Source organism: Hymenobacter psychrophilus (assembly GCF_900107135.1).
Lineage (GTDB): Bacteria > Bacteroidota > Bacteroidia > Cytophagales > Hymenobacteraceae > Hymenobacter > Hymenobacter psychrophilus.
The window spans coordinates 1-57,671 of sequence record NZ_FNOV01000014.1; the positions used below are offsets into that span (position 1 = coordinate 1).

39 protein-coding genes, 2 pseudogenes and 1 riboswitch (1 of these 42 running past the window's edge) are annotated in these 57,671 nt (G+C 61.2%); of the genes and pseudogenes, 16 read left to right on the plus strand and 25 right to left on the minus strand.

Annotation, left to right across the window (positions count from 1 at the left end; genetic code table 11):
- Positions 1-1,871: carbamoyl phosphate synthase preATP-grasp domain-containing protein (locus BLW21_RS17975; protein ID WP_139255023.1), on the plus strand; the 1,871-nt coding region annotated here is incomplete at its 5' end.
- 164 nt (positions 1,872-2,035) lie between these two features.
- Here BLW21_RS17975 and BLW21_RS17980 read toward each other — a convergent pair.
- Positions 2,036-2,428 carry a recombinase family protein gene (locus BLW21_RS17980; RefSeq protein ID WP_262490454.1) on the minus strand — a complete coding sequence of 131 codons (393 nt, stop codon included), beginning with the start codon at positions 2,426-2,428 and terminating at the stop codon, positions 2,036-2,038.
- Positions 2,425-2,622, minus strand: a complete 198-nt coding sequence (locus BLW21_RS21990) for a recombinase family protein (protein ID WP_262490455.1) — start codon at positions 2,620-2,622, stop codon at positions 2,425-2,427. Before BLW21_RS21990 ends, BLW21_RS17980 begins: the two co-directional genes overlap by 4 nt.
- A 109-nt stretch (positions 2,623-2,731) precedes the next feature.
- Between BLW21_RS21990 and BLW21_RS17985 the strand changes: the two are divergent.
- The 7 genes and pseudogenes from BLW21_RS17985 to BLW21_RS18010 form a co-directional block, all read left to right on the plus strand.
- Positions 2,732-3,176: pseudogene (locus BLW21_RS17985) on the plus strand (DUF4158 domain-containing protein); the annotation flags it as partial.
- Between the two features lie 125 nt (positions 3,177-3,301).
- Positions 3,302-3,427, plus strand: coding sequence for a hypothetical protein (locus tag BLW21_RS21995; protein WP_262490456.1), 126 nt, complete (start codon positions 3,302-3,304; stop codon positions 3,425-3,427).
- A 178-nt stretch (positions 3,428-3,605) separates the two neighbouring features.
- A complete protein-coding gene (locus BLW21_RS17990) occupies positions 3,606-3,893 on the plus strand; it encodes a PDDEXK nuclease domain-containing protein (protein WP_245711955.1) in 288 nt (95 codons plus the stop codon).
- A gap of 625 nt (positions 3,894-4,518) precedes the next feature.
- A complete protein-coding gene (locus BLW21_RS17995; RefSeq protein ID WP_092742966.1) occupies positions 4,519-5,667 on the plus strand; it encodes a DUF4856 domain-containing protein in 1,149 nt (382 codons plus the stop codon).
- A gap of 66 nt (positions 5,668-5,733) precedes the next feature.
- A complete protein-coding gene (locus tag BLW21_RS18000) occupies positions 5,734-6,849 on the plus strand; it encodes an imelysin family protein (RefSeq protein ID WP_092742969.1) in 1,116 nt (371 codons plus the stop codon).
- Complete coding sequence (locus BLW21_RS18005; RefSeq protein WP_092742972.1) at positions 6,849-8,210, plus strand: HTTM domain-containing protein; 1,362 nt, start codon at positions 6,849-6,851, stop codon at positions 8,208-8,210. The genes BLW21_RS18000 and BLW21_RS18005 overlap by 1 nt, the downstream gene beginning before the upstream one ends.
- Positions 8,191-10,665, plus strand: coding sequence for a TonB-dependent receptor (locus tag BLW21_RS18010; protein WP_092742975.1), 2,475 nt, complete (start codon positions 8,191-8,193; stop codon positions 10,663-10,665). The genes BLW21_RS18005 and BLW21_RS18010 overlap by 20 nt, the downstream gene beginning before the upstream one ends.
- Positions 10,666-11,278: 613 nt before the next feature.
- Here BLW21_RS18010 and BLW21_RS21605 read toward each other — a convergent pair.
- The 8 genes from BLW21_RS21605 to BLW21_RS18045 all read right to left on the minus strand — a co-directional run bounded on the left by BLW21_RS21605 (position 11,279) and on the right by BLW21_RS18045 (position 21,591).
- On the minus strand, positions 11,279-11,452 hold the full coding sequence (locus tag BLW21_RS21605; protein ID WP_175471035.1) for a hypothetical protein: 174 nt from the start codon (positions 11,450-11,452) through the stop codon (positions 11,279-11,281).
- Between the two features lie 36 nt (positions 11,453-11,488).
- A complete protein-coding gene (locus BLW21_RS18015; RefSeq protein WP_092742978.1) occupies positions 11,489-11,650 on the minus strand; it encodes a PIG-L deacetylase family protein in 162 nt (53 codons plus the stop codon).
- 53 nt (positions 11,651-11,703) lie between these two features.
- A complete protein-coding gene (locus BLW21_RS18020) occupies positions 11,704-12,201 on the minus strand; it encodes a beta-class carbonic anhydrase (RefSeq protein ID WP_092742980.1) in 498 nt (165 codons plus the stop codon).
- Between the two features lie 67 nt (positions 12,202-12,268).
- A complete protein-coding gene (locus tag BLW21_RS18025) occupies positions 12,269-14,968 on the minus strand; it encodes a M14 family zinc carboxypeptidase (protein ID WP_092742983.1) in 2,700 nt (899 codons plus the stop codon).
- A 121-nt stretch (positions 14,969-15,089) separates the two neighbouring features.
- Entirely contained in the window at positions 15,090-16,109 is a 1,020-nt protein-coding gene (locus BLW21_RS18030; protein WP_092742986.1) for an LLM class flavin-dependent oxidoreductase, read from the minus strand.
- Between the two features lie 6 nt (positions 16,110-16,115).
- Positions 16,116-17,138 (minus strand): ATP-grasp domain-containing protein, encoded by a 1,023-nt coding sequence (locus tag BLW21_RS18035; RefSeq protein ID WP_245711956.1) that lies wholly within the window; start codon positions 17,136-17,138, stop codon positions 16,116-16,118.
- Positions 17,139-17,191: 53 nt separating this feature from the next.
- Positions 17,192-18,547, minus strand: coding sequence for a RagB/SusD family nutrient uptake outer membrane protein (locus BLW21_RS18040; protein WP_092742988.1), 1,356 nt, complete (start codon positions 18,545-18,547; stop codon positions 17,192-17,194).
- A gap of 14 nt (positions 18,548-18,561) precedes the next feature.
- The gene (locus BLW21_RS18045) at positions 18,562-21,591 is read right to left on the minus strand and encodes a SusC/RagA family TonB-linked outer membrane protein (RefSeq protein ID WP_092742991.1); all 3,030 of its coding nucleotides are present in this window, start codon (positions 21,589-21,591) and stop codon (positions 18,562-18,564) included.
- Between the two features lie 533 nt (positions 21,592-22,124).
- Positions 22,125-22,216: riboswitch (SAM riboswitch) on the minus strand.
- 659 nt (positions 22,217-22,875) lie between these two features.
- On the opposite strand from BLW21_RS18045, the pseudogene BLW21_RS22210 reads away from it, so the two are divergent.
- Positions 22,876-23,888 (plus strand): annotated as a pseudogene (locus tag BLW21_RS22210) (IS701 family transposase).
- Positions 23,889-24,014: 126 nt separating this feature from the next.
- Here BLW21_RS22210 and BLW21_RS18060 read toward each other — a convergent pair.
- From BLW21_RS18060 to BLW21_RS21285, 5 genes are all read right to left on the minus strand, one after another.
- Positions 24,015-24,926, minus strand: a complete 912-nt coding sequence (locus BLW21_RS18060) for a glycerophosphodiester phosphodiesterase family protein (protein WP_092743000.1) — start codon at positions 24,924-24,926, stop codon at positions 24,015-24,017.
- A gap of 86 nt (positions 24,927-25,012) precedes the next feature.
- Entirely contained in the window at positions 25,013-26,518 is a 1,506-nt protein-coding gene (locus tag BLW21_RS18065) for a calcineurin-like phosphoesterase C-terminal domain-containing protein (RefSeq protein WP_092743003.1), read from the minus strand.
- A 69-nt stretch (positions 26,519-26,587) separates the two neighbouring features.
- Positions 26,588-28,030, minus strand: a complete 1,443-nt coding sequence (locus BLW21_RS18070; protein WP_092743006.1) for a SusD/RagB family nutrient-binding outer membrane lipoprotein — start codon at positions 28,028-28,030, stop codon at positions 26,588-26,590.
- A gap of 42 nt (positions 28,031-28,072) precedes the next feature.
- Positions 28,073-31,219 carry a SusC/RagA family TonB-linked outer membrane protein gene (locus tag BLW21_RS18075; RefSeq protein WP_245711957.1) on the minus strand — a complete coding sequence of 1,049 codons (3,147 nt, stop codon included), beginning with the start codon at positions 31,217-31,219 and terminating at the stop codon, positions 28,073-28,075.
- 411 nt (positions 31,220-31,630) lie between these two features.
- Positions 31,631-31,846 carry a hypothetical protein gene (locus BLW21_RS21285; protein ID WP_139255300.1) on the minus strand — a complete coding sequence of 72 codons (216 nt, stop codon included), beginning with the start codon at positions 31,844-31,846 and terminating at the stop codon, positions 31,631-31,633.
- Between the two features lie 295 nt (positions 31,847-32,141).
- Between BLW21_RS21285 and BLW21_RS21290 the strand changes: the two genes are divergently transcribed.
- The 4 genes from BLW21_RS21290 to BLW21_RS18090 all read left to right on the plus strand — a co-directional run bounded on the left by BLW21_RS21290 (position 32,142) and on the right by BLW21_RS18090 (position 35,957).
- Positions 32,142-32,333, plus strand: a complete 192-nt coding sequence (locus BLW21_RS21290; protein WP_139255301.1) for a hypothetical protein — start codon at positions 32,142-32,144, stop codon at positions 32,331-32,333.
- Positions 32,330-33,184 (plus strand): UDP-2,3-diacylglucosamine diphosphatase, encoded by an 855-nt coding sequence (locus BLW21_RS18080; RefSeq protein WP_092743012.1) that lies wholly within the window; start codon positions 32,330-32,332, stop codon positions 33,182-33,184. The genes BLW21_RS21290 and BLW21_RS18080 overlap by 4 nt, the downstream gene beginning before the upstream one ends.
- A 62-nt stretch (positions 33,185-33,246) precedes the next feature.
- The gene (locus tag BLW21_RS18085) at positions 33,247-34,269 is read left to right on the plus strand and encodes a glycosyltransferase family protein (RefSeq protein WP_092743015.1); all 1,023 of its coding nucleotides are present in this window, start codon (positions 33,247-33,249) and stop codon (positions 34,267-34,269) included.
- A gap of 242 nt (positions 34,270-34,511) precedes the next feature.
- Positions 34,512-35,957: a GH1 family beta-glucosidase gene (locus BLW21_RS18090; RefSeq protein WP_092743018.1), complete on the plus strand. Its 1,446-nt coding sequence runs from the start codon at positions 34,512-34,514 to the stop codon at positions 35,955-35,957.
- A 936-nt stretch (positions 35,958-36,893) separates the two neighbouring features.
- Here the strand turns inward: BLW21_RS18090 and BLW21_RS18095 are convergent.
- Positions 36,894-40,094, minus strand: coding sequence for a TonB-dependent receptor (locus tag BLW21_RS18095; RefSeq protein ID WP_092743021.1), 3,201 nt, complete (start codon positions 40,092-40,094; stop codon positions 36,894-36,896).
- Positions 40,095-40,434: 340 nt separating this feature from the next.
- Here BLW21_RS18095 and BLW21_RS18100 point away from each other — a divergent pair, with 340 nt between their 5' ends.
- Positions 40,435-42,891: a bifunctional YncE family protein/alkaline phosphatase family protein gene (locus BLW21_RS18100; RefSeq protein ID WP_092743024.1), complete on the plus strand. Its 2,457-nt coding sequence runs from the start codon at positions 40,435-40,437 to the stop codon at positions 42,889-42,891.
- Positions 42,892-42,927: 36 nt separating this feature from the next.
- On the opposite strand, the gene BLW21_RS22150 is transcribed toward BLW21_RS18100, so the two are convergent.
- Positions 42,928-43,275: a transposase gene (locus BLW21_RS22150; protein ID WP_092743027.1), complete on the minus strand. Its 348-nt coding sequence runs from the start codon at positions 43,273-43,275 to the stop codon at positions 42,928-42,930.
- 621 nt (positions 43,276-43,896) lie between these two features.
- Here BLW21_RS22150 and BLW21_RS21610 point away from each other — a divergent pair.
- Positions 43,897-44,037, plus strand: coding sequence for a hypothetical protein (locus BLW21_RS21610; RefSeq protein WP_175471036.1), 141 nt, complete (start codon positions 43,897-43,899; stop codon positions 44,035-44,037).
- Positions 44,038-44,163: 126 nt separating this feature from the next.
- Here BLW21_RS21610 and BLW21_RS18120 read toward each other — a convergent pair whose 3' ends face one another.
- Both BLW21_RS18120 and BLW21_RS22155 read right to left on the minus strand, forming a co-directional pair.
- A complete protein-coding gene (locus tag BLW21_RS18120; RefSeq protein ID WP_175471037.1) occupies positions 44,164-44,304 on the minus strand; it encodes a hypothetical protein in 141 nt (46 codons plus the stop codon).
- 139 nt (positions 44,305-44,443) lie between these two features.
- Positions 44,444-44,878 (minus strand): transposase, encoded by a 435-nt coding sequence (locus tag BLW21_RS22155; RefSeq protein ID WP_394331660.1) that lies wholly within the window; start codon positions 44,876-44,878, stop codon positions 44,444-44,446.
- Positions 44,879-45,201: 323 nt separating this feature from the next.
- Between BLW21_RS22155 and BLW21_RS18130 the strand changes: the two genes are divergently transcribed.
- Positions 45,202-46,503, plus strand: coding sequence for an amidohydrolase family protein (locus BLW21_RS18130; protein WP_092743039.1), 1,302 nt, complete (start codon positions 45,202-45,204; stop codon positions 46,501-46,503).
- Between the two features lie 626 nt (positions 46,504-47,129).
- Here BLW21_RS18130 and BLW21_RS18140 read toward each other — a convergent pair.
- The 6 genes from BLW21_RS18140 to BLW21_RS18165 form a co-directional block, all read right to left on the minus strand.
- Positions 47,130-48,488: a serine hydrolase domain-containing protein gene (locus BLW21_RS18140; RefSeq protein ID WP_092743045.1), complete on the minus strand. Its 1,359-nt coding sequence runs from the start codon at positions 48,486-48,488 to the stop codon at positions 47,130-47,132.
- Positions 48,479-48,931 (minus strand): MarR family winged helix-turn-helix transcriptional regulator, encoded by a 453-nt coding sequence (locus tag BLW21_RS18145; protein ID WP_092743048.1) that lies wholly within the window; start codon positions 48,929-48,931, stop codon positions 48,479-48,481. The genes BLW21_RS18140 and BLW21_RS18145 overlap by 10 nt, the downstream gene beginning before the upstream one ends.
- 505 nt (positions 48,932-49,436) lie before the next feature.
- Positions 49,437-49,823, minus strand: coding sequence for a hypothetical protein (locus BLW21_RS18150; protein ID WP_092743051.1), 387 nt, complete (start codon positions 49,821-49,823; stop codon positions 49,437-49,439).
- A 227-nt stretch (positions 49,824-50,050) separates the two neighbouring features.
- Entirely contained in the window at positions 50,051-52,063 is a 2,013-nt protein-coding gene (locus BLW21_RS18155; RefSeq protein WP_139255303.1) for a WG repeat-containing protein, read from the minus strand.
- A gap of 225 nt (positions 52,064-52,288) precedes the next feature.
- Positions 52,289-54,250 carry an NHL domain-containing protein gene (locus BLW21_RS18160; RefSeq protein ID WP_175471039.1) on the minus strand — a complete coding sequence of 654 codons (1,962 nt, stop codon included), beginning with the start codon at positions 54,248-54,250 and terminating at the stop codon, positions 52,289-52,291.
- 926 nt (positions 54,251-55,176) lie between these two features.
- A protein-coding gene (locus BLW21_RS18165; protein WP_092743061.1) for a PAS domain-containing protein crosses the window boundary here: on the minus strand, positions 55,177-57,671 show its 3' portion. It continues 175 nt past the right edge of the window; only the last 2,495 of its 2,670 coding nucleotides appear in the window; its start codon lies beyond the right edge, outside the window — the gene reads right to left on this strand; its stop codon occupies positions 55,177-55,179.

Below are 57,671 nucleotides of genomic sequence, written 5' to 3' on the forward strand. Positions count from 1 at the left end.
TGCAGCGCCTGCACACCATTTTCACGCTGGGCCAGCAGCTGGCCGCCGGCCGCACGAGTGGCCTCGACGGGCTGGAAACCCGGCTGCTGCGCGAGGTGAAAAAGGCCGGCTTCTCGGACCAGCAGCTAGCCGTGCTGCTGCTGGGCGAGGGCGACGTGAAGGCGGATGAGCTGCGGGTGCGCGCCCGCCGCAAAGCCCTGGGCGTGCTGCCCGTCGTCAAGCAGATTGACACGCTGGCGGCCGAGTTTCCGGCCAAGACCAACTACCTCTACACCACCTACCACGGCACCGAAAACGACCTGGACCGCGAAACGGCCAAGTCGGTGGTGGTGCTGGGCTCGGGCGTGTACCGCATCGGCTCGTCGGTGGAGTTCGACTGGTGCGGGGTGCAGGCCGTGCAGACGGCGGCCGCGGAAGGCTACAAAACCATTATCATCAACTACAACCCCGAAACTGTAAGCACTGACTACGACGTGTCGGACCGGCTCTACTTCGAGGAGCTGAGCTTCGAGCGGGTCATGGATATCCTCGACTTCGAGCAGCCCGGCGGCGTGATTCTGAGCACCGGCGGCCAGATTCCCAACAACCTGGCCACTCGCCTCGAGCAGGCCGACGCGCCCATCCTGGGCACCGCGGCCGCCCGCATCGACGAGGCCGAGAACCGCCACAAGTTCTCGCGCATCATGGACGAGCTGGGCATCGCCCAGCCGCGCTGGAAGGAGCTCACGTCGCTGCAGGCCATGCAGGCCTTCGTGCAGGAAGTGGGCTACCCCGTGCTCATCCGGCCCAGCTACGTGCTGTCGGGGGCGGCCATGAACGTGGTGTCCAACGCCTTCGAGCTGGAAGCGTTTCTGCAGACGGCCGTGCAGGTGAGCGCCGAATACCCGGTGGTCGTGTCCGAGTTCATCCAGGAAGCCAAGGAAATTGAGCTCGATGCCGTGGCCGATAAAGGCGAGATTGTGAGCTACGCCATTTCGGAGCACGTGGAGTTTGCCGGCGTGCACTCGGGCGACGCGACGATGTACTACCCGCCCCAGCGCGTGTACGTGGGCACGGTGCGTAAGCTCAAGATCATCGCCGAGAAGATTGCCCGGCGCTACGAGATAAGCGGGCCGTTCAACATCCAGTTCCTGGAAAAGAACGGCGTCATTCGGGTGATTGAGTGCAACATCCGCGCCTCGCGCTCCTACCCGTTCGTATCGAAAATATCGGGCAACAACCTGATCAAGAAGGCCACGCAGGTGCTGCTGGGCAAGCCAGTGGCGCGCGACGAGAGCGAGCGGGTCTACGATTTGCCCTACGTGGGGGTGAAGGCGCCGCAGTTCTCGTTCACCCGCCTGCCCGGGGCCGACCCGGTACTGCGGGTGGACATGGTGAGCACGGGCGAAGTGGGCTGCCTGGGCGACACGGCCGAGGAGGCGCTGCTCAAGTCGATGCTGAGCGTGGGCTACAAAATACCGCAGAAGTCGGTGCTGATTTCCGGCGGCCCGATTCTGTCGAAAGTGGCGCTGCTCTCGGCCACGGAGCTGCTGGTGCAGAAGGGCTATCAGATTTACGCCACGCAGGGCACGCACCGCTTCTTCGCCGAGAACGGGGTGCCGAGCAGTCTGCTGTTCTGGCCCAGCGACGCGCAGGAGCCCAACGTGCTCACGTATCTGAAGGAGAAGAAGTTGGATCTGGTCATCAACATTCCCAAGAACCTGAGCAAAGGCGAGTTGGACAACGACTACCAGATCCGGCGCACGGCGGTGGACTCGGGCGTGGGCCTGCTGACGAACGCGCGGCTGGCCAAGGCCTTCATCCAGGCCTTCTGCAAGCTGGAGATGGCGGACCTCAAGATCAAGAGCTGGAACGAGTACAAGGCCATGTAGGCCGGCCTTGTAAGTTCACTTACTGCTCGTGCCCTCCGCGGTATAATTGCCGATTACCATACTATGCTTGGTAATCGGCAAGCAACGGCTCCTTTATATGTAGGGGTTCTTCTTCCAGAAAGGGCAGATTTACACGCTAAGCACTTTTTAGCTTCTGGGCGTAATTATAGACAGTGCCGTAGGCCACGTCTAACTGCTTGCTTACTTAGTTCATAGATAAGCCTTCGCCCAAGAGTTGGGCAATGGCCTCCTGTTTGGCCTGAGCCAGCGGGGGGGCGGGCCGTATGCTTGCCCTGGGCCTTGGCCCGCGCCATACCGGCGCGCACGCGCGGGCTTATGAGCGCGCTTTCAAACTGGGCCAGCGAGGCCATGACGTGGAAAACTAACTCGCCCGTGGGCGTGGTCGTATCGATGTTTTCCTGGTAGGAGATGAAGCCCACGCCCAGGCTCTGGAATTCCTTCAGCGCGTTGAACAGTGCCTGGGTCGAGCGGGCGAACCGGTCGTAGCGCCAAACCAGCACCACGTCGAGCTGCTGTTTCTTGGCCGCCGCCATCATCCGTTTGTACTGGGTCCGTTCCTCGCCGGGGCTTCGCCGTGGTCGACGTATTCTTCGACCACGGCGAAGCCCCGGCGCTGGGCGTAATCGCGCAACGGCCGCAGCTGCGTCTCGGGGTCCTGCCCTTTGTCGAGGGTGGAAACGCGGGCGTAGAGGTCCACGCGCGTGGGCTGGTCGGTCGGGGTGACGGGCATCGGGGGCTATCAAAAAGGAGTTCCTTTGCAAAGCTACTTTTTCGGGTTTAAAATCGGCCTTGCCGCCCCCCAAAACGCGGGTCGTTTTGCCTGCCATTTTTGATAGCTCATGCCGCAGGAATTTCTCACCACTCCCGAGCGGCTGCTTTACCAGACCGTGCCGGCCGGTCTGCTCGAAGTCGACATCCGCCAGCACTTCCATTTGACAGAAGCCGACCGCACCTTTTTGACGTCGTTTCCCGGCGTGGCCAATCGATTGGGCCTGGCCCTGCAGCTGGGAGTGCTGCGGCTGATGCGCTTTCTACCCGAGGCTTGGGCCAGCCAGCTGCCACCCGAAGTGGTGGTCTTCGTGGCCACGCAGCTGGCAACGGAGGTGATCCACTTGGCCGACTATGGCGCGCCAGCAAACGCGCAGCGACCATTTCGGGAACGTACTTCGGCACCTGGGGTTTCGCAAGTGGGAGCCGCTGGATGCTGCTTGGCTGGAACCGTGGCTGGTGGAGCGGGCCCTGGAGCACGACGGCGACCGGGTATTGCTGGCCATGACTTGCCTGAAGCTGCACCAGGCCCGCATTGTCCGCCCGGCCATCGGCACGCTGGAGCGCTTGGTTAGCGGTAGGTTAGCGACTTGGCCACGCAGGAAACGTACAGGCGGCTGGCTTCCTTGCTCACGGACGAAGTGCGTCAGCAACTGGATGCGCTGCTGCTGCCCGAAGTCGGAAGGAACACGACCCGCCACCGCTGGCTGGTGCAGCCGGCTACGGTGAGCAATCCAGCCGCTATTATGACGGCCCTAGTAGGTTAAACCTAGTATCTTGTCGGGTGATTTAGGTTACTCCATATGGTAAAATACTAGGTTTTAACGCTCACTGACGACGAGCAAGTTTCCCTGACCGCACTGGTGCAGCAACGCCGCGTGGCCAGAGCGCATTACCTTCGACAATGAGCACTATTTCATTGACCTGGTTTTCTGACACCGCATTTTGAAACGCCATGTGCTGGTCGATCTAAAAATCGGGGCCTTCAGCCACGCCGACGCCGGGCAGATGAATGTCTACCTGAATTACTACCGCGAGAACGAGATGAGTGAGGGGGATAACCCGCCGGTGTGCCTGATTCTGTGTGCGCAGAAGAACGACACGCTGGTGCGCTACGCCACCACGGGGCTATCGGAGCAGCTGTTCGTGAGCCGGTACCAGGTAAACCTGCCCTCGGAGGCCGAACTGCAGCAGTTGGTGCGCGAGGAGCAAGAGAGGTTGGCTAATAGCTGACCCTTTAAGCTAGGTGGCTTAGGCAGCCGGTGCAAATACCGTAGTGTCAGGGGTACCGCCATAACGGGAGAAGTGCGCACCCGGTAGCTACAAACTATTCGGCAGGCAGGTGGCTAAAACTTGCCCCCCATGCAGCCCCTTAGACACGAGCAGCTATGGCCACTGAAAAGAGGGGAGGCAGTCTGCTCACAGGGAACCTCTATGCACTCAACTGAGACGAGTTGGGGCCTTAAGTCAATAGGTTGGTAATTCTAGCTTTTAGAGAACATTGATAGCAAAGCTGTTTAGAAAATACCCGGAATCAATCAGAACGTCATGCTGAGCTTGTCGAAGCATCTCTACTGCTTCGTAGCAGCCACCCAACGAAGCAGTAGAGATGCTTCGACAAGCTCAGCATGGCGTTCTTTTGACTTTGTAAACAGCTTCAGCGAAATCACTCCTTTAGCTCAACTATAAGTTTAGAAAAGAACCCTATTCTATCTATATTTTCTAGACCACCTCAGAGACAGTTCACCCCCTTATTTAGACTTTTTATAAAAATTGTATCGCTATTTGCAATGATTCCAAATAAGGATAATACCTTTGGGGCATCATTTTACTCTTCTGCGTTAGCCCCCCCCCTCTCATGATGCTTAAGTACGCTCCTACGGCTTTGCTGGCCCTAGCTTTCGGTTTCACTGCCTGCGATAAGAATGAAGTTGAATCGACTCCGGCTCTGCGTCCCAAGACCGACGTTAGTGCCTTGACGGCGTCTTCCAAGTACACCGAGTCGTTCAAAGATGCCAGCGGACAGTCGACGGTAGACCTGACGGCCTCGAACCAGCGCCTGGATATGTTTTCGGAGTTCAACTCCTACATGGCCCTGGTAGCCGTAACCCCGCCCACTGCGCCCACTACATTGGACGTTACCAAGCTGCGTGGCTACTACGCGAACACCGGCGGCTACTTTACCGGTGCCGGCCTGAACAGTTCGGGATTGTCGTTGCGGACTGCTACTGCGGCCTCTTTCCCGGCCACCAAGGCAGAGGAAGTGCGCACTTACCTCGACCAGCAGCTAACCAAGCTGGCTACGGCCAGCCAGTCGGTAAACCAGGTAGCAACCCCTGGCAGCGCCGGCCGCCTGGGCCGCTACCTCGTCGATGGGCAAGGTATTGAGGTGAATCAGGTAATTCAGAAGGCCTTGATTGGGGCGATGTTGCTCGACCAGATTGATAACGTACTGCTTTCCGACGACGCCCTGAAAGCCAATAACAGCAAGCTGGTAGAGGGCAAACCGTACTCAGAGCTGGAACACAACTGGGATTTGGCCTACGGCTTTATGACGAATAACGCCATCCTGACCACCGACATCAACGCAACGCCCCGGGAGCGGTTTCTGGCCGGCTACCTCAACGAGAAAAACCCCACGGCTTCGCCCGCAGTGTACATGGCCTTCCTGAAGGGCCGCGCGGCCATCGTCAACAACGATGCGGCCGGCGTGAAAACCCAGGCTGAGCTTATTCGCACGGAGCTGGAGAAAACTATTGCCCTCTCGGCAGTGTCTTACCTGAGCAACTGGAAGGCAGCGCCGGCGCTGGACACGAAGGCCCACGCCCTGGGCGAAGGCCTGGGATTCATTTACTCGCTCCGCTTCTGCACCAAATACGGGGCCGATGCTGCTTTCTCCGACAAACTGCTTGCCGACCTGACTTCCGGCACCAACGGCACCTGGAGCCTGACCAACGCCCAGGCCGACGCGGCCATTAACGCCATCCGGGCCAAGTTTAGCCTTTAGTAACGATTGCTTGATGGTCCGCGAATCCGGCCGGTTCGCGGGCCTTCATCACGAAAAATTACTTCAATGAAAAAGACCACCCTACTCGCCGCGCTGCTCATGCTACTGGCGGCCTTCGGTACTTTCAGCTGCCAGAAGGATTCCAGCACCGAACAACCCACGCCCGACTCGTCGCCGGACCGCAAGGCCCTGCTGACGCAGTGGGCCGACAGCCTGGTGAAGCCTGGCTACCAGCGCTTCAACGGCAAGCTCGCGACCCTGAAAGCCAAGAGCGCGGCCTTCACGGCGGCCCCTGCTCCGGCCACGTTGCTGGAGGCCCGGCAGGCCTGGCAGGCGGCGTATGTGGAGTGGCAGAAGGTGGAGCTCTACGAGTTCGGCCCGGCTGAGGAGGTGAGCCTGCGCAACCACTTCAACATCTACCCGGCCGACGTTGCCGGCATCAACCGCAACATCACGACCGGCTCCTATAACTTCGACTTGGCCACGGCCATTCCGCAGCAAGGCTTCCCGACGCTGGATTATTTGCTCAATGGCGTGGCCGCCGACGACGCGGCCATTGTGCAGCAGTACGCGGCCTCGGCCAACCACCGCCGCTACCTCACCGATGTGGTGGCTAAGATGGACCAGACTTTTGCCACGGTGTACGGGCAGTGGACCGGCTCCTACCGCGACACGTTCATCAACAACGCCGGCACCGACGCCAGCAGCTCGCTTTCGCGGGTTATTAACGCCTACTCGCTGTACTTCGAGCGCTTCCTGCGGGCCGGTAAGGTGGGCATTCCGGCCGGTACGATGAGCGGCACGCCCCGGCCCGACAAGATTGAGGCCTTTTACCAGAAAGGCGCGCTGCCGCTGCAGCTGGCCACCACGGCCCACGCTACGGTTCAGCAGTTTTTCAATGGCCGAACGGGCCGGCCTTCGCTCAAGAGCTACCTCGACGCGCTGGATGCCAAAGACAGCCGTACGGGCCAGCGCCTGACCAGCATCATCAATACCCAGCTCGATGCTTCTTACCAGCAGCTGAGCTCCCTGGGGCCCGACCTGCACACGACCATCACGGCCCGCAATGCCGATGCCGTGGCTTCGTACAACGAGATGCAAAAGGCCGTGCGCCTGGTGAAGGTAGATATGACCTCGGCCCTGAGCGTTACCGTGACTTACGTTGATAACGACGGCGACTAATGGGGGCAGCGCACCAACGCTACTTCCAGGCCTACACCGCCGCCGCTCCACTGGCCACGTTCCGCGTGGCCTTTGGCTTGTTGGTGCTGGCCAGCGTGGGGCGCTTCTGGGCCAAGGGCTGGATTGAGGAGTTGTACCTGAAGCCGAAGTTTTTCTTCCCGTATTACGGCCTGGAATGGATAAAGCCCCTGGGGCCCTACACCTACGGGCTGTTTGTGGTGTGCGGGCTGGCCGCGCTGCTGGTAGCCCTGGGCTGGTGGTACCGCACGGCGGCCCTGGCTTTGTTCGCGAGCTTCACCTACATCGAGCTCATGGACAAGAGTACCTACCTCAACCACTACTACTTCGTTAGCCTGGCCGCCTTCCTGCTCGTGCTGCTGCCCGCCGGCCGGTATTTTTCGGTGGATGCGCACCGGGCCCCAACCCACGGCCGCAACCAGGTGCCCCGCTGGACGGTGGACGCGTTGCGCCTGCTCGTGGCCATCGTGTACTGCTACGCCGGCCTGGCCAAGCTCAACTCCGACTGGCTGCTGCAGGCCATGCCCCTGCGCATCTGGCTGCCCGCCAAAAACGATTTGTGGCTGGTCGGGCCGCTGTTCAACTACCCCTGGGTGGCCTACGCCTTCAGCTGGTTTGGGGCCTTCTACGACCTGACAGTGCCCTTTTTTCTGCTCTACCGCCCCACCCGGCCCTGGGCCTACGCGGCGGTAGTCGTGTTCCATGTCCTGACGGCCGTCTTGTTTCCCATCGGCATGTTTCCTTACGTGATGATAGTGGCGGCCCTCATTTTCTTTCCGGCCGAGGCGCACGAGCGGTTCGTGGCCCGGTTGCGCGGCTGGTGGCAGTCGGGGCCGGCACCCAGCCCGGCGCGGCCTTTACTGTATGCTCCCCGCACGCGCCAGCTGCTTTTGCTGACGCTGGGCGTGTTTTTCGTGGTGCAGCTGCTGCTGCCGTTTCGCTACCTGCTCTACCCGCGCGAGCTGTTCTGGACCGAGGAGGGCTACCGCTTTTCGTGGCGGGTAATGCTGATGGAGAAGATGGGCCAGGTGGAGTTCAAGGTGGTTGATGGCCAAACCGGCCGGGCCCGCCGGGTAAACAACTACGAGCACCTGAGCGTGCTGCAGGAAAAAATGATGAGCACGCAGCCCGACATGATGGTGCAGTTTGCCCGCTACCTGCGCGCCTACTACGCCCACCGCGGCGTGCACGCCCCCAAAGTATACGCCGATGCCTACGTGAGCCTGAACGGCCGCCTGGGCAAAAGCTTTATCGACCCCACCGTGGATTTGGCCCAGGCCTCTGACGACCTGCAGCCCAAGCCTTGGATTTTACCTTTCGACGATGAGATTTCCGGTTTTTAGCGTGGCCCTGGCGGCGAGCGTGCTGTCTTCGTTCACCATGCTGGCCCAGCAGGCCAGCCTGCGGGGGCGCGTGCTGGAGGCGGCCACCGGCCAGCCCGTGGCGGGCTGCGAGGTGTACGTGCGCGGCTCCCGGCAAATTGCCCGCACCGACTCGGCCGGGCAGTTCCGCCTGGACCAGCTGGAGGCCGGCCGCCAGCAGCTGCAGTTCTCCTCCATCGGCCACGAGCCCCTCCGGACGGAGGTAACGGTGCCAGGGGCCGGGGAAGTGGTGTTCACGCTAACCCAGCGGCAGCAGCAGCTGCGGGAAGTAGTGGTGGCCGCCCCGCAGGGCCGCTTCGGGCCGCAGCGCCTGCGGGAGGTGGAGGGCACGGCCATTTTTGCGGCCAAGAAGTCGGACGTTATCGTGCCCGAGAACCTGGTGGCCAACCTGGCCACCAACAACGCCCGGCAGGTGTATGCCCGCGTGGCCGGCCTCAACATCTGGGAAAGCGACCAGGGCGGTCTGCAGCTCAGCATCGGGGGCCGGGGCCTCGACCCCAACCGCACCAGCAATTTCAACGTGCGCCAGAACAACTACGACATTTCGGCCGACGCGCTGGGCTACCCGGAAAGCTACTACACGCCGCCCCTGGAAGCCGTTAAGCGCATTCAGCTGGTGCGCGGGGCGGCCGCGCTGCAGTACGGCACCCAGTTCGGGGGCCTGCTCAACTTCGAGCTGCGCGCCCCGGAGCCCGATAAAACCGTGTCGGTGGTTTCGCGCCAAACGGCGGGCTCCTACGGGTTTTTCAACTCCTTCAACAGCGTCAGCGGCACGGTTAAGCGCCTAAGCTATTATGCCTTTGCCCAGTACAAGCGCGGCGACGGCTGGCGGCCCAACTCCCACTTCGACTCCAAAACCGCCTACGCCGACCTGCGCTACCAGCTCACCGAAAAGCTGAAGCTCGGCGCCCAGTTCACCCACATGGATTACCTGGCCCAGCAGCCGGGCGGGCTCTCCGACGCCCAGTTTGCCCGCGATGCCCGGCAGTCGAACCGGGAGCGGAACTGGTTTAGCGTGGACTGGAACCTGTTTAATGCCTCGGCCGACTGGAAGCTGACGCCCCGCTCCAACGTGAACGTAACCGCCTTTGGCTTGGTCGCCTCGCGCCAGTCGCTGGGTTACCGGCCCAACTTCGTGGAGCGCACCGACAACGACGCCCAGCAGCGGGAGCTTATCAGCGGCGACTTCCGCAACCTGGGGGCCGAAGCCCGCTACCTGACCCGCTACGAGTTGGGGGCGTCGAGAAGCGGCGTGCTGCTGGTGGGCACGCGCCTCTACCGGGGCTACAACCACAGCATTCAGGGCTTCGGCCCCACGGGGCGCGGGGCCGATTTTCGCTTCGTGGAGCCCGCGGCCGGCCTGAGCGCGCAAACGTCTTCCTCCGACTATCGATTCCCAAACCACAACGCGGCAGTTTTCGCCGAAAACATCTTCTATTTCGGCGACAAGTTTTCGGTAACGCCGGGGCTGCGCGTGGAATATATCCGCACCCGCGCCGAAGGCACTTACCAGGTAATCGACCGGGATTTGGCCGGCAACATCGATACCACCCGGCAGTTCAGCCAGGTGCGCACCAGTCCGCGCCGCTTTGTAATCGGGGGGCTGGGGCTTAGCTACAAGCCCACCGAGCAGCGCGAGCTGTACGCCAACGTGTCGCAGAACTACCGCTCCATCACGTTCTCCGACATGCAGATTGCCAATAACTCGCTCGTTATTGACCCCAACCTGCGCGACGAGCGCGGCTACTCCGCCGACCTGGGCCTGCGCGGCGAGCAGCAGCAGTGGCTAACCTACGATGTGAGCTTGTTTGCCCTGATTTACAACAACCGCATCGGGGAAATACAGACCTACGATGCAAACAACAACATCCTGCGCTACCGCAGCAACATCGGCCGGGCCCTGATTGTGGGGGTTGAGTCGTACGCCGAAGTGGATGCGCTGCAGCTGCTCGGCCTGAACGGCGAGGCGAGCCGCTGGAACTGGTCGGCGTTCGGGAATCTGGCGCTGATTCGTAGCCGCTACACGGCCAGCCAGGACCAGGCAGTGGTGGGCAAGCAAGTCGAGTTCGTGCCCGTCGTGAACCTGAAAACCGGAATGAGCGGTGGCTACGGGCCTTTTAAAGCCTCGGTCCAGTTCACCTACCTCGCCGACCAGTTTTCGGAGGCCACCAACTCGCCCAATAGCCCGTACATGGCCAATCCAGAGCGTAATTCGGCCGTTGTGGGGCTTATTCCGGCCTACCACGTCCTCGACGCATCCGTATCCTGGGAGCGGCGCTGGCTCAAGCTGGAAGGTAGCGTCAATAACTTAGCCAACGCCATCTACTTTACCCGCCGGGCCACCGGCTACCCCGGCCCCGGCATTCTGCCTTCCGATGGCCGCAGCTTCTTTCTGACGGCGGCCGTCAAGTGGTAACCGGCCGGCGGCGCGGCGGTAGTCAATCTGCAGTTGCTACGCAGCCAGCTGTTGCATGAGGTAGCGTCCGGTCGGGTTTCGTTCGAAGCCGTCCCGTCCGCCGCCGCGTTTAAGCCAGTGTTAGTGCCCGAATGGCTGGCGCGCTGGCAGCAGTTGCGGGTCGGACTGGATTTGCCGCTATGTTGTCTGTGGTCTAGCCGCTGGCTGGAGGCCTTGCGGCCGGCACTGCCCAATCTGTTGGTCGTTGAAGCGAGTCGGGCGGAACTCAACTGGGCCCGGCGCCTGGTGGCAGTCGGCGCACCGTTACCTGACCCGGCAGCGGTTATCACCCACCCAACAGGTGCAGGGAGTGCCCACGGCTCGCCTGGGAAAAACGCTCGTTGACGCTGCTCAACTACCCCATTTAAGCGGGTCTACCTCGAATAGCGCCCTTGCCAGAGCCCTCACCATATCGCAGGCGCGTTACACGCTTGGTTATTCCTTACTGATCCAGTATGCGGCTTGCTGCGGAACCGAACCCTGCTGGACAGCACTGCCAAGCTTAAATACGAATATGCATTAAACACGGGATTGGAAGTAAGATAAAGCGCCAAAACGAAAACGATAGTTATCCCTACCCGCCGATGATAGTGACCCGTCCTGAAAAGCGTTGACCGGGTGTCCGATCCTGGTTGGGACTGGTCAAAATTAGCTCGGGCCGGAAGCGCCGGGTGACTTCCACAATGCGCAGCTGGGGGGCTTCGTCGTTGCGGAAGAAGCTGTCGCGCATGCGCAGATTTTCGCGCATGTGCAGGCCCAGAATACGGGCCGCTTCCAGTGGCTCCTAGTCCCGCAGTTCGGCCGAGGCCCGGGTGCACAGCTCCCTGCGGGTCAGATCAACCACCCCTACGCGGCGGTTGGCCGCCACGTGGCGCAGCAGCGTGCCGGCGCAGCCCATCTCCGCGTCATCGAGGTGCGCGGCCAGCGTCAGAACGTCTAGTTTCATGGCAAGAGGTGCCCTCGTTAAGGGGCTATGAAAGGGAATCGGAACGGAACGCGTTAAGCGGTGGGCGTCACTTCCAACATCTCATTCAGGCGCACATCATACACATAGCCAAACACCAGCACCCCGGCCGGTACCTGTGGGTGCTGCCGAATGCGCGTCAGATCGGCGGCTACGGCAGCCCGCAGGTCGGAAAAGGAAGCGGTGGCTGTGGAGACGATGGTGGGCACCCGGCTGCCGAGGGTGGCGGCCAGTTCGTGGTTCGAAAGACGCACGCCGCAGTCGGTGTGTTGAATCAGAAACCACTCGCGTGTGCCCAGCAGCTGGTGCGAGAGAATCAGGGTCTGGATGACCTCGTCGGTGGGGTGGCCGCCGGCGTTGCGGATGACGTGGGCACTGCCTTCGGGCACGCCCAGCAGGCGGGTGGGGTCGAGGCGGGCGTCCATGCAGGTCAGAATGGCGAAGCGGCGCGCATCGCGGGGCCGGGCAGACGCCGTCGCCGGGGCTTCGGGCGGGCTGGGCCGGGTGGTGGGTTCAGCAGGAAATGGATTCATAAGAGGCGGAAGGGAAAGGGTGGAAGGAGGAGACAGGTGACAAGGGCTGCGCACCGGCCAGCGAAGCCTATTCTTCCTCGGCCGCAATGGCCGCGGGGCCGTCGGGCAGATTCAGCAGCGGGCCCAGCAGCAGGGCATTCACGAACAGGCGGGACGTGCCGTGCCAGTAATGACGAAAGTTGGGGTCGTCGGCAAACAGCACTACCCGGCCGCTACCGACCTTACTCACCACCACGGCCGCCGAGTTGCGGATCTGGCGCAGGTTGTTGCGCGAAACGTAGCCGCTAACCAGCGGGGCAGGCGTGTACTGCACTACGGTGGCGTAGGGGTTGCGGCTGGGCCGCAGAAAGGTGGTGCCGTTGCGAAACACGTACAACTGGCGGCCCGGCAGCCCGAAGCCGATGGGGTTGGTCGGGTCCACGTCGGCGCGGTAAATGGAACCGGCAATGGCGCGGGTGCCTTCCTGCTCCTGGCTCACGAAGTCGGCGCGGCGGGCGAAGGGCAGCTCCGGCCGGGGGCGGCGGGTGGCCTGGGGCGCGGGTGGCGTAGCCTCGGTAATGGCCTCGGCCAAAGCCGTGGTATCGGCCCAGCCGCCGTAGGCTGGAATCAGCAGCTTCTCCTTCACGATGCCCTGCTTCAGGGCCCATTCGGAGGCGTTTTTGATGGTGATGAGCGTGCCGCCCTCCTGCACCCACCGCCGCAGCTTGTCTACGGCGGCCTGGTCGAGGGCGACGTAGGAGCCGCCCACTAGCACCAGGGTGGTGTAGCGGCCCAGCGGAGCCCGGCCGAAGTTGCTCAGCTCCAGGCGCGTCAGAGGTAGGTTCAGCTGCTGGCTGGCCACAAACCAAGCCTCGCCCACTTCGGAGGCGTTTAGGCCGGGACCCACCAGCAGAGCCGCCTTAGCTTCCGGTACCGTGCGCACGTTGTTAGAGCCCAGATCAATACCGCCCAGACTGAAGCCCGTGCTCACGCCCGTAAACGTGACCTGTTGCTGCCGGCCCACCCGACTCACGACCTGGAACACGGAATCGGCGGGGAGCGACTGGGCCGCCACCGGAATTACCAGCGTACCGTAGCCGAAATCAGTAGCCTTCTGTTCGTCGGCCCCGGCCCGGAATGGTTTGAAGCTGACTTTGGCTGTCACGCCCGCCCGCTGCAGGGCCACCAGGGCCCGGGGGGCGTGGTTATCGGACCAGGGCAGCAGGTAGGCATAGCGGCTTTGCCCGCCGCGCACGATGCCGGCCACTATGGGTACGGCCGTGACGGGGGCACCCTGCACCAGGGCGGTGTTTCTCTGCCTGGCGAAAGGCAGCCCATACGCGTGGGCCTGGCTCCAGCCGGTCACATCATAGAACACGCTGTCGTGGAAGGTGGTCAGCTCTTCGAACAGGGAATGCACGACGCGGTACTGGGGCTGCGTGGTGGGCACCACGTAGGCCTGACCGCTTTTAAAGAGTTGCTTGTCGAGCGTCACGTCTGTGCTTAGCGTGTGCACCTGAACCCGGTGCTGGAGCAGCAAAGCCAGAAACCGGTTGGTCAGGGTGGCATCCTGGGCGTTGCCGAATACGTAGGCCTTGGTCGGGAACTTGCGGGCCTCAGTGAGGGCCGAGGCGAAAAAGTCGCGCTGGTGGCGCAGGTACAGCTCTTTTTCCTCTACGGCCCCCTTCACCGTGGCCAGCCCGGTGGCAACGTGGTTGCGGATGGTGAACGGAAACGTGACGACGCCGTTGCTGCCTTCCTGGGCCAGCCCCCGGGAGCTGCCCACCTCGAAGGTCACGCCCACGCCGCCCTGGAAATCAGGGTACGTCGAGCCGTAGATAGGCGAGAGGTTATCGAACTGCTCCTTGGTCCAGTATAGGGAGCCCAGGTTGTCGAGCGCCCGGACGAAGTATTTGGCCAGGTGCACGTTAAGCACCTCATAGGTAGCGCGCGGAATCAGGGCGTTTTCGGTGCTGAAGGGCTTCGAGGGCTCGAAATAGTAGGTGCTGTTGGTGCCCATCTCGTGGAAGTCAATCATCACGTTGGGGTACCACTCGTGGAAAAACGCCATGCGGGCGCGGCTTTCCGGCTGGGTCAGCGAGAGCCAGTCCCGGTTCAGGTCGGTGTAGAAGTGGTTGGTGCGCCCGCCCGGCCAGGCCTCGGTGTGCTCCCGGTCCAACGGGTCGGTGGGGTTGGGCCACGACTTGTTCTGGTCGAACCAGTGCGAGGCCCGGTCGCGGCCGTCGGGGTTTTCCAGCGGGTCAATGGTTACCACGGCCTGCTCCAGCCACTGCTTAGTTTCGGGCGCGGTGGAAGCCGTCAGGTAGTAGGCCAGCAGCAACGCCGCCTCCGAGGAGCTGCTCTCGTTGCCGTGCACGCCAAAGTTGAGGCTCACCACCACCGGCAGCGTGCGGTAGTCGGGCGCGGGCCGGCTGGGGTCCACCAGAGCTTGGCGTGCCTGCTGCAGCCGGGCCAGGTTCTGCTGGTTTTCGGCGGCTGTGATGGTCGCCACCACCTGTGGCCGCTCCTCAAACGTCGTCCCAATCACGCGCAGACTCACCTTGTCCGATACCCGGTCCAGCTCCCGCAGGTAGGCCACGATCTGGTCGGTGCGGGTGTAGTGCGTGCCGATGGGGTAGCCCAGAAACTGCTCCGGCGTGGGCACTGCGGGGTCAAAGGCCGCCGCCGTGGTGCCGGGGAAGTAGTAGCTGGTGGGGCTGCCGGTTTGCGCCGTTGCGGGACCGGCCAGCAGCGCCAGCACGGTGGTAAGCAGAGTAAATTTCAACATGATGGAAGGATAGCGGGGAACAGATAATGCGGGATGACAACGCGGCCCACCCCAGGGCGAACCGGCACAAAAAGCCGGGGGTGGGCCCAGGGCCCACCCCCGGCTTCCGGGAATTCGGGCGCTAGACCAGTACCTGGATGACGGCTTCCGAGAACCGCTCCATTTCTTCCAGCTGCGGGCTACACTGCAGCAGGAACAAATCCACGCCCACGGCTTCAAACTCGCCGATGCGGTCGGCTACCTGCTGGGGCGTGCCGGTGAGGCCGGAGCGCAGGCCCCGGTTGGAAACGGAGTAATCCGCCAGGCTCACCTGGTTTTCGAGCTGGGTGCCGGCGAGCCACTGCTGGTAGTTTTTGTAGCCGGCGGCCGAGTTCTTCACGTCGGTGATGTGGGCCAACTCCTTTTTCACCTCACTTTCGGTGTTGCGCACGATGCTGTAGGCGGCCACCCCGAACTTCATGCGGGGCAAACCCAGCTTCTCCCGGCGCTGGCTCAGGTCCTGAATCCGCCGGCCGATGGCCTGCGGGTCGTCGCCGTGCATTACGTACCCGTCGCACTGGGCCGCAATCAGGTTCTTGGCCGCTTCCGACTCGCCCCCGGCGTACAGGAATGGGGATTTGGCGGGCTTGGGCTGCAGCACGTTGTCGGCCACCTGGTAGTACTTGCCGCTGTAGCTGAAGTGGTCCTGCTTCCACAAGTTGGTCACTACGTCCAGCCACTCGGCCGTGCGGGCATACCGGTCGTCGTGCTGCTCGAACTGCACGCCGTACTTAGTGGCCTCATCCTGCCACCACGACGATACCACGTTCAAACTGAGCCGGCCACCGCTGATCAGGTCGATGTTGGCCGCCTGCTTGGCCAGCAGCGCGGGGTTGTGAAAGGTGGGGCGCACGGCCACCATCAGCTCCAGCTTGCGGGTTACGGCGGCCAGGGCGGCGGCCGTGCTCCAGGCATCCAACGAGGGTGCTTCCTCGCCCTTAATGTCGTTGAGGTTCAGTTCGGCAATCAGCGAGAGGTCGTAGCCGAGCTCCTCGCTGCGCTGGGCCAGCGTTTTCACGTAGTCCCAGTCGGCGCGCATGTTCTCATCGTCCACATTGCGCAGCCACCCGCCAAAAACGGGCATCCAATATCCGTAACGCATACTATCTTAGTGAAAAGCCGTTACCGGCAGTTGGGTGGTGGGAAGATTGTTGGTTGGTTGACTGCCGGGGTTGGCCGCGTGCAGCTGGGTTTTCAGGTAGTCCACGAAACGGGCGTAGGGGTCGAAGCCGACCACGTTCACGGCGTCGGCCACGAAGTTGGACAGGGCGTTGATGTCGTAGAACAGCACGTCGCCGGTGCGATCATCAATCAGGTATTCGATGCCGCCCACGTCAATTTTGGCGGCCGCCACGATGCGCTCCACAGCGTCAATCACTTCGGCCGGTGGCGTGAAGGCCTCCACCTGTATTCCCTTTTTCGGAGCTTCAGTCAGGCAGAACTCGGCCGACTGCTCTTCCGGAATCTGGCAGATTTCGGCCGGGCACAGGTTGAAGCTTTCGCCGGTGGTATACACCTTCATGGCGTAGAGGAATTTGCCGTTCAGGGTTTCCACGCGGTGGATGTGGCCGCCTCGGGGCATCACATACTCCTGCACCAGCGCCGTCTGGTCGATGCCCAAATCAATCTGCCCGGCGGCTACGGCGGCCTCCACCCCCTCCAGGGTATCGAAGCGGATGATGCCTGCACCGCTGCCCCCAATGTTGACCTTCACCACGAGGGGAAACTGCAGCTGCCGGGCCGCATCCGGAATGCGGGACGCGTGGTTCACCACGAAGGACTTCGGAAACTTCAGACCCAGCGAGGCAAACAGGCTGAGCTGCCGGGCCTTGTTGGTTTCGATGCTGGTAGCCACCGAGCCGTTGATGATGCGCGTGCCGATGCGCTCCAAATGCGCCGCGTAGCCGGCCGTGTGGAAGATGCCCTGGCCGTGCCCGCGCAGGTAGGCTGAGGAGCTCATCCGATTCACCACCAGCGCGTAGCGGCTCTCGGTTTCGGAAGGATCGAACAGGTGGTGGGCGGCGTCGATTTTCTCGTAGGGCAGGCCGCGGCGGTCCAGCTCCGCAAACAGGGGCTTGAACCATTCCGGGTGCTCGAAGTAAATGCCGATGGGATTAGGGGAAGTGGCCATGGAGTGAAAAAGTGAGAGAAGAAACTGGGAAATTCAGGTGCCTGCCCCGCGGGTTAGTAGCCGGGGTTTTGCTCCAGGTCGGGGTCGGCTACCAAGTCGTTGAAGGGCAGCGGGAACACCCAGCGGCGCTGGTCTGTGACGCCAAGCACGGCCCCGGCACGGCCGGTGCGTACCAGGTCAAACCACCGGTCGGCCTCAAATGCAAACTCCACCCGTCGCTCGTTCTCGATGGCCAGCAACAGGGCGTCGGCCGTGGTGGCGGTGCGGGCCGGCACCCCGGCGCGGCTGCGCACGGCGTTCAGGTCGGCCAGAGCCTCAGTGAGCTTGCCCTGTTTGGCGCGGGCCTCGGCCCGGATGAGGTATTGCTCGGCCAGGCGCAGCACGTAACTGGGGTCGTCGCGCTGGGCCGAGCGGCTGTAGAGGTTACCGTAAGTGACGCTGGTTCCGGCAATGGTGGTAGTACCCAGCAGGGCCGAGCGGCTGCCGCCCACGGTGGGGTCATTGAGCAGCGTAATGGCGGCGGGCACGGGCTGGAAGTTAAACTGCCCACCCAGCGCGCTCGGAAACCAGTTGTTCCACATGGTGTTGGCGTCGGCGTTGCTGAAGGTGAGCTCGAAAATGGCCTCCCGGCTCCCGAACGGGGCCGTAGAAATGGCGCGGTAAGGCGTCACCAGCCCATAGTTGGCATTGCCGATTACCTGAGTGGCGTAGCTCTCGGCGTCGCTCCACTGCTGGCGGTATAGGTGCAGGCGGGCGCGCAAAGCCCGCACCGAAGCCTTCACGGCCCGGTTGCGGGTGGCAGCCTCGGGCAGCAGGGTTTCGGCCTGGGTCAGGTCCGTGAGCACTTGGTCGTAGGTCTGGGCCGGGGTGCTGCGGCGGGTGCCGCGGCCGTTCTCCTTAGTGCGGGTGGGCGTGAGTACCAGCGGTACGCCGCCCCAGCCCCGGTTCAGGTCGAAGTACACCAGGGCCCGCAGGAAGTAAGCCTCGCCCAGCAGTTGGTTTTTCTCGGCGGCCGGCAGCAGCGGGTCACTCAGGCCAGGGACGGCCGCAATGACGTTATTGGCCCCGTTGACAGCTTGGTACATCTGCGTCCAAGCTTCGGTGATGAGCACGTTATCGGCGCTGAGCTGGTTCTGGTCGATCTGCAGAAACTGGTTGAGCGTACCATTGAAGCGCACATTCTCGCCGGGCAGAAAGCCCAGCACCGGCCAGTTGAGCTGGTAGTAGGCCTGCACCCGGTCATACACGCCGATGGTGGCCGAGCGGGCACTGCCTGCGTCGGCAATAGCCTGACCATCGGGCAACTGCTGCACCGGGGTAGGCTCCAGCAGGTCGTTGCAAGCCGATAAACTCAGAGCTGAAGCCCCCAGCACGGCGGCAAATAGTAAGTGGTAGAGCGAAGATTTCATCTGATGGCAAAGGCTTAGAGTCCAATCGTTACGCCCACCTGGAAGGTGCGCGGCTGGGGCACCGTGGCCCAGTCGAAGTTTTTGGTGTTGCTCACCCCGCTCTGCGAGTTCACCTCGGGGTCGAGGCCGGAGTAGGGCGTGAGGGTGAACAGGTTGGCCGCCTGCACGTACACGCGCAGCGAGTTAAGGCGGGCCTTGCTGGCCACGTCCTTCGGCACGGTGTAGCCGAGCGAGAGGGTGCGCAGGCGCAGAAAGGAGCCGTCCTCCAGATACCGGTCGCTCAGGTTCTGCACCACGCCGCCGTAGTTGTTGGAGGCCGGGTTGGTGGTCAGGCGCGGAATGTCGGTCTGGTCGCCGGGCTGCTGCCAGCGGTCCAGCTGCTCGCGCAGATAGCCAATGTTGCTCTGCGTGCCGCCGTGCACCAGGAAGAAGCGGTTCATGTTCATGATTTTCGCCCCTTGCTCGAAGTTGAGCGTGAAGCCCAGATCCAGCCCTTTATAGGTGACTGAGTTAGTCAGTCCCCCAAAATAGTTGGGCCAGGCGTTGCCCACCAGCTGGCGGTCGGCCACGGTCAGCTGCCCGTCGCCGTTTGCGTCCTCGTATTGAGCGTCGCCGTTTTCGGGGTTCACGCCGGTCTGGTTATAGAGCCAGAACGAGAAGAGTGGAGCCCCTTCTTCCAGTCGGAAAATGTCGCGTGAGCCCGAGGTGATGGGCGCGGCCAGCTTCTCAATTTTGTTCACGTTGCGGGCCACGTTGGCCGTGGTGCTCCACTGCACAGCGGCGGTGCGCGGCAGCCAGTTGGCCGTCACCTGCCCCTCGAAGCCCTTGTTGCTCACGGCCCCGTAGTTCTCCACCACCGAGGCGAAGCCGGTTTTGCGCGGCACCGGCACGTCCAGCAGCAGGCCGGAGGTGTACTTGTCGTAATAGTTGAACTCCAGCAGCAGGCGGTTCTGCAGCACGGCCGCGTCCAGGCCCACGTTCCACTGGCGGGTGCTTTCCCAGCTCAGCGCGGGGTTGGCCAGCTGCAGGGGCCGGGTGCCCGGCAAGTCGAGGTAGTTGGCCCCGCCCTGCACCAGCCCGCGGGCAGCAAAGTCGCTGATTCCAGCCTGGTTGCCGGTTTTGCCCAGGCTACCGCGCAGCTTCAGCTCCTGAAACACGTTCAGGTTGCGGATAAATTCTTCCTCGCCCAGGCGCCAGCCCAGGCCCACGGCCGGGAAGTAGCCCCAGCGGTTGTCGGCCCCGAAGCGGGACGAAGCGTCGGCCCGCACGCTCACGTCGGCCGTATAGCGCTGTTTGAAGCTGTAAGTGGCCTTGCCGAAGAAGGAAAGCAGCCCTGCCTGGGAGCGGGCCGAGGAGCCCGTTTGGGTAGCGGCCGAGGCAATGCTGGTCAAATCGTTGCTCGGAAACTGCTGGCCGGCCAAGCTGGTGCGCTGGAAGGTGTTTTTCTGGATGGTGTTGCCCACCAACGCCTGCAGCGAGTGGTTTTCGCCGAAATCCACTGAGTAGTTCAGGGTCTGCTCGTTGAGCAGAGTGATGTCGCGCGAGAGGAAGGAGGTGGCCGTGCCCCGGGGCTGCCCGGCCAGAATGAGCGTGTTGTTGAAGTTGTTCTCGTACATATCGTTGAAGTCGATGCTCCAACTGCTGCGCAGGGTCAGGTGCTTGCCAAACTGGTACTGTCCGTACACGTTCGAGATGACGCGCGAGCCCACCGCATCGTTGTTGAGGTTGTCAATCAGGGCCTGGTGGTTGTCGAAGGAGCCGTACTTGGCGTAGGAGCGGTCGGGATTGTAGACCGGCAGGTTGGTGCGCGGAAACAGGGCCGAGTTGATGACGCCCACCGGGTTGTTGTCGTTGCTGCTCACGTTGCGGTGGGTGCGCGTGAGGGCCGTGCTGGTGCCGATGCGCAGCCGGTCCGTGACGGTGTTATCCAGGTTGACGCGCAGACTGAACCGGTCGAAATTGGTGGGCCGGGCAATACTTTGCTGCCGGAAGTATCCCCCGCCCACGTAGAACTGGGTCTTCTCCGAGCCCCCAGCCGCCGACAGCTCGTAGCTCTGGGTCTGGGCCGTGCGGAACACGTCCGAGAGCCGGTCGTAGGTTTGCTGCTCCTCGGGCAGGCCGCGCCCCCCCGCGGACACCGGTCGATAGGGCAGCTGCGCGGGGTTTCCGCCGTCGTTGAGGAACCGCTCGTTTTCCAGTTGGGCCAGCTCTGGGCCGGTTACCAGCTCGTACTGCTTGGGGGCCTTCGACCAGGCGTGGTAGGTGTTGAAGGTAATGCGGGTTTTGTCGCCGGCCTTGCCGCGCTTGGTGGTAATGAGCACTACCCCGTTGGCCCCCCGCGAGCCGTAAATGGCCGTGGCGTTGGCATCCTTCAGGATTTCGATACTCTCGATGTCCTGCGGATTGATATCGGCCAGCGGGTTGCTGGCCACTTGGTTGCCCAGGCCGGTGGCAATCAGGTTGGTGTTGTTGATGAACACGCCGTCCACTACGTACAGCGGATCGTTGCTGGCATTTACCGAGTTGCTGCCCCGGATGCGGATAAAAATACCGCCGCCCGGTACGCCCGAGTTGGCCGACACCTGCACGCCCGGGGCTTTGCCCTGCAGCAGCTGGTCGGGGCTGGCGGCCGGAATATCCTTGAGCGCGTCGCCGCTCACCGAACTAATGGCGCTGGTCAGCGTCTTGCGGTTCTGCTCACTGTAGCCCGTCACCACTACCTCCGAGAGCTGCTTCACGTCGGCTTTTAGGACTACGCTCACCGCACCGGCCGCGGCGGACACGGTCTGGGTTTCGTAGCCGATAGCACTGAGCAGCAGCGTACTGTTGCCGGAAGGCAGGGTCAGGGAGAAGCGCCCGTCGGGGCCGGTGGAGGTGCCGGTGGTAGTACCCTTAATGAGTACCGTCACGCCCGGCAGGGGGCTGCGGTCAGCGGCATCCGTGACGATGCCCGTCACGGTTTGGGTGGGGGCGGTCTGGGCCATACTTGGCTGTGCCAGGCTGGCCACGACTGCTGGCAACGCCAGCAGGGTAGAAGATTTCATATGGGGAAAGGGGAAGGTGTGTCTGGGGATATTGGGCCCTACTGCCGGCTGTTGGCCCCTTTCCGCCTGCTGCTACCCTGAAAATGCTGCTGGCCCACTGCCCACTCAGTTACCTGTTTCCGGCCCTGCCGCTGCCGCCGAAAGTGGAAAGCGCGGAGTTCAACCGTAAAACAGGGGGGCTGCCGTGCTCGCTCCCGCGAAACCGGCTTGATTAGCTACTAATAAAAAGCAGGGGGAACAGCCAGCAAGTGGCAAGGGCAGCACTCAGACCTGATAAGGACAGGTGCCGTAACGCCGCAAATCAAGTGCATGAGGCAACCTGAGCGGGGCAAGCGGGGGACCATAACTGGCCCGGTAGCGCGGTGAGCAGCTACAAAAGTGGTAAGCGGGGGAAGGGTGTTACGCCCTAGCAGTCCCGGCCTACCGTCGGCATACAGACGGGGCCGCGCATCATGCCATAACATCCAAGCTGTACAGCCAGACTGATATGGATACTAGCGGGAATGCGGGTGAAGGAGTTCACGGCGTTCTTGTTTTTATATGGTCAGGACTTGGCACCGTTCCGGAGTTTCCGGGGGTTGTCGGCGGTTCATAGAGCCTGTCTCTCCGCGCCTCTTTATAAAAACAATCCTTTGTGGGGGAAAGAATTGGTGCTGCAAATGTACGAGCGGATTTTTTTAAGATCCAAATTAATTATTTTTGAGGGGGCTTAAAGCAGCCGTAGCGAGCCCGGAAGAAGAGCTTCAGGACGCCATCGGAGACAGTGAAAATCGTTCAACTCAAGATCCTGATACCTGCACATCCGACCAGCGTTTCCATATGTGCCGCCCACCCAGAAATACTGCACTTGCGGTCTTTTTTTCGCCTTTTTAGCTTCTCTTCAGCCGCTTTCTTGCCCAGAAAACGGCTGAAGAAATACTAGTGTTGTTACTCCTCAATTCCCTGACTTCATCGCGTGACGGTGGCCACCGGGCCACCTCTTTAGGATGTATAAAAGATTGATCCAAAAGTTAAACGGGCGGGGCCTCTCAGGTTTTTTTTGAGGCTAATGGTCTCCGTTTCGGCCGCTTTCATACGAAACAGCGCCAGTGATTTTTCAGCATATAAGGGAGTAGCGCGAAACGCTGATTTGCGGATCGGTAAACGATGCCTGGGACCTGACATTAGAAGGAGAAAATAGGAAAAACACCGCGCAGGTCGTAGCGCAAATAGTATAGCTGGCGCCAGAGGACGGATTAATAGGACTTACGCACTTGGTGATATCCTGAGTCAAAACCCTGCCCGATGGTTACCCAAGCTACCTAATATCGAGCATTTGCTTAGCACACCGCGCAACTACACCTGCACGCACCTAGCCGAGCATCTGGCCGATGTCAGCCACGACTAGGTGAACCGGTTTTTGCGCACCAGCCACTTGCCGGCCCACCAGTTGCGGGAGTTGGTGCGGCCGCTACTCAACGACTCGCCCGAAGCCTTCCTGCTCGTCGACGACAGTGTACAGGACAAGCGCTATTCCCGTTTTATCGATGTGGCCAAACGCCAGTACTCGGGCGCCGTGCACGGCATGGTCACCGGCATCGGCCTGGTCAACCTGGTGCATAATAATGGCCAGGCCGGTGATTTTCTGCCCCTCGATTATCGGGTCTATGCCCCCCAGGACGACCTGCAGACCAAGAATGATACTTTCTGGCCATGTTCGGCCAGGTAGTGGCCGAGGGCACAATTCAGGCGCGCACCTTCTTGTTCGATTGCTGGTACGCCGGCAGCACCACCCTCAAGCGCATTCACCGCGCCGGCTGAATCTTTTTTACCAACCTCAAAAGCAACCGGCGCGTGAGCGTGCGCAAAGAAACGGGCTATCAGGCCCTGGACACGCTTGAGCCCCGGCACGGGGCTGGAGCGCGGGGGTAGAAGTGCGGTTGAAAGAAGTGCCTTTTGCCGTCAAACTCTTCAAGCTGGTGGCCACGAACGGCGACGTTGAATGGGTGATTTCCAACCACCTGGCCGCTCATTTGAGCCGGGAAATGGTTATTGAGGCCGTACAGGTGCGCTGGCAGGTGGAGGAGTTTCACCGCAGCTTCAAGCAGTTGACTGAGGCCGAGAAGTGCCAGTGCCGCAAGAGCCAGGCCCAGCGCAACCACTTCGCCTGTTGCTATCTGGCCTGGGTGTCCTTGCGCCAGTTTGCCCGGCATGCCACCCAAACCATGTAGCAGGCCCAGCAGCAGCAATAGGCCCCTTACTTGCGCCAGCTACTGGCTAAACCCCTCATTCCCGCACTGCTGCCACCAACTGCGTAAGTCCTATACCAGTGACCTCCCGCCACAACACCAACGTAATGGCTTGGCGGGCTGAAACCGCTACCCGATGTTGCTACTCGAAAACCACATGACAATAGCCAGTGAGGCCGGCGGAATAAGTGGCTATTAAGGTCTGGAGCGTCGATGCTCAGGCCAGTGATTGGGTAAGGTGATAAACAAGTCCGGGTAATCAGTGATGATGCCGTCCACGCGCAACTGCATCAGCTGTTCGATAGCAGCAGCAGAATTTACGGTCCAGGCAATCACCTGAATGTCATTCTTATGGCAAGCCGCCACGAGTGCGGCGGTTACCAGCCGGTAAGCAGGGCTATAGATGCTGGGCCGGAAGCTAAGGCGGTGCAGGTTGGCGTCAAGCCCGAGCAGATTTTCCACCAGAAGCGCCGTGCGCCATGTTGGCTCAGCTTTATGCACCAGCTCCAGCGTACGCGGGTCGAAGGATTGAACGGTGACGCGGCCTGCAATGCCCTTGGCGCGTACCACGGCCAGCAGCAGGTCCACAAACGGTTCGGGCGCCGGATGCAGGGTACCGTCGCCGGCCGGAGTAGTTTTGGTTTCGATATTGTAGTGCGGCGCGGGCAGCTTTTTCAGGCGGGCGTAGGCTTCTGCTGAGTCGATGACCTCGGTCAGGAGCGGCTTATAGGTGCGTAGTTTCTGCTGCCTCGGGAACTTGGCATACAACTTACTGCCCACATCGTAACGCCTGATTTCGGCGTAGGGCAGATCGTAGAGGCGGTGTTGCTGTTCCTCGGTTTTGGCAATCGGCTGGCCGTTGGGCATCAGCACGAAGTCGGCGTTTAAAAACGGGTCGTGGGAGAGCATGAGCTGATTGTCTTGGCTGACCAGCACATCCATTTCCAGCGTGGTTACGCCCAGATCCTGCGCTTTGCGCATGGCCGGAATGGTATTTTCGGGCATCAGGCCGCGGCAACCCCGGTGCCCCTGGCGGTCGAGCGGCGCGGTCTGGGCGGTGGCGGTGAAGGTGCCAAACAGAAAGAGAAACAGCGGTAGAAACTTCATTATCGGGCGTAAGCAGACAGATGGCAAAACTCCGCAGCCCAGGGCAACGGCCCCGAACTACGGAGCGAAGGCCGCGGGAGAACTGTTTACGCGCTCAGCGTGTCGGTGTACACCTGCCCGAACCGGTCAGTGACTTCCACCCGAATCTGCCGCGCCTGCGCCGATACGTTGGCCACGAACAAATGCTCGGTGAGGGTCGGCTCTACCCACTTGTGCTTGGTGGGCAGCGCCGGCCCCGCGTGCAGTTGCACCGACAGCGGATCGAGGCCGGTATACTGGCGCATGGCGCCCTTACGTACGCCGTCCTCAAACCAGGCTACTTGCCAGGTGGGGTCCCAGTTCCAGACGTTCACGACCAGCGCCTCGGGGCGGTCTGGCAGGCTGCCTTTGGGGTAGACGCGGAACTGGTGGCTGCGTTCCTGGCCGATGGCCTTGTAGTACCATTTTAGCTCGGATCCGTGCACTTCATAAACGCCGTAGCCGCCGGGCGTACCATCGGTGCAGATGGGACCGGTCCACCACGCGCCGCATACCGTGCCGTGCACGTGTTCGGTCACATTGTCGGCGGTTTGCAGCACCTCGTTGAAATGGGTGTGGCCCGACATAATGTGGGCTCGATAGGGCTTCAGCAGCCGGTACAGCTCGTGGCGGTTGGCTACTACGCCGCCCATGGGTTCTTCCTTCTCTTTGTTGCGCAGGTGCTGCCGGGTGTAGGGCGGAATGTGCAAACTCACTACCACCGTCGTGCCGGCTTTCACGTGGGCCAGATCCTGCTCCAGCCACGCCAGTTGCCGCTCGGTGAGGTACCCAATATACTTCTTGGGCGGGCCGATGAAAAACACGTCATCCAGCACCACATAGTGAATTTCGCCCCGATTGAACGAGTAGTACGTGGGGCCGAACAGCTGCTTGAACGTGTCGGACGAGTGCTCATCGGTGCGGGCCGTCAGGTCCATGTCGTGGTTGCCGATTACCTGGAAGAACGGGATGCCGGTGCTGGCTACCCCCTGCTTGTAGTCTTCGAAGAGTTCGAATCGGTCCCACACCAAATCCCCGCACCCGATGCCGTGAAACAGCGTGTTCGGACCGTAGCTGGCTATCAGCTTTTGGGTATCGGGTACGGCTGTGGCCTTGAACTCGGCGGCATCGGCTTTGGAAATCATCTGCGGATCGGCCCACACAATAAAGTTGTGCTGAGTATCATCCTGGCGGAGCTTGCGCAGCTCGAAATCGGCCCTGAAGCGCCCCTTCACCGGCTCTTTGCGGCGGTAGAAGCGCGTTACGCCCTGCTCGTGCGCAAACTCGTAGCCACGCGGTACCGATAGGAATACGAACTCAGTGGCGCCGCTGCTGTCCAATTCGTACTGCCCCCTGGCATCCGTGAGCGTGACGCCAATGCCGTCTGAAACGGCCACGCCGGCAATGCCCTGGCCTCCTGCCTGCACCTTGCCGCTGAGCGTAACCACAGTAGTTTCCAGGCTGGCCGCCGTGGCCACTGCCTTCGGCCGGGCCAGTCCTAGGTTCACGTCCAGCGTTATACCCAGGCCCGCCAGGCCGATGGATTTGAGAAAGGTTCTGCGTTGTTGCGACATTATGCGAGTGTCGATTAAGCGGGTTTCAATTAAACAGAATAGCAAATGCCTTTAGAGGGAGCCGTTACGCTACTTTTCCCACCATACTTTGGTGTTCACGTCGTCGGTACCCATGGCCTGCACGGCGGCGCGGTAGTTGGTGCCGTTGTTGGTTTGCACCACTAGCGGGTATTTAAAGCGCGTCGGCATCACGCCACCGTTCTGCAAATCCTGGCCGCGCGGCAGCACCGGCAGCCCGGTGCGGCGGTACTCAAACCACTGCTGGTAGTCGTTGAAGTACAGCGCGTAATACTTCTGGAGCATGATGCGTGCCAGCGTCCCATCGTAGGCCGCGGCGGCGTTCTGGAAATAAGTGGCTGGCAGCACGGCCCCCCATTGCTCGACGGCGGCGCGCACGCCCTGCTCGTAGTGCGTGCGGGCGTCAGCGGTGGTGTAGCCTTTCTGCGCGGCCTCCGCCTTAATAAATTCTACTTCGGCGTAGCTCATCAGCACCGACGGCATGGGAGCGGCTACCGTGGCCGAAACCAGGGCAATGTTGAGGTTGGACGGCAGGTACTGAAACTGCGCATCGCTGCCACCGTAGGCGCTTGAAATGCCGCGGTAACCAATAGTAGTGCTGCCGTTCGAGGTGCGGGCCAGCGTGTTGAACTTGGGCAGGCGCGGATCGGTCCAGGTGTTCAGGTTGTCGATGAAAAACGAAGCGGCGGCCCGGAACGTGGTGAAGTCGATGGCGCGGCCCCAGGGCGAAATATTGGGGGTTACGCCCGTGATTTTCAGGACGGCCGCTTCGCTGTTCTGGGTGAACACCGGGTACTTCGTGGGGTCGTTGATCATGGCCGCCAGCCGGGTGGCGGTGTTCATCTCGGGGCGTTTGGAAACGCGCAGCAACAGGCGCATCCGCAGCGAGTTGCAGAACCGCCGCCAGCTGGGCACGCTGTTGTTGTAGAGTAGGTCGCTGCCGTAGCCCATGGCTTTATTGGCATCGAAGAGGCTATTGGCACGGTCCAAGTCGTCGAGCAACTGGGTGTACACCTGCTGCTGCGAATCGAAAATCGGGTAGAGAATCCCTTCCTCGGCGCGGCTGGCTTCGGTCATGGGCACATCGCCGAAGCAGTCGCTGAGGTTGGCGTACACCCAGGCGTTCAAAGTCAGTGCTACGGCTTCGTAGTTGGCATCCTGGGCAGCCACAGCAGCAGTGCGCATCTCCCGGATGTTGGCCAGCCAGCGGTAGTATGTGGTCCAGGTGGAGTTGCCGGCGCTTTCGCTCACCAGGTAACGGTGCACCCCGCCCGACACACTTGGGAACGGCAAGGCCACCTGCATGATATCAAAGGTGAAACCATCTGCGCGGCTGGTGTTAAAGGCCGCCACCTCATACACGATGGGGTTGAGCAGCGTGCCCGGGCTGATCTTTTCGATGCGGTTGGGGTCGGTGTTCAACTCCTCAAACCCATCGGTACACGACACTACGCCACCACTCAGGGCCAGCAGCAGGGTTACATATTTTTTCATTGCAAACAAGGAAGGGGAAGCGAGGAGCCAGGAGGTGACTGTTTAGAATTTCAGCGTGACGTTGACGCCCATGGTGCGGGTGGAGGGCAACTGGCCGATTTCGACGCCGGGCAGAATGGTGCCGCCGTTGAGGGCCGCCGTTTCGGGGTCGAACATGGGAAACCGGGTCCACATGGCTAGGTCGCGCCCGTAGAGGCCAACGGTGGCGCCGGTCAGGGCCTTGGTGCGGGCCAGCAGGGCAACGGGCAGGTTGAACTCGAGGCGGGCCTCCCGCAACTTCAGGTAAGACGCATCAAACGAGTTGCTCTCGATGTTGGCGCGGCGGTAATACTCGGCGTAATAAGCGACCGGAAGCACCTGCTTGGTGTTGGGCGAGTACGTGCCGTCGGCATTCTGTACCACCCCGTCGCCGACGATGAAGCCTTCTTCGCGGCCCGGCAGCGTTGATTTCAGCTTGCCCTGCTCGCTCATTTTGTGGTGTGTCTGGGAGTAAACGATACCGCCGTACTGGCCATCAAATAGCACGCTCATCCGGAAATTCTTGTAGAAAAACTCGTTCAAGAAACCGCCCTTCCAGTCGGCGTAGGCCCGCCCGATGTACTTGATGTTGGCGGGCTGCACCGGCAAACCGTCTTTGTTATAGATAATCTGGCCAGCGGGCGAGTAGTCGAAGCCGTAGCCGTAGATGTCGCCGGTGGTGCCACCCACCTTGGCTAAGATGGTAGCCGTACCGCCGGTGCCAATCACCTGCTGGTCTTCCAACTCGCCGGCTAGGCTTAGCACCTTATTGCGGTTGTGGGCCCAGGTAACGGTATTTTTCCACTTGAAGGCGTTGTTATCAACGGGGCGGGTGTTGAGCACAACCTCCACTCCCCGGTTGCGCACCTTGCCGGCGTTAAGCAGCGCGCGGCTATAGCCGGTGGTCGGGTCGATAGGCACTTCCAAGATCTGGTTGCCGGTGGTGTTCTGGTAAACCGTCAGGTCGGCTCCAATGCGCCCCTGAAACATAAGGTACTCCAGGCCCGCCTCGTAGCTGAGGGTCTCTTCGGGCTTCAGGTTCTTGTTATAGAGGGTGGTTGCAACCGATCCAGCCCCCGCAAAGTCGCTGCGGTTGTAGTACTTGTTATTGCCATACGGGTCGGTATCGTTGCCAACTTTGGCCACCGATAAGCGCAGCTTGGCCAACGAGACAGATGCGGGCATGGGCAGCAGCTCGCTGAGAATAAAGCTGGAGCTGATGGAAGGGTAGGAGAACGGGGAAGCCGCCACCGGCAGCGCGCTCGACCAGTCGTTGCGGGCAGTCAGGTCCACGAAGATTTTGTCGTCGTAGGAAAACGTGGCCAGGGCGTAGTTGCTGTTGATGTCTTTCTCGTAGGTACCCAAGCCGAGAAGCGGGCTATTCGCCCCATTGGCCAGCTTGTACACGCCCGGAATCACCAGGTCGCGCACGGAGGCATCGGTGTTGCGGTTGCGGCGGCGCATGGCGTTGGCGCCCACCGAGGCGCGGACGTCGAATCGCGTATTGAACTGCCGGTGGTAGGTCAGCAGGAAGTCGGTGTTGACCTCATAATTACTGATATCCTGCTGCTTGAAATACCCCTTCTGGAAGTTAGCCGTGCTGTAGGGGCGGCGCATCTCGCGCCGTTCCTGCGTCATGGCCAGGCCCGAGCGGAGCAGCAAGCTGAAGTTGGGCGCAAAATCATACGTGCCCGAGATATTGCCAACGGTAGTGCGCGTGATGGCCGAGTTGGTCATCTCCTGGGCAATCAGATAGGGGTTATCAATGAACGAACTGAACGGGTGCACCTGATCTACCTGGTCGAAGCCGTTTTTCCAGATGGTACGATACGCATCGAGCGGTACGTTCGGATTCTGAAAAATCAGGAAGTACGCCAGCGACTGGTTGTTGTAGCCGGTGGCGGGCAAATTGTCGCTGGTTCGGTTGGTGAAGTTCACCTTGCCCGCCAGCTTCAGCTTCGCCGTGATGCTGTGGTTAACGCTCAGGGCCGCCGTCAGCCGCTCGTAACCGGTGTTGGGCATAATCCACTCATTTTTAGAGTGCGTAATAGACGCCCGGGCCGAGCTGATTTCGCTGCCCCCTTCCAGCGCCACGCTGTTGGTAAGCGTGGAGCCGGTCCGGAAAAAGCCCTTGATGTTGTTTTTGTAGGGCACCCACGGCAGCCGTTCCGTGGACTGGGCCTGCGTGGCGGGGTCGTACTGGTAGTAGCGCTGCCCGTCGAACTTCGGCCCAAACGCGCTGCTGGTGCCGCCCGTGTTGGCCCCGTCGGCGGAGGCGCCGTAGGAGTAGTACATCTGGCCGGCCGCGTTGAGGGCGCGGCCTGTGCCCTGGCCGTACTCGTACTGGTAGTCGGGCCATTGCAGCACCGTGTTGACGCTGAAATTGCTGTTTACCGTCACGCCCAGTCCCTTTTTCTTGCGCGAGCCGGTTTTGGTGGTGATGATGAGCGCGCCGTTGGCGGCGCGACTGCCATAAAGCGCCGCGGCCCCGGCCCCCTTCAGCACCGTAATGCTGGCAATATCGTCGGGGTTGATGTCGGCAATGCCGTTGCCGAAGTCCACGGGCACGTCGTTGCCGGCCCCCGCTCCGTAGGCGCTGCCCACGCCGGAGCTGGTCAGGCCGCTGTTCATGGGTACACCGTCGAGTACGATCAGGGCATTGTTGCCATTGGGGTTCAGCGAGTTGTCGCCGCGCAGCGAAATGCGGGTGGAATTTACTGGGCCCGAGCCCGCGGAAATCAAATTAAGCCCCGCCACCTTACCCGACAGCGCCTGCGAGAAGTTGTTGGGCCGGGCTTCCAGCAGCGCTTCGCCGCCAATCGTCTGGGTGGCGTAGCCCAGCGCTTTTTGCTCCCGCTTGATGCCTAGGGCCGTCACGACCACTTCGTTGAGCTGCTTGGCGTCGGGCGTCAGGCGCAGATTCAGTTGGGTTTTACCTTCCACCGGCACTTCCCGCGGCAGGAAGCCAATGTATGTAATCAGCAGCACAGCATCGGCCGGGGTGCTAAGCGTATAGGCCCCCTGCGCATTGGTGGACGTACCGTTGGTGGTGCCCTTGACCACCACGGTAGCGCCGGGTAGCAGCTGGCCCTGGTCGTCGGTCACGGTGCCCGAAACGGATTGGGTTTGTGCAAAAGCGCTGCTGCTCAGCAAGAGCACAGGAGTGCCCATGGCACAGAGCCGGATGGCTCGAGCTAAGTGTTTGTAAAGCATTATTTTGTAGAGTTATTTCGCCCGCAAAACTACCTGCCTCCCGTTACCAGAGTGTTATCCCAAGGCTAAGCTATTGCACACTTCACAGAATATACATCCCCTCTTTAATACAAAATCATAGCTAAATATTCGGCAGTCGGCGCTGCCCAACGCCGCGACCCGTCCGGGGTGCAGGCCGCAGTATGTGCCGTAGTCCGCAACTTGGGTAGTATAGAAAACCCCAGCGTTGCAGCGCCGGGGTTTCAGGATGGTCAAAGCGGCAGCTACCTTCATGTAGTACCTCGCTTCTCCGCCGGCAAAGGTGCGGGGCACTTATTATTTCTGGATGACGCCCCGGTTATGCTTGTGCAAAGACTTGCCTAAAAGCGGCTACTGCCAGAGATGGGGCATAATTTCGGCCAGCGATAGGTGCCCCGCTACATAGCGGGCCATCAGAATCTGGCTGGCGGCACTGGGCGGAGGCATGCCACTCAACTGCAAGGCCCGGTTGATACCCAGTAACCGTCGGGTAGTGGAAGGTGGCGAGGGGGGCAGTGCCACTGGCGGGGTTTCCAGTAGGCACTTCTCAAAAAGAATATGACGCATGTGGAAGTAGGAGTAGGTTGCGCTGGCAAAGCTCGCCCTGCTAAGTAACGTGAATGTGCCCCACCCATCATGCTTTTGTTATGCCGGTCAGAAAAGCGGGGCGGTGGCCACCATAAAGCCAACGAGAGTAGCCGAGGACCTGAGTTTGGTGGCCTGCCTAAGGGTTTATCCACCGTGAAACCGAGCGCACCCGACGCCTGCTCGGCCAGTAGGCAAGAAGTACAAGCATAACGTGCCCGTAATACTTGGTTCATACGATAACAGGACCTTTGAGCTGCATCAACAGACTGACGCCATGCATGTTTCCACCCCGATTCTGCTCTTACGCCGCTTGCTGAGCTGGTTAGGTTATCTACTGTTTCAGTTAGTGCTGGTAGTTGTTTATGGCCTGCACCTGATTCGGGCGCTCCGTTCGCCATTTCGGGCCAACGAGTTGCCGCGCGCCCCACTGCAACCCTATTTCTGGGCCCGCCCGGTTATCGGATGAATAAACTCCCGCCGCGTCGTCAGCTGGAAGTAGTCGTCATTTCCGACGTGCATCTGGGTACTTACGGCTGCCACGCCGTGGAGCTGCTGCGCTACCTGCGCAACATCCGGCCCGAGGTGCTGGTGCTCAACGGGGACATTGTCGACATCTGGCAGTTCAGCAAAAACTACTGGCCTCCTGCCCACATGCGCGTTGTGCGCCACTTGGTGGGCCTGCTGGCCAAGGGCACCCGCATCCACTACATTACCGGTAACCACGACGAGCTGTTGCGCCGCTTTGCCGGCACCCGGCTCGGAGGCCTGTCTATTGCCAACAAGTTGGTTCTGGACTTGCCCGCGGGCAAAACCTGGCTCTTTCATGGCGACGTGTTTGACGTGACCATGCGCCACGCCCGCTGGCTGGTCCGGCTGGGCGCGCACGGCTACGACGCGCTGATTGTGCTCAACCGCGTGGTCAACTTTATGCTTAACAAGCTGGGCCGTCCGCGCGTGGCGTTGTCTAAAGCGGTGAAAGACCGCGTGAAGGGGGCGGTGAGCCTGGTAGGCAATTTTGAGCAGACGGCTGCCACCATTGCCGCCGACGCGGGTTACCGTTACGTGGCCTGCGGCCACATTCACCAGCCCGCTATTAAGCCCGTGCAAACCGAGCGAGGTGAGGTGGTTTACCTCAATTCCGGCGACTGGGTGGAGAACCTGACGGCGCTGGAGTATACCACTGCTACCGGCTGGCAGCTCTACCAGTACGCCGCCGACCCCCGTATGCAGCTACCGGCCCTACCTGACCCCGACGACCTCGATACGGCCGATATCCTGCTCTCAAGCCTACTGGCTGAATTCAATATTGCTCCGTAAGGAGTCAGCCTCTCCGGCTACTCCGAAACGCTAACCTGGTCTCTGCCCCCCAACCTGCTGCTATGCCCCGTATTCTTTACGCTATCCAAGGCACCGGTAATGGTCACCTGAGCCGGGCGCTGGATATCGTGCCCTTGTTGCAAGCCAGAACCCGCCAGCTCGATGTGCTGGTAAGTGGTCCGCCCCCCGATCTGACCCTGCCCTTTCCGGTGCAGTACCAGTGCCACGGCATGGGGTTTGTCTTTGGCAAAAAAGGCGGCATCAACTTCGCCAAAACCTTCTGGCAGTTGAATTCGGCGGCTTTTGTGCGCGAGATACGGGCATTGCCTTTGGATAAGTACGATTTGATTATTAGCGATTTTGAGCCCGTGTCCGCGTGGGCCTGTCGGCTACAGCACCGGCCCTGCGTAGCCCTGAGCCATCAGAGTGCCGTGCTGCACCCGGCCGCGCCCCAGCCCAAGCGCGCCGATCCGGTGGGCCGGGCCGTGCTCCGGCATTACGCGCCCACCACGGCCCACTACGGTTTTCATTTCGCGGCGTACGCTCCCGGTATTCATACGCCCGTCATTCGCCGGCAGGTGCGGGAGCTGCTACCCGAGCAGCGGGAGCACTACACGGTGTACTTACCCGCTTTCGATGAGAAATTACTGGTGAATCGGTTGCGCTACCTCAGCCGCACCGTTCGCTGGGAGGTCTTCTCCAAGCACAGCGTCCGCGAGGCCGAATATGGCAACGTGCGGGTACGCCCCGTGAGCGGCGCGGCCTTCACCAACAGCCTGGCGCACAGCGCGGGCGTGCTCTGCGGCGCGGGTTTCGAAACGCCGGCCGAGGCCTTGTACTTAGGCAAGAAGCTGCTGGTGATACCCATGAAAAATCAGTACGAGCAGGCATGCAATGCGGCCGCGCTGGCAAAAATGGGCGTGCCGGTAGCCAAAAGTCTAAAAAACAAGCACCTTGATACGCTCGACCACTGGCTGCGCGAGGGCCGGGCGATACCGGTGCAATACCCCGACGAGACCGGCCAGATTCTGGACACCTTGCTGCGGGAGCACGCGGCGGTGCCGGCCCCGACCATTTTCATTTAACGTGCAGCGGGCGGAAGGAGCGCGGAAGGGCGTTATGGTACGCGGAATCGAAGCCTCTATAGCGCAACGACACTGCTAACCAGCAGGCACCACTACTACCAGCCATTCATCGGCATCACGCAACATGAGGAGGCTTGAGAAGAGGTAAACTACTTATTTTCGCTTCCTGCTCATACGACTTAGTGCCAGGCAAGCAGTTGTCATACAGCTGCCTGCCCGGCGGCTGCCCCATTACTGCCTTCATGACCGATTTACCCGCCGCTTTCTTTCCCCCGACCACCCCCCCCCACTACTCCCGCGCCGATTTTGGGCCTGACTTTCGGTGGGGCGTGTCGACTGCGGCTTACCAGACAGAGGGCAGCTGGGAGGCCGAGGGCAAGGGGCGTAGCATCTGGGATGAGTTTGTCCGCGGCCGCCGGGCTATCAAAGGCCGTGAAACGGGCGACGTAGCCAGTGACTTTTACCGGCGCTGGCCCACTGATCTGGACCTCATGCAGCAGTTGGGCATTCCCAACTTTCGGTTCTCAACGGCCTGGGCGCGGGTGTTGCCAACGGGTACGGGCCCGGTAAACGCCAAGGGCCTGGATTTCTACGACCGGCTGGTAGATGAATGCCTGGCCCGTGACATTGCGCCGTGGCTCACCGTGTATCACTGGGATTTACCCCTGGCGCTGCAGCAGCAGGGGGGCTGGACCAACCGTGCCGTAGTGGGTTGGCTGGCCGATTACGCGCAGGTGCTGGCCCGCCGCCTCGGCGACCGGGTGCAGCATTGGATGGTGCTCAATGAGCCAATGGTATTTACGGGAGCGGGGCATTTGCTGGGCCTCCACGCGCCGGGCCGGCGCAGCCTGGGCGCCTTTCTGGCCGCTACGCACCATGCCACGCTGGCCCAGGCCGAGGGCGGCCGGGCACTACGGGCCGCCTTACCCGCCTCCGCCCAAATTGGTACCACTTTCTCGTGCTCCTACCTCACGCCCTGGCGGGCGGGGCTGCCCCGCGACGAGCGAGCCACCCGCCGCGCCGATGCCATTCTCAACCGGCTGTTTGTGGAACCCGCTTTGGGACTGGGCTACCCCACCGCCGAGGCGCCGTTGCTTAACCGCTTAGAACGTTACGTACAGCCTGGGGACGAGGCGCGGTTGCCCTTTGCCTTCGACTTTTGGGGAGTTCAGAACTATACCCGGGAGGTGGTGCGCCACGCCCCTTATGTGCCGCTGCTGTGGGCCAACCTGGTGGGGGCGGCCCGGCGCGGTGTACCCTACACGCAAATGGGCTGGGAGGTGTTTCCCGAAAGCCTGTACCACATGCTCCGGCAGTTCAGCGCCTATGCTAATGCGCCGCGCCTACTCGTTACCGAAAATGGCGCGGCCTTCCCCGACGTAGTAACTCCCGCCGGCCAGGTGCACGATGTAGCCCGGCAAGCCTACCTGCAGGCCTGTATCGGACAGGTGCTGCGGGCGCGGCGGGAAGGCCTGGCCGTGGAGGGCTACTTCGCGTGGTCCTTTACCGACAACTTTGAGTGGGCCGAGGGCTATGCGCCGCGCTTCGGACTGGTGCACATCGACTATGCAACCCAGCAACGGACCGTGAAGGACTCCGGCTGGTGGTACCAGCAACTGCTGGCCGGCGAAGTAATAACAACTATTCCATCCTTAGGCAGCACCACGCAAAAAGCTACTCGCTGCTGATTATCAGCAACTGATGTTACGCAACAGCTGCGCTTATCGATGAGAAAACGTATTTCCTGAAGCAGGGGCAGCGCCTTGCTAAAGGCAAAGCGCAAGCAGGGCGTAACAGCCGTTACGCAAATTACTGCGACAGTAGCTCCGTAATTCTGATTTACGGCCGAAGCCCTACTTAAAAGTAGAACGGCCACCTCTGCAGGGGTGGCCGTTCTACTTTTAAGTAGGGCTTCGGCTAGCTGGTAAGTACCAAGTGGGTTTGCAACGGGGCAGTGCTGGGGCCGCTCACGCGCAACAGGTAGACGCCGACGGGCTAAAGAGCCCGGCAGAGTTAGGGGCAGCTGCTCGGTAGCAGTTGCCGGATGCAGGGGCTGGGTGTGCTGGACTCGGCGCACGGCGTCGAGTATCTCCAGGCGAAGGAGACTGGCCGGTGCGGCCAGTGAGCGTGAGCGTAAGGTGCTGGCCGGCCCCGGCCGGGTTGGGGCCACGATGAGGGCGGCGGCCAGCTCGCCGGCTTTCGGGGCGGTAAGGATAATGACGTTGCTAAAGTGGGCGGTGCCGTCGAGGTCGAGTTGCTGGAGGCAGTAGTAGAGTGGGCCGGTAGCAGTGGGCGGGGTATCAAGGGCCGAGTAGCTGCGGCTGGTGGAGCTGGTGCCGGCGGTGGCCACGATGGTGAAGGTGCGGGCATCAGTCGAGCGCTGCACCCGGAACTCGTGGGCGTCGAGCTTCTAGGCCGTGGTCCAGCGCAGGCGGATGCCGGTGGTCGCCCGTAAGCTGGCAGCACATCAACCTGCAAAGAGAATTTGATTTCCCCGACGAGGCACTCACCGATGCCCTGAGCTTTACCCTGAGTGTGTTACTTGCCTTTGAGCGTTAAATTAATGAACATCAAGTCATTATAGCAAAAAATGTGACTTTCGGACCAAACTTTTAACCAAGACTCTAAAACGCGTAGCGTACCCCGAGCTGAATTTGGTAGGGGGTGCCGTTTTTCTGGACGACGCCCGCGCCGGAATTGATCGTGTAGATATATTGCTGGGTTGCCTGGCTGAAGCCCGCCACGTTCAGCAGATTCTGGTTGCCTAGGTTGAAATTCCCCCCCCAATCTTTGTTAAGTAAGTTGGCGAAGTTGAACACATCGATGGACAACTCCAGCGACTGGGTTTTAAACGTTTTAATACTTTTCAGTAAGCGCACGTCTACCACGCCGGTCAGTTGCTTGTTCACGCCGCCGTTGCGGTCGGCGATGGTGCCGAAGCTTTCCCGGATGTAGTCTTTGGCCCGGCTGTCCGACTCGTTGAGGAGTTGGTTGAGGGCGGTTCGGATGTTCTCGGAGGTGCTGGGGTCGTTAGGGTCGGGCACGAACGCCAGGTCGTTGCGCACGCCGGTCTGGCCTACGAAGTCGCCGTTAATATCGCCGGCTACCAGCAGCGAGTAGCGCGTGCCGCTGATGCCGCTGAAGCGGGCATTCAGGCTAAAGCCCTTCCAGACCGGCGACACGCCGTAGAGCACCACTTTGTGGCGGAAATGATTGTCGGAGTAGTTCATTTCCGACAAGTCGCGCGGGTCGCTCTTGACGGGCCGGAACGTGGAGGTGTTGGCCACGTTGCCGTTGTAGGAGGTGTTGTCGCGGGCATCGTTCAAGGTGTAGCTGGCGTTGAAGGACCCGATTCTGGGTAGCTCCACCTGCGCGTCCACGATGAGGGTGGCGGTGCGCAGTTTGGCCCCGTTGGTCAGCACCAGAGTGCGGCCCACCAGCTTGGAGCGGCGGCTGAGCACGTTGTTGGTCTGGCCCCGACTCGAAATGGTGTTGGCCGGCACGAACACGCCCCGGTTTTCCTCGTTGGCCAGCCGAAAGTTTGGCTCATCCCGCAGATTGCCGTCCAGGTACACGTAGTTGTTATCGGTGCGCGACACCAGCGCGTTCACGCCCACCCGCAGCCACTCGTTCACGATGCGGTTGTAGCTCAGGTTGGCCTTGTACACGGTGGGTACCTCGAAATTGGGGTCAGTCAGGTTGATGGTTGCCACCGGGGTTGTGCCGGCCGGCACGCCCGGCACCGTGGAGGGGTCCTGGCGGTAGCCGGGGAAGTTGGGCCGGGGCACGGGGTTGACGGCGTTGGGGTTGTTGGGCCGGGTCACGTCGATAGCCGCGATTTGGGTGCCGTCGTTCTGAATATTGTTCAGCTGGGCGTAGTTGATGACGTAAGCCGAGAACACGCCCCCGCCCAAACGGAAGATGTCGCGGCTTTTGCCCCCAACATCCCAGGTCAGCTGCAAGCGGGGCTGAATGTTGTCCCAGTCGGTGATCTGGGCGTCGGTGCGCAGGCCCAGCTCCTGCTCCACCAGCGGGTTATAAGCGGCGGGCGTGAGGTAGCTGGTCACGTCGTAGCGCACGCCGAGCTGGGCCGTCACGTCGGGGTGGGGGTTGTAGAGCGCCTGGGCAAACACCGAGGCATCGAGCACCGAGTGCTGCACGTCGGGGATGCCGTTCAGGGGCACCTCGCGGGCGTAACGGGAGGGGTTCAGGTCATTGAACTCGCGCAGGCTGTTAAAGATAAAGCGCCCGTTCTGCTCATTCGACACGTAGTTATCCAGAAACGTGAGCATGTTGTCGGTGCCGAAGGTGAAGTTGAACCGGCCGGCCGTGAGGTAGCTCGTATTCACCAGCTGAAGCTGATTTACCTGCTGGGTTTCGGGCGTGAAGCGCTGCCCACCGAACTGCACGTCGGTCTGGCCCGTGCGCCCGTCGGGTAGCACCGAGCGCACCGTTACGATGGCCCGCGGAATATTATTGGCCGGCAGCTGGGGGTTGGGCTCGATGGCGTTGTACGAGTACACGTACTGCATTTTCAGCTCGTTCAGCAGCTTGCTCGAAAACGTGGACCGCAACGACAGCGCCGTGCTGTTCTCGCGGGAGCTGAAGCCGGCCCAGGTTTCGTAGAGGTTGATGCGGGAGTTGTCGTCGGTGCTGGTGGGATTGTCCCAGTCGCTGTAGTTGTTGCGCAGCGTGAGCCGGTGCTTGTCGTTGAGCTGCCAGTCGATACGCGCGAAAACGGTGGTGGCCAGGGTTTTGCGGTCAAACGAGCCGGTTTGCCGCTCGCTGCTCAACCCGTATTTTTCCCGGCCGATGCTGATTACGCTGTCCAGCACGGCCCGGCTGATGCTCAGGGCCTGCTCATCATCGGGCCGCTGAATGTCGGCAATGAAGAAGGGCAGGGCCTGCTGCTGCCGGTCGAGGGCCACGAAAAAGTGCAGCTTGTCTTTGATGACGGGGCCGCCCAGGCTGAACCCGTACTGCGTGGTGCTGAAATCCACGGTACGCTTGTTGCCCCGGATATCCCGCGGGTTGGCCAGCCAGTCGGCGCGGTGGTAAGTAAAAGCCGAGCCGGTAAAGGTATTGGTGCCCGACTTGGTGGCCGCGCTGATGACGCCGCCGCCCTGCCGGCCCTGCGTTACGTCGTACACGTTGTAGGCGACTTCAAATTCGCGGATGGCTTCCAGCGACAGCGTGTAGGGGCCGCGGCCGATGGGGCCGCTGGTAAGCATGTTGCGCGAGCTTAGGCCATCAATCAAATAATTGGTGGAGGAGGCCAGTTGCCCGCCAATGTTACGCCCGTTGGAGGTCGGTGCCAGGTCGGCCAGGCTGGTAAAGTCGCGGTTAAGCGCTGGCAGGCGCTGGATGGCCTGCGCCCCGATAGCCGTGCTGCTGCCCAGGCGGTCGATGCGGCTGGTCAGGGCATTCTCCGTCACGACAACCTCCTGGAGTTGCTCCGCCGACTCGCTGAGCCGGAAGTCCACCGTTATCCGGTCGCCCTGGTTGAGGGTGTAGCCCGTGCGCCGCTGGGGGGCAAATCCAACGAAACTGACGTTAATCTCATACGGGCCGCCCAGGGGCAGCTGGCGCAGAGCGTAGCGCCCGTCGGCGCTCGTGGCCACGCCGGTCTGGAAGCCGGTCGAGCCGTTTTTGACCACGACGGTCGCGCCGGGTACGGCCTCGCCCCGCGCGTCCTGCACTACGCCCGCGATGGAAGCATCCGTGGACTGGGCCCGCAGCGGGTGCGTCAGCACGGTCAGCAGCACCCAGAGCAGGCCAGTCAGCAGCCAGGGCCGCCGGAGCGGAGAGAGTAGCGGATTTTTCATAGCAGAGGAAGAAAGTGAGATGGATTGGCGGCCAAAAGTATCCTTCCTGCCTCTGGTTTTATCTGGCTAATTTCATATTTCACCTAAGGTTGATGCCGGCTTAATACAGGCTTCACATGGCGGCAGGCAAGGTTGTGCTTATGTTAAGCCTCAGTGGCTTACTAGCTTTGTTCTATTCTTCCACCAAATGGTAATCTGGCTCTTGGCCGAAGTGCCACCTCGACCGGCAGTACATCAGCTGTAGCATAAGCCAAAGACTTTCTTGTATTAATTCTGTGTTACCTCGTCAGCTTTGGGCTGGCCGCTGGTGTACCTTCGCGGAGTCTCAACTCCGCTGCCCATGAAATTTTCCGCCTTGCTTCTGTTGCTGAGCTGGCTGCTCGCTGGCTGTGCCTCCACCACCCGCCCGGATGCGGCAGGCGCCGCTGCCCCTACCGCTCCGCCGGTGTTGCCGGGCCCACTCCCGGCCACGCAGCAAATGCTGCTGCCCAACGGCTGGAAGCTCTCGCCGGCCGGCCAGCAAGTCCCGCTCGGCGACTTGCCCCTGAATCTGGTGGTGAGCCCCAGCCAGCAGCTGGCAGCCGTTATCAACTGCGGCTGGGGGGCAAATTCAGTGCAATTGTTGCACCCCACTTCGGGCGCTGTGCTTGACGAGCAAGTTATCAAAGCCGGCTGGGTGGGACTGGCTTTTGGCCCCGAGGGAAAGACGTTGTACGCCTCCGGGGGACAAAAAAACCGTATTTATTGCTTTAAGGTCGAAGGCCAGAAGCTGGTGCCCGACAGCGCCATCGTGCTGGGGGAGGAGTGGCCCAAGCAGAAAATAGGCGTTGCCGGCCTGGCCGTGGATGCGCGCCGCCAGCTGCTCTACGCCGTCACCCGCGAGGATAGCGCCCTGTATATCGTTGATTTGCGTACCCGCGCTCTGGTGAGCCGCCTGCCCCTGGGCAGCGAGGCCTACACCGCCGTGCTGGCCCCCGATGGCAACAGCCTCTACATCTCGCTCTGGGGCGCTTCGGCCGTGGCCGTCTACGACCCACGCCAGCAGCGCCTCTCGGCCCGCATTCCCGTCGAGAGCCACCCCAACGATATGACCCTGAGCCGCGACGGGCGCCGCTTGTTCGTGGCCAATGCCAACAGCAACTCCGTGTCGGTGCTGGATACCCGCGCCGGCCGGGTCATCGAAACCTTGTCTGCTACCTTGTTCCCCAACGCCCCGGCCGGCAGCACCACCAACGGCGTCACGCTCTCGGCCGACGAAACCCAGCTTTTTGTTGCTAATGCCGACAACAACTGCCTGGCCGTATTCGACGTGCGCGAGCCGGGCAAAAGTAAGTCGCTGGGCTTCGTGCCCACGGGCTGGTACCCGACGGCCGTACGCGCGGTGGGCAACACGCTGCTGATTGCCAACGGCAAAGGCAGCGCCTCATCCCCCAACGGCGAGGACGGCCCTAACCCGCTCAAAAATACCCCCCGGCCGACCCAGTACATTGCCGGCCTGCTACGCGGCTCGCTCTCGGTGCTGCCCGTGCCCGACGCGGCGGCCTTGGGGAACTTTTCGACCCAGGTGTACGCCAACACGCCCTATACCGAGGCCCGCGAGCAGGCCCCCGACGTGCCCGCCGGCAACCCCGTGCCCCAGCGCGTGGGCCAGCCTTCGCCCATTAAGCACGTCTTCTACATCATCAAAGAAAACCGTGCCTACGACCAGGTGTTGGGCGATATGCCGGAGGGTAACGGCGACAAAAGCCTTTGCCTGTTTGGGGAAGACATTACGCCCAACCACCACGCCCTGGCCCGTGAGTTCGTGCTGCTGGATAACTTCTACGTGGATGCCGAGGTCAGTGCCGATGGCCATAACTGGAGCACGGCCGCCTACGCCACCGACTACGTGGAAAAAACCTGGCCCAGCAACTACTCGGGCCGGGGCGGCAGCTACGACTACGAAGGCGGCCGCGGCGAAGTAGCCGTGCCCAAAGACGGCTTTATCTGGGACTACTGCCAGCGCGCCGGCGTGAGCTACCGCAGCTACGGCGAGTTCGTGGCCAAAGGCAAAGCCACCGTCAAGGCCCTGGAAGGCCACATTGACGCCGATTACCCCAGTTATAACTTGCAAGTGCTGGACGTGGACCGCGAGAAGATCTGGGAGCGGGACTTTGACAGGCTGGTAGCCGCCGGCCAGGTGCCCCAGTTTCAGGTAATTCGCTTGCCCAACGACCACACGGCCGGGGCCCGGCTCGGGGCCCGCACGCCTCAGGCCTACGCCGCCGACAACGACCTGGCCCTGGGCCGCCTGATTGAGCATTTGTCGCAAAGCCCGGTCTGGAAAGAGTCGGTAGTGATGGTAGTGGAAGACGACGCTCAGAACGGCCCCGACCACGTAGACGCCCACCGCAGCACGGCTTACCTGGCCGGCCCCCACGTGCGACGCGGCGCGGTTATTCACACCATGTACTCCACGGCCGGCTTGCTGCGCACGATGGAATTGATTCTGGGGTTGCCCCCCATGAGCCAGTACGACGCGGCGGCCCTGCCTCTGTGGGAATGCTTTACCAGTTCACCGGACCTAAAACCCTTCGTCGCCCGTCCCGCCCGGGTGGATCTGAATACAAGGAACATAGCCGTCAATCGCAGCTCCCGCGAGGCCGAAAAATTCAACCTCTCCCGCGAGGACGCCGCCCCCGATATTCCCTTCAATGAGAACATCTGGCGGGCCGTACGCGGCGAAAATAGCGTAATGCCCGCCCCCCGCCGCAGCGCTTTCGTACGCGCCGTGGCGGAGAAAGACGAAGATGATTAGCGTTGTTTCCAGGATTTTTCTGCCTGTTGGGCGGATTTACACGTTAATCCCGCCAGACATAAGTTCACAAAAACGACTGTGGCTGTTGCAGAACTCGCCCTGCTGGGAACAGAGTTGCTGCGGTGATTTCTGCGGGATGCTGTTTGTCGTGTTCGCAGCCGAAAAAGGAGGCCACGGGGGCGGTGGTGGAGGTAAGACGAGGGCTATTACTTTGCCTTTGCGGGGCGGATACTTGAGTAACCTTTTCAGATTATAGGCAATCGCCGCCAAAAGCATCGTCTTCCGGGCCCCGGCTTTGCCGCGAGTGCCGACGTGCCGCAGATCATAATGATGGATCAGGTTGCCAAACACGGGCTCGACCGTGCTTTGGCACTTGCACCGCATTAGCTGACTAGATTCTCCAGTCGGCCTACGAGCACCAACTTAATGAACACGACCGGGTCGAGCGACGGGTGCCCGGTATGACTACAAAGCGCGCGCGTTTGCTCGTAGAGAAACGTCGAGTATACCAGCTCAGCGAGCCGGTGGTAGAGGTTATGGGGCGGGATCCACTCGGAGAGCCGAAAGCTGGTTACTTCTTTGTCGAAATACTGCTTCTTGCCTTGCATGCTTCTGCTACAAAACGCGCCCGAATTCGGTCATGGGTTCTGCAACAGCCACGACCGGTTTAAACGAAAAAACTGTCAACCTATTTCCGGACAAGACGAGCGCCATTTCCACCCAATTATTCGACCAATGCGGCAATAATTTCGCCTGCTACCATCGAAGCCTTTTTCTGCATCAGGGGCAGGGAAATTGCCGGACTGGACCTGGGCGGCTGAGCCGGGGTAAAGCGGACGCTCAGCGCGGTCACGTTGACGTGCATCTGCCTAACCTGCGCTTTGTGAACATGGTAAAGGACACCGGAAAGACCTATTCGCCGGGGCAGGAGAAAGTTTGTAGCGGGTGGGTAGGCCGCCATGTGCCGGAGACAGGTATCTTTGGGCAGAACTTACCTTTTTTTGTATGACGACCAAGACCACGAAGGACGAAACTACCCCGGCTGCTGCGCCTCAGCAGACTGAACTCACGCGTGAGACCATCCACCGTCGCGTAAAGATGGCCCAGGAGCGTCGCCGCCGTAAGCTCAAGCACGTGAACCCCTAGTTCCTGCTGGCTTTCGCCGCAAAAAAAGCCTCTTCTACGCAAGTAGAAGAGGCTTTTCTGTGACAGCCCTGGTTACCGTCCGGCCAGTGCCCTCTCCTCGACTTCCATTCTTCCTTCATTGCGCGCCTATCGTCCCAGCCAGTCATAGAAATTGGTTAGCCGGTCGCCGCTCACGAAGACTTCGTGGCGTGGCGTGGGCACCAGCTCCAGTTTGAGCTTGCCGGCCGAGTAGGTTTTCTGCACGGTGCGGATGGCGGCCAGGCTCACCAGGGAAGCATTCTTATAGCAGTTGAGGGATAAAATTACGCTAAGAGCGTGTTTGGGAATTAGGCGAAGAGGTGTAAACACAAGGTTATGCTAGCGAGTAGCAGCCAAGTGACATGATGGCGAGGGGTGTAGTCGACGGCTAAGCGGCGAAAACAGGCCAGCCAGGAAAAGGTACGCCCGACGACCTAGCGCTGGGCCACGGGCACGAAGCCTTGAGTAGTGGGGGGCAGCTGACAACTTCATGGCGCAGGCGCAATGGGCGCAGGTGGTCGGCAAAAAGGGCCCGATACGCCGCGTCGGTGAGGATGGTTCGCAAGCGCGCCGCCCACCAGGGCCGGTGCAGGCCCACTGCCCCGCGGCTGTCGTGCTGGTGAGCCGCGTGTACGTGCGCGGACCAGCTGCGCCCGCCCGAATCGGTCAGCAGCTGGCCTTTACGGCCATTGACGTGCTTGCCCCCATCTACGCCCCGGTGTTCGAAGATGCGCGGGGCTAGCTTGACGCGCTGACTGGCGGCGCAACCCAGCGCGGGGAAAGTTTCGCATCCTTCCCGCAGGCAGTCCAGGGTATCGAGCACTGTGTTCAGGCGCTGCCACAAGCCGCTTTTCTGCCAGCGGTAGAAATAGTAGCAGACGGCCGCCCAGGGTGGGAATTGCGGGGGCAGGGCTGGCCATTAGCAGCCCGTGCGGCAGACGCAGCGTAAGGCATGGAAGACGTGGCGCAAACACAAGCGCCGACGTTGTTGCACCAGCAGCAGCAACTGAATAACTTGCCACTGCGAGTCAGGGAGGAGTTGATAGCCGTCAACCATCATGTAGCCTGGAGCCTAGGAACTCCGACTACAACTCACTGACTCGTTTTTATTTAGGCTCCATCCCAATTTCCCAACACGTTCTGACAATGAAGTACTGCTATTTCCTATTGCTCTGCCTTTTTTCCCTTGTGGGCAACAGCCAATCCCTGAAAAAGGCGGAAGGAAGCTATGCCTTCCGGGGGGTGAACGTGGTGGATGTCCAATCGGGATCCATCGTATCCAACACTAATGTGCTTGTCAGCAATGGGAAGATCGTGAAAGTTGGGCGCAACAAGCAAAAGTTACCCAAGGGCACGGTGGTGATTGATGCGCAGGGCAAATTCGTCATGCCCGGCATGTACGACATGCATGCCCATTTTCCCAACGTGGATGGCGAACCCTTTCCCGTTGACGACTACCTGTTTCTCAACCTGTCGCGGGGCATCACCTCCCTCCGGATCATGCGGGGAGCCCCGGTCGTGTTGGATTGGAAACAAAAAATCATCAACAAAGACGTAATCGGGCCTACTCTTTATGTTGGTTCGCCCGCACTAGTGGTAGATGAAAAATTGCAAAAACAAGATCTGCGCACACTCCTGGCAGGCTACCAGCGTGATGGCTACGATTTTATTAAATACCTCGGCGGCAACAACCAGGGTGTTTATGACTCCATCAACCACATCGCAAAAGAAATCGGCATAAAAGTCGCCGGTCATGGACCACCCATGGGCCTGGAGGCAGCAGTAAACGCAGGTCAGTCGTCGGTGGAGCACATCGAACCTTTCATCGGTCTTTATTTATACGACAGCACGCGCTATGCCGCCGCAATGAATAAGTTTGTGGAGAAAAGATTATGGTCGTGTCCCGACCTGTACTGGTACCTGATTTACGGTTATCAAATTCCAAAGCAGAAGTTACTGGCCTCTCCCGGTATCGAATATGTTTCGAAAGAGTTGGTGGCCCGCTGGGAAAAAGAGCTGTATGGCATCGATAGCGCCGCACTCAAACGAAAATATGATAGCTATTCTTTTCGGATAAATGCGTACAAAAAATTGTTGGCGTACAAGGACAAACAGGGCGTCAATCTATTAGTGAGTCCTGGCGACGGCGTATTTATTATTCCCGGGTATAGCTACTTTGAAGAAATGAAACTGTTCGCACAGTGCGGCATGAGTAACGCAAATATACTGAGAGCGTGTACGTACAACGCTGCCCAATATTTTGACGATGACAACCTGGGCAAAATTGAAGCAAATCAAAATGCCGATATCGTTTTACTCGATGCGAATCCACTTCTGGATATTACAAATGTTACTAAGATAAGTGGTGTAATGGTTCGCGGCCAGTGGTTCTCCAAAAAGGAAATAGACGAGAAATTATCGGCGATAAAAAAGAAATACAATAACTGACAGCGCATGCGTAATCACCCGCACGATTCTTTTGTAAGAGCGTGTTTGGGAATTCAGACCCGATTGAGCGACCTGGTGCTGTTGGCCAGTACTAGCCAGGCAATATGGCTGGCAGGGGTAAACTCGTACTCAACGACCACGCGGCGGAAGCAGGCCCGCCAGGCGAAGGTGCGCTCCATAACCCAGCGCCGGGCGCCATCACGCTCCGGGTCTGAGGCAGCAGTTACCCACGTATCCGGGACCTCAGGACCGAAGCCCTTTGACCTGGCAGCGGTATAGGTGCCTGCCGGAAGCCGCAGTACTGCCGGCTTGGCAGCTGGCCTCGGCCACGAGCGGCGGACTGGTTAGCAAGTCGTAGCCAGCTCGGAACTGATAGGGCAAGCGGTGCTGACGGCTCAAGCGCAACTCGCCTGGCAGATTGCGGCAAGCTCCATCCATCCAAACGGCCTGCATCATGCCATCTATGGGCTCCTCTCAGAAAACGGAAAATATAGCCCGCTAAGGAATCCGACCGGTTTAAGGGTGAGAAAGTGTCAACTTATTTCAAGACAATAAACCTGATTTTTCGCTCTCAATATCGATAGGAGCATTTTGGCTTACCCACTTACCCCACTGCTGGCCGCTTGCTAGCGCTTGCCGGGCTTACGGGTTTTGCGGAAGGTTTCCCTAACGCCACCTTTCGTTAGGATCAGCGCCTCCACTTTACCGGCTTTCGTTGGCAGAAATTCCACGGTGCGGTCGGGGTTTTGCTGGCTGTAAAATTTGGTGGGGGTTTCCGCGACCAGCGGCGTTTCCAGGTCCTGGAGGTAGAGTTGGCCGTTGGCGTACAGGATGTGGTGGGGGCCGTAGTGCCCGGCGTAGGTGAGCGGCACGGGGGGCGCGGCTGGCATTGGGCGGTGCTCGTAGGGTACTTCCACCGGTTTGCCAAACAGGATGCCCGCCAACCCGTAGCTGATTATGTGCGACTCGGCCTCGTTGTTTGACAGCACGATGACCACGACCTCGTCCTGGGGGTAACGGTCCAGCGTCGTCATGGCACCGAAGTAACCGCCGCTGTGGGTGAGCAGGTGATGCCCGAGGTTGTAATAGGGGTCGATGAAGACGCCGTAGCCGTAGCGGTCCAGGAAGCCGCTACCCCCAAACTGCTTGTTGTGCGGGGTATTCATGAGCGCCAGCGAGGCCGACGAGAGCAGCGTGGTGCCGCGCAACGCTTGGCTTAGCCGGAGCAGGTCGCCGGCCGTGGCGTACAGCCCGTCGTGGCCCACGTTCACGTCCCAGTTGATATAGGGGTTCTTCACCAGCGCCGCGCCTTCCCGGTAGTAGAGCCGGGCCAGGCCAGGCACCAGCGTGGTGTTGCTCAGCAATCCCGTCTGGCGCAGACCGGCCACGTCGAGAATATTGCGCTGCAGGTAGGTACCGTAGCTCAGACCCGAGGCTTTTTCAATGATCAGGGCCAGCAGAAAGTAGCCCACGTTGCTGTAGCCAATCCGGGCACCCGGGGCAAACTGCACGGGCTGCCGTCGGATGAAAGCCAAAGCCGAATCCTTCGTTGCATCCGTGTGCCTCAGGTACACCTCTTCAAAATCCAGCGCCAGCCCTGCCGTGTGCGTCAGCAGCTGGTGCAGCGTAATGGCGTCCCCGTTGGGCATTCCCGGCACGTACTGGCTGAGCTTGTCGGTGAGGCGCAACTGGCCGCGCTCGGCCAGCTGCAGCAGGGCAATGGCCGTAAACTGCTTGGTGATGGAAGCCAGCGCAAACCGGGTATCCGGGGTGTTGGGCACCTGCCATTCGGCATCGGCCAGGCCATAGGCCTGCTGCAGCAGCACCGAGTCGTGCCGCGTGACCAGCACCACCCCGGCAAAATGGTTGACGGCCTGCTGCCCCTGCATGTAGGCCGCCAGCTGCCGGGGCACCCCGGATTGGGCCTCACTGCTGCCGACCCGGCCCAGGCTCAGCAGCAGCACTAGTAAAACCGTTAGACGCATAAGGACGGTGTAGCGCAGTTGATAATAATCTTCTGCAGGGTGGCGTGAAACTGGGTCAGCTCGGTTTCGGTGAGACCCTGCAGCGCGGTTTGCTGGTTCAGGGCAATGGTGGCAGTCAGTTGCTCCAGCAGCTGCTGCCCTTGGGGGGTAAGGGTGAGGCTGAACTTGCGGCGGTCGGAAGCGTGCAACGCGCGGGCGACGAGGTTTTTCTGCACCAGCAGCTCCAGCATGCGGGTGAGCGAGGCTTTATCCTTGAAAACCAGCTCCGCCAGCTGCTGCTGACTCAGCTCCGGGTGTTTATTGAGCACTACCAGCGTCAGGGCCTGATCTACGGTCAGATTGGCGGCGACCCGGTCGATGTTCTGCTGGCAGAGCCGCCGGTAAGCCTTAATGGCCTGCTCCAGCGTGTAGAGGGCTGTTTGGGTGGGGTTGTCTGGTTTCATATTCCTATTATCGTTGATGCAAATATAGTATACATATCAACAAAATAAGCATTTCATCATGTTTCCTCGGCTGCCATTTGTCTAGCGCATTGATGGCCTTGGTTAGAAGTTTGGTCCAAAAGTCGCATTTGGCAGCTAGCAGACTCCCCTTGTGTACCGGAAAGCCATCAGGAGCGCCTAAACGGTATAAACCTGTTCCGGACACCACTTTTTAGACAACTCAAGGACTGAGCTAACGATAAGCTTGGTAGCACCCGAAAAGGGCCGTTTTAGTGCCTCTTTGCCCAATTTAGAAGCTCGCGCATGGGGCAAATGCGACTTTTGGACCGAACTTTTAATCAAGGCCATTGTAGCGGAGGAACGTAACAGCTCCACACAGCTGTCGAACAGAGATTCCCAAGCTTACTTGACCAAGTTTCAGGCCCTGGCCATATGCGAGACACTCAAAGTCGCTTCTTTCCATGATAGACGGCTAATTCAATAACCAGGAAAAAACCGGTCTCTCTTACTCTGTGGAAAGCTTTCGCCAAGCGCAGTCGGGTAAATCCTTAATCAGCCATAGCTGGTCGCCTTCCCGTTCGAAGCTGGCAACAGCGGCCCGGTTCAGTCCACAGCGGGAGTGGGGATCCTGCCAATAGCGCAGCACCAGGTATTCGTGGCCCTGTCGGGTTTCTAACTCCCAGGTTCCTGAGTGGTCAAAAACCGTGGCGCCCCGCCGGTAATGGTAGTGAAACTGGTGGTTGCGGGCCACGCGAACAGATTCCGCTACGTCCGGCTCCTGGATCAACGGCACGTAATCGCCACTTATCTCGCCCGCACTCTGACAGCCGGCGAGCAGGCCGATGCTGAGTGCCAGAACGCGGGTTCTGCGCAACGCGAAGAGAAAAAGCATACACGAGCAGTTACTAGGAGGTAAATGAAGCGGCCGTAGCTGGTTGGCTCGGCTAGGGCAGAAGGCCGCGTCCGGCAGCAGAAGTGCTCAGCCGGTCCCCGGAATGCCTGAATTCGGGCTGAGAGATGTCTCCATTTTCGACCGCGGCCCATGCCAATGGCCGGCGTACCCTATTCTGCATTGGCTTAGGCAGCGTATGCGCCTAAGTACGTGGAAAAACGGGCCGCTTACTGCGTGTATTCCTTGCCAAAGCAGTCCAGCCACACCTCCTGGCCACCGGTGGTCGCCGTAGTAATACCCTGGGAAAAAGGCTGCACGTTGGTGTACTTGAAGGGCGTGAGCAGCTTTCCCTGGTAATCCAGAACGGCGTAGCTGGTGCCGTTGGACACCCAGAGTACTCCGTCGCTGGCCGGCCCTACCTGCGTTACGCCGGCCGGCAGAATCTGCTGGCCTTTCTCATTGACGAGCAGCATCCCCCGGGTAGAAGGGGCCAGAGGCTTCTGGGGGGTAGAGGTGGTTACCGGTTCGGTGAGCCACTGCAGCAGCGCCAAGCCCGGCGCCAGGATGTCTACCTTGTAGACCTTCTTGCCTTCGGCCTGGTAGTCGGTCAGGTTAGCCCGCACGCGCCCGTTGCGCCCCAGCACCAGTCGGCCATCAGGTTTTCTGCCTACGAATGTGCGACCCGGTCCATGGGTAACCCAGGTGTACTCCAACGGCACCACCACCTGGCCCTGGGCCGTGATCAGGCCCTCGAGCTTCTTCTTTTTGACCGTAAACAACGAATCAGGCTGGTGAGGCAACACCTCGTCATAGGCCGTGCTGAGCGGCACGGCCCACCGGCCGGTCGTGTCCAACAGGCCGGTTTTGGAAGCCGTGCGCACCTGATAGTAGCGCCCCCCGTAGGCAGCGGACACTCCGGTAATCTCTTCGTCGAAGGGTTTCTGACCACTGGCCAGGATCAGTTGGGGCCGGGTTTCGTAGGAACTCTGGTAGGAGAAGATACCATGGCCCAGGTAAGCGGGGGCTTGCAGGGAGGCAACGGCCATACCGGTGGGCCCCTGCGGCCCGTAGCAGACGTAGCGAAAGACAGTCGTGTGCGTGGCCGAGTCGCGGCTGGCTTCCAGCGCCAGGGAATAGTGCTGATCACCGGTCGGGTATACCTGCGGGCTGCGAGCCGGGATGAGTAGCCGACCCTGGTAGAGCGCACCGCGCTGCGGTATCTGGTGGGGGCCCAGCGGGGGCAGCTCCACCACCGTCCAGCGGCCGTGTTGCTCCAGTCGTTCGTAGAGCGGGGGCGTAATTTCCCGGAACGTGGTATCTAATAGGCCCCAGCGCTCTTCCCATTTACCGTTGGGAGCCGCCCCCACCCGGGTGCGCTGCATCACGGCAATGTAGGGGTCCGACTGGTGACGGGTAATCTGCTTGTACTTGCCAAAGGGCACCACCACCCGGTCGTGCACGTCCACGGCCGCCGCACTCTGCCGCTCATTCGACCAGCCTGCCCAAAACCCGCCAAAGTATTCGCGGGCAATCGTGTCGGCGTGGGCCTTGCTAAGCCAGGTTACCCGACCTGTGCGGTCGATAGCCCCCTGGCGCCGGTCATTCATGGACACGGGCGCGTAGCCCTGCCAGTACCTGCCGATGTGGTGAAAGGTGGGGGGCACCACTTCCCGCAACTGCGCATCAACCAAGCCAAGCAGGCCCGGTAGCACGTACTTGGCGTCCTGCATACTATATGAGCCAGAGGTGGGCTTGGTGGTCAGCACCGAGTCCGGCAGCTTCACGATGGCCAGGCCCTCATGCCACTGCTCCTGGATAGAAGCGTACGGTGTCGCGCGCAGCAGGTGGCCCACGGAATCAAAGAGCGTGATGGTGCGCCGGCCGGTAGCCACCACCGTGCCATTGGGGGCCGGCGTGAAGGTCTTAAAGTGACCGAGTTCCTGGCCCTGCTCGTTGAGCAGGATAACGGGTAAAGGCCCTGCCTGCGTTGTATACCAGAGGTGGGGCGCGCGAAAATAGCGCTTGATGGGCTTGGGGTAGCGGGGCTCGACCAGCACCTTACCCTGCGGGCTCATCAGGCCCCAAGCGCCCTCGCGCCGGAAGGGAATGGAGGCTACCGTGATTCGCTGCTCAAAGCGAGTCGGCCCTGGCAAGGATTGTGCCCGGGCGGACGGGGCCAGAAAGCAATAGAATAAGCTGCTGAGCAGTGCTGGCAGCAGGGTAAGCCGGGAATAAGGCATAGAAGATACTGCGCCTGCCTACTCCATAAGATACGAAGGCGCTGGATAATGCGATGGTTGGGTGGGTTGCGCTTCGAAAGTACGCATCTTGCCAGCTCCCGACAACTTCCCTCCTTACGCCCCCTCCACTCTCTACCTGCCATCCTAGAAGATAGGGTGCTGAGAACCGATGCGGTGCCGTGGGGAGAAGGCAGACACGAAGGCTGAACAGCAGGCTATCAGCCTTTAGCGCACCACGCGAATCGTTGCGTTACCCCAATCGGCAATGTATACCGCTCCATCCGGCCCGACGGCTACGCTCCGGGGCTGACTCAAACGGCCGGCTGGCCCTTGGCCGTCCGTGCTGCCCTGCTGGCCCGCCTCACCCACCAGCGTCGTCACTACCCCGGCGGGCGACACCCGGCGCACCGTGCTGTTGAGCAGGTCGGCCACGTACAGATTGCCCTGGCGGTCCAGGCTCAGTCCCGCCGGCAGCCGGAAGCGCGCGGCGCGGCCGGAACCGTCGACATCGCCCGCCCGGCCGGGCTCCCCCACCCAGACGCTCACCTTGCCGGCCGGGGTGATGCGGCGAATTACGTGGGCCGGGCCGTCGCTTACGTACACGGTGCCGGTGGCATCCACGGCTACGCCCGTAGGCGTGCCCAGCAGCGGATCCCGCGGCCCCATATAGACGGGTAGTTTGCCGACCAGGGTGCTTACCTGTCCCTGGAGGCTGATTGTACGCACCAGGGCGTTGGATTCGTCCACCACGTAGAGCGTGCCGTCCGGACCCACCGCCAGGTGGGAGGGATGATTGAACCGGGCCTCCGCCGCCCTGCCATCCACGGCGCCGCCCTCACTACTGGGGAGGCCCGCCAGCAGGCTGATGCTCCCTTGGGGCGTAATCTGGTAGATGACATTGCTGCTCGCCTCCGAGACATACACGATGCCCGAGGGCGCCACGGCCACCCCGGTAGGATGGTGCAGATACACCGCTCGGGCCGGGGCACTGGAGCGCTCCAGGCCGCCGTACAAGGTGCTGACCTCCCCATCGGGAGCAATCTTGCGGACGGCCATGTTCCCCCCTTCAGCTACGTACACGGTGCCGGCCGTATCGACGGCCACGGCCTCCGGGGCGCGGAATTGCGCCGTAGCTCCGGGGCCGTCGTCGCCACCCAGGCGCACGGGTGCCCCTGCCCAGGTGCTCACCTGCCCCTGGGGCGAAATCCGGCGAATGCAGGAACCCAGCTCGTCGGCAATGAAGAGGGTGCCGTCGGCTCCCCGGGCCAGGCCGCGCGGCAGCAGGAAGCGTGCGGTTGCCACTGGCCCGTTACGGGAACCTGTTTGGTCGCCCTGGCCGGCCAGGGTCGTAACCTGCCCGGCCGGCGACACCCGCCGAATTACGGCATAGCGCACGTCGGCCACGTAGAGCGTCCCATCGGGACCCAGGGCCAAGCCAGTGGGATTGCCAAGTTGGGCAGCCGGGCCGGTGCCGTCCTCAAAGCCGCCTTCGCCCGCGGTTCCTACCCAGTCACGTACGTCACCCTGCGGGGAGATCTTACGGATGACGCCCTGCCCATCGCCCACGTAGCCAGCGCCGGTTGGGTCGAATACCAGGCTTACCAACTCATACCCCCGGAACCGGGGCGCCTGACTGGCAACGGCCAGGTACTGCTCGCGGCTGACCCAGGTGCGCACTGCACCGGTTACCGGGTGAATCCGGTAAATACAGCCCTGGTCTTCATCGGTCACGTACAGGTCCCCGCCCGGCCCCCAGGCAATGCTGGTTGGCTTTCGCAGCGGTGCAGAAGATGAAATAGCTTCGGCCGCGGAACGAGAAAGTGCTGCCGGCACGCCTACTAACGTACTAACGATGCCCGCCGAGGTGATTTTACGGACAGCGTGGTTGCCCTGGTCCGCCACGTACACCGTACCGGCCGCATCGACTACGACCCCCACTGGCTGGGCAAACCGGGCCTGCGGTCCTATTCCATCGGCGTATCCAGCGTTACCAGCCTGACCGGCCAAGGTGCTGACGACTCCCGTAGCGCTGATTGTGCGAATGGTTGAGTTCTTAGTGTCGGCCACGTAGAGGGTGCCGTTGGCGCCGAGGACCAATCCCTGCGGCTCGTTGAACCGCGCTTGCAGCGCGGGCCCATCGATGCTGCCGGGACTACCGTTCGGGGGCGTGCCAGCCAGAGTGCTCATTCGGCCGGCATTTGCTAGCCCCGCTACCCTTTGGGCTACTGTTGGCTGCGTAGTCGCTAGCAGGGTAAACAAGGTCAGCCAGCTGGCCAGCCGTGGAAGAGCGAAAGGATACATATAGATGGTAGCCGATAGAGAAGTGTGCCCGCAAAATACTTATCCCACGCCATACTAATCTGCGCTCAGTGGGTAGGCCCCACTCAGTAGGGGAGGTGGTAGCGGCACCCGGCGCGCCCGGTGCGGCTTTTCAGCCGGGAAGCGAGTACTGCACGGTGTGTCGCTCTCCTGCTCCTGTAGCTATCATCCCGGGTAGCCGGCTGCCTCATCTTTGTCGCCCATTATTCGAAAAGTTGCGTTGACAGTCCTGGCAACCGTGGCAGTGTCTTGTGCGTCGATATATATCCAGAAGCAAACCTAGTGGGTGGGCTGACGGCTATGAGGAGTTGCTGGTGTTTGCGGTCGTCCCACTGACTTATATGGCGCTACTGGATAGGCCGACCGGATTGCTGATACGGGTCAGCATGTTTTTGATCTTACCCGATAAGATTCATTCGGCCTAACCGGTGCTGGATGGAGCCTCATGAAACTTGATAAGCTCTCCTACGATATATAGCGGTTTGGAGTGCCTCATAGCATTGTTAACGTTCATTCGCAGCCCGTTGCAAGCAACCATAAGACCTGATAAGCCGCAGTTGGAACTCCTGCTACGGTACGATAACGGGCCCTTATCGAACCCTATTCTGTAACTGCTTAAATCACCGGTTTAAGGGGGAGAAAGCTGTCAACATTTTTTAGGACGAGACAGCTGGTTGGCAGAAAGAATGGCTTCCACTTAGTCCGCCCAGTCGCACAGTGCAGAGGTGAATCTGCGCCAGACAGGGCCGCACGCTACTACTTCCGGCCGCCCCAAATGGGCGGGAGCAAACCCCTCAGCGCGGAAAGTGCACGGTGAACGTAGAGCCCTGCCCCAACTGGCTGACTACTTCCAGCTCGCCCCCCTCATTCTCTACCAACTTCTGCACCATGTACAGGCCCACGCCCGAGCCGTCGACGTGGGTGTGGAAGCGCTCAAACAACCCGAAGCTAGGCCGGCCGGGGGGCAGGTCCAGGCCCAGGCCGTTATCCTGCACCGCCAGCGCCCAGCGCTGGTCCTGGGCCCGGCACTGCACCCGCACCTGAGGCACGCGGTCGGGGTGGCGGTACTTCACGGCGTTGCTGATGAGGTTGTAGACCACCGAGCGCAGGTTCTTTTCCGTCAGCCGGACCGCGGGGCAGCCGTCCACGTCCACGCTTACCTGGGCACCGGCCTCGGCGATGGGCAGGGCCAGGTCCAGCAATACGTCGCGCACCACGTCGGCCAGGGGCACGAGCGGGGCGGATGCTCCGGTTTCGCCCTGCACGCGGGCAACGGCGCTCAGGTGGGTGAGCGTGTGCTGGAAGCGGTCCACCGAATCGTGCAGCATTTCCAGCAGGTGAGCCACCGGCACCGAGCGGTCGGAAACGGGCAGTTCCTCGCGCAGGGCCCGGAGCAGGCCGTCGAGGTTGTTGAGCGGGCCCTGCAGGTCGTGGGAGGCCGTATAAACGAACGTGTCCAGGTCGACGTTGGTGCGCGTGAGCTGCTGGTTGGTGTCGCCCAGGGCATCGTTACGGGTGGCCAGTTGCTGGTTGAGGGCCTGCACCTGCTGGCGGGCCCGCACCTGGCTGGTCACGTCGTAGGAGAAAACAATCAGCCCATCAACCATGCCCTGCTCGTTGCGGCGGGCCTGGTAGGTGAAAGTCCAGTAGATTTCCTCCAGCGGCCCATCCGTCTGGCGGGCCAGCTGCAGCGGCAGCTCCTCGGCCACGTAGGTGGCACCCGTTTCGTACACCTGGCGGCACAGACCGGGAATCTCGGTGTCGGCCAGCTCGGGCAAGGCGTCGAGCAACAACTTGCCCAGCAGCTCCCGGCCGGGGAAAATCTGCTGATACGCCGGGTTGACCAACTCAAAAAGCAGGTCGGGGCCGGCCAGGATGGCAATGGCCCCCGGCGCGACCATGAACAGCTCATGCAGCTGCTGCCGTTGGCGCGCCACCTCAGCCCGGGCCGTGACCTGCTCCGTGATGTCGCTGATAAGACAGTAAAAGCCCACCACCTGCTCTTGCTGCACGTCGGGCACGAAGCTGGTGCGAACGTGCTTGACCAGGTCGTCGCGGTAGGCCATGCGGGCCTCAAAGTCTACCCGTTCGCCGGCCAGCGCCCGCGCCATGTAGGGCGCGTCCGCCGCATAGGCCGCCTCGCCTACCACCTCGCGCACCAGTTGGCCCCGCAACTGGTCTACCGACTGCCCGAACCAGCCCGCGTAGGCCTGGTTGTTGAACTGGTAGCGCCGCTTGCGGTCGACGTAGGCAATGAGCGCCGGCAGCGCATCGGTTACCAGCTGCCGCTGCCGGGCAATATCTTCCCGCTCCTGCCGGGCCAGCACCTGCTCGGTTACTTCGTAGGCAAAAATCAACAGGCCCGTAATCCGGCCTACTCCGTCGCGGGTGGCCTGGTAGATGTAGGTAGCAAATAGCTGGTCCAGTTGGCCCGAATGGGTGCGGTCCAGTGTTACCGGTACGTCGGTTCCGGTGTAGGTTTCACCCGTACGAAACACCTCGTCCAGCTGATCGAAAAAGGGCTGTCCTTCCAGCTCCGGCGCGGCCTGGCGGAAGGGCCGGCCCACCAGCTCGCGGTGGCCGAACAGGGCTCGGAAGTTGTCGTTGGCCAGCTCTACCACGTGGTCGGGGCCGGTGAGCACGGCCAGCATGGCCGGCACCTCGGTCACCAGCCGGTGCAGGCGCAGGCGCTGGGCCTCGGCCTCGGCGCGGGCCGCCTCGGTGTCCTGGAGGCTGTCGGTAATGGTGTCAACCAAGCCGTCATTGGTGAGGCTCAGCTCCTCGTTGAGCCGCTGCACGGCCTGCTGGGCCCGGCGCAGCTCGGCGGCCTGGGTACGCAGCTCCGCGTTAGCCACCACTAGCTGCTCATTCGTGCTCCGCAGCTCTTCGTTGCTGACCAGCAGCTCCTCATTGCTAACCTGTAATTCCTCGTTGGTTACGTCCAGCTCCTCGTTCGCCACGGCCAGCTGCTCATTTACTATAACCAGCTGCTGGGCCGTGCTGGGCGGGGGCATACTGCCGGCCTGCTGCCGGGCGCGCACGTGGGCACTCACGTTGTAGGCAAACAGCAGCAGGCCCGTCACCGTGCCCGCCTCGTCGCGCGTGACCTGGGCCATAAAGGTGAAATATACCGGCCCGCCGGGGCCCGGCTGGGTGGCATCCTGGAAGGCGACGGGCTCGTGGCCGTGGCAGCTGGTGCCGGTGCGGTAAGCCTCGTCGAGCCGCCCAAAAAAGGGCTGGTCGACCAGCTCGGGCAGCGCCTCGGCCAGGCGCAGGCCGGCCAGGGGCC

What these genes read in the sequence shown, in the direction of transcription:
- BLW21_RS18095 (WP_092743021.1), bottom strand. Translation starts at nt 40,094, where the DNA reads ATGAAAAATCCGCTACTCTCTCCGCTCCGGCGGCCCTGGCTGCTGACT.
- BLW21_RS18000 (WP_092742969.1), top strand. Translation starts at nt 5,734, where the DNA reads ATGAAAAAGACCACCCTACTCGCCGCGCTGCTCATGCTACTGGCGGCC.
- BLW21_RS18025 (WP_092742983.1), bottom strand. Translation starts at nt 14,968, where the DNA reads ATGTTGAAATTTACTCTGCTTACCACCGTGCTGGCGCTGCTGGCCGGT.
- BLW21_RS21290 (WP_139255301.1), top strand. Translation starts at nt 32,142, where the DNA reads ATGCATGTTTCCACCCCGATTCTGCTCTTACGCCGCTTGCTGAGCTGG.
- BLW21_RS18035 (WP_245711956.1), bottom strand. Translation starts at nt 17,138, where the DNA reads ATGGCCACTTCCCCTAATCCCATCGGCATTTACTTCGAGCACCCGGAA.
- BLW21_RS18010 (WP_092742975.1), top strand. Translation starts at nt 8,191, where the DNA reads ATGAGATTTCCGGTTTTTAGCGTGGCCCTGGCGGCGAGCGTGCTGTCT.
- BLW21_RS18160 (WP_175471039.1), bottom strand. Translation starts at nt 54,250, where the DNA reads ATGAGCACTCTGGCTGGCACGCCCCCGAACGGTAGTCCCGGCAGCATC.
- BLW21_RS18060 (WP_092743000.1), bottom strand. Translation starts at nt 24,926, where the DNA reads ATGAAGTTTCTACCGCTGTTTCTCTTTCTGTTTGGCACCTTCACCGCC.
- BLW21_RS18045 (WP_092742991.1), bottom strand. Translation starts at nt 21,591, where the DNA reads ATGAAATCTTCTACCCTGCTGGCGTTGCCAGCAGTCGTGGCCAGCCTG.
- BLW21_RS18040 (WP_092742988.1), bottom strand. Translation starts at nt 18,547, where the DNA reads ATGAAATCTTCGCTCTACCACTTACTATTTGCCGCCGTGCTGGGGGCT.
- BLW21_RS18015 (WP_092742978.1), bottom strand. Translation starts at nt 11,650, where the DNA reads ATGAAACTAGACGTTCTGACGCTGGCCGCGCACCTCGATGACGCGGAG.
- BLW21_RS18130 (WP_092743039.1), top strand. Translation starts at nt 45,202, where the DNA reads ATGAAGTACTGCTATTTCCTATTGCTCTGCCTTTTTTCCCTTGTGGGC.
- BLW21_RS22150 (WP_092743027.1), bottom strand. Translation starts at nt 43,275, where the DNA reads ATGCGGTGCAAGTGCCAAAGCACGGTCGAGCCCGTGTTTGGCAACCTG.
- BLW21_RS17995 (WP_092742966.1), top strand. Translation starts at nt 4,519, where the DNA reads ATGATGCTTAAGTACGCTCCTACGGCTTTGCTGGCCCTAGCTTTCGGT.
- BLW21_RS21605 (WP_175471035.1), bottom strand. Translation starts at nt 11,452, where the DNA reads ATGCGCGAAAATCTGCGCATGCGCGACAGCTTCTTCCGCAACGACGAA.
- BLW21_RS18070 (WP_092743006.1), bottom strand. Translation starts at nt 28,030, where the DNA reads ATGAAAAAATATGTAACCCTGCTGCTGGCCCTGAGTGGTGGCGTAGTG.
- BLW21_RS21610 (WP_175471036.1), top strand. Translation starts at nt 43,897, where the DNA reads ATGACGACCAAGACCACGAAGGACGAAACTACCCCGGCTGCTGCGCCT.
- BLW21_RS18020 (WP_092742980.1), bottom strand. Translation starts at nt 12,201, where the DNA reads ATGAATCCATTTCCTGCTGAACCCACCACCCGGCCCAGCCCGCCCGAA.
- BLW21_RS18065 (WP_092743003.1), bottom strand. Translation starts at nt 26,518, where the DNA reads ATGTCGCAACAACGCAGAACCTTTCTCAAATCCATCGGCCTGGCGGGC.
- BLW21_RS18100 (WP_092743024.1), top strand. Translation starts at nt 40,435, where the DNA reads ATGAAATTTTCCGCCTTGCTTCTGTTGCTGAGCTGGCTGCTCGCTGGC.
- BLW21_RS18005 (WP_092742972.1), top strand. Translation starts at nt 6,849, where the DNA reads ATGGGGGCAGCGCACCAACGCTACTTCCAGGCCTACACCGCCGCCGCT.
- BLW21_RS17980 (WP_262490454.1), bottom strand. Translation starts at nt 2,428, where the DNA reads ATGATGGCGGCGGCCAAGAAACAGCAGCTCGACGTGGTGCTGGTTTGG.
- BLW21_RS21285 (WP_139255300.1), bottom strand. Translation starts at nt 31,846, where the DNA reads ATGCGTCATATTCTTTTTGAGAAGTGCCTACTGGAAACCCCGCCAGTG.
- BLW21_RS18080 (WP_092743012.1), top strand. Translation starts at nt 32,330, where the DNA reads ATGAATAAACTCCCGCCGCGTCGTCAGCTGGAAGTAGTCGTCATTTCC.
- BLW21_RS21990 (WP_262490455.1), bottom strand. Translation starts at nt 2,622, where the DNA reads ATGCCCGTCACCCCGACCGACCAGCCCACGCGCGTGGACCTCTACGCC.
- BLW21_RS18085 (WP_092743015.1), top strand. Translation starts at nt 33,247, where the DNA reads ATGCCCCGTATTCTTTACGCTATCCAAGGCACCGGTAATGGTCACCTG.
- BLW21_RS18150 (WP_092743051.1), bottom strand. Translation starts at nt 49,823, where the DNA reads ATGCTTTTTCTCTTCGCGTTGCGCAGAACCCGCGTTCTGGCACTCAGC.
- BLW21_RS18075 (WP_245711957.1), bottom strand. Translation starts at nt 31,219, where the DNA reads ATGGGCACTCCTGTGCTCTTGCTGAGCAGCAGCGCTTTTGCACAAACC.
- BLW21_RS18140 (WP_092743045.1), bottom strand. Translation starts at nt 48,488, where the DNA reads ATGCGTCTAACGGTTTTACTAGTGCTGCTGCTGAGCCTGGGCCGGGTC.
- BLW21_RS18090 (WP_092743018.1), top strand. Translation starts at nt 34,512, where the DNA reads ATGACCGATTTACCCGCCGCTTTCTTTCCCCCGACCACCCCCCCCCAC.
- BLW21_RS18155 (WP_139255303.1), bottom strand. Translation starts at nt 52,063, where the DNA reads ATGCCTTATTCCCGGCTTACCCTGCTGCCAGCACTGCTCAGCAGCTTA.
- BLW21_RS18030 (WP_092742986.1), bottom strand. Translation starts at nt 16,109, where the DNA reads ATGCGTTACGGATATTGGATGCCCGTTTTTGGCGGGTGGCTGCGCAAT.
- BLW21_RS18145 (WP_092743048.1), bottom strand. Translation starts at nt 48,931, where the DNA reads ATGAAACCAGACAACCCCACCCAAACAGCCCTCTACACGCTGGAGCAG.